This is a genomic window from Acinetobacter sp. ANC_7504, from assembly GCF_056779995.1.
The window spans coordinates 54,885-109,408 of the sequence record NZ_JBWYIZ010000011.1 but is presented as its reverse complement, the minus strand read 5'-3'; the positions used below and the strand labels follow the sequence as shown (position 1 = coordinate 109,408).

The following is a 54,524-nucleotide window of genomic DNA, read 5'->3' as shown; positions in this document are numbered from 1 at the left end:
TCATCGGACATGCCAGCAAAAAGATCAGTTTATTTGCAGCGCAAGAAGGGGCACGACTGTATGCAGGCAAAGGCAAGATCGAGATTCAAGCTCAAGGAGATGGTGCTGATCTGATTGCAAGAAAGGGTGTGCAGATTATTTCCACGGAGGCAAATGTCGACATCACGAGTGCGAAAGAAATCGTACTGACCGCAGGCGGTTCACAGCTAAAAATAAATGCTTCAGGGGTATTTCCTACGACTGGCGGTAAGTTTGAGGTTAAGGCAGGACAGCATTTGTTTGTGGGGGGAGCAGACGTTGGATTTAATATGCAAGGACTACCTGCATATGAAATATATAATGAAAAATTCCAAATCCTTTTGCCGTCGGGTGAGCCTATGAAGTTTATTGATTATAAGGTTTCTACGAGTGATAAAGAATTTATTGCACAAGCGGATAATAAAGGTAAATCTAAACGTATTAATACCAAAGGCGAAGAAGGTTTAACATTGAATTTAAACTGGATGACTTTAGAGGTAGTTGAGAGCGAAGGAGATGTGGAATAATGGGAGGTGATCTAGACTGGAAAAGTAATACCAATACGACTGAAAATAGTTGCAAAATAGCACAGTGTGATTGTTTGACTTTTTGGGAAGTATATCAACAAGTAGCGATGCAGCGTCTTTCAAATTTAAAAGATGCTAAACAAAACTTATATAGACTTGAAGAAGGTTATGAAGCACGAGCAAGAAGAATAGCGGCAGCATACGCTAAAATTTTCTTAGAAAAAGAGATAAATGGTAATGTAAATTTAAAAGGTCGTTATTACTGGATGGGTTTGGGTGCATTTGCATCTAAAACAGTTGCTAATGTTTTTGATCATTGGGGAAGTCAGACTGGTTATTCTGCTCCTATTATTGTAAATACTATAAAAGAACCAATTGATCTTTTTGCATTAGGGAATTTGTGGCTATTTATGGATATTGCCCCTTGGCATTATGCTTGGAGTGCTTCATCAAAAACATTTGATAGTTGTAGAACCCAAAGAAATATTTCAAAATTTACTCATATAAAAAAAGAAGTCATGAATCTACCATGGTCAAGTTGTTTGCCAGAGATTAAATACTTAGGAAGTACAGAACAAATCAAAGATGCTTTTGCTTTGTTACCTCAAATAGAAAAAATCTTTTTGGGAGAAAGAACAGAAAAGGGAAAATACAATGCAGCTAAGAAATATTTATTTGATCACTTAATGTTTATTGCAGTTCAAGAGCAATTTAATATCTTGCAAACGGTTGTTTGGAATAAGGCTTCTGCGCAATGGGGAGCAGAGAAACAAAGAAGCTGGTATATGGGCTGGGCTATGCCAGATGCAACCTTAGTTTTATCAAGTGATTATGATGTGGATGAAGTTAAAGAGGGCTGGTTCTCTAGTAGTGATAAGGCTAAGCGAGCTAGCGAACTGCCTGAAGAAGTTTATATTTCACCTTCTAGTGATACAAAGGCGGAGAATTACGATAGTCGTATGATTTGGATTAAAAAAGCCGCTGAAAAATATCACCGTTTAATGTTGGATGATAAAGGGCGTGCCTTTTTACATCAGGAATTAAAAACAATAACGGGGTGGAGTCAGAGCAAAGCAAACTTTCTCTTTGGAATACATCCAAGTAGTAATGAAGGGAAAAAATAACGATTTTTTTAACAAAAGTTTCAATATGAAAAATTATCTGAGTTTAATTTTTGGATTTTCGATATGTTGCCTATTATTGGCTTGTACTCCAAATACGAAAAGTAAAGGAAATGAAATCATGCCACCACAAAGTGCTATTTTACATTTTGGACAGCAAGGATTAAAAGATTTTATTCAATATAGTAATGCGCCAATAGACCGCCAACCTGCGGGGATGAATTTTTTGTCACTAGATTGGAGACCGCCCAAACTGGGACAGGTTAAAATTGTAACTGAACAAAGTAACTTTGAAATTGATAATGTTATTAGTGTAATGGGGACGCAAATTGCACGAATGGGCAATGATGGTGTTTTGATTATGGATGTAACCGCTAGTTTACATGCTAATGAATATACGACTAGAGAAGATGCATATCAGGCTTATGTAAAACTTATGAAGCAAATGAGTGAGAAAAACTGGAAGCAGTATTTTTTACCTTATTCGGAACGTATAGATAAAAAAGATAATTTAAAATATATGAGTCAAAACATGGGAGAGGTTATTGACCCTAGCTATATTTTAAGTTTTAAAGAGTGGCAAGAAATGATGGATCTGACTAATGGCCATATGTATTTTAATTTATATAATAGTAATATTAATTTGGGGATATCTCTTTCTAAAACATATAAAGATGATAAAAAAGAACAGTATATGCTGAGATACAGTTTTGAGCATTTTAGATATACTGGTTTTAATGCTATTTCTAACTCAGATGAAATGACAGCAGAACAGTTAAAACAAGCCTTTTTAGATGAAAGGAGGGAAAATGAAAAAGATCGTAAATTTAAGGAACAAAAAATTAAACTGGAAGGCTATCATATTGATGGCAGCTATGTAGACCCTGATGTTTGGCAATATATGAGATAGGATATTTGGTCGGCTTTGTTTCACAAAGTTGTTTGTTAGGTTTAATTTAGCAATATAATTGTGAGACGAGTAAGCCCACACCTAAAATCTATTCGACATCCAACTGGCCTAATTACAATAAAAAGTTTTAATTAATCGTGGAAATATTTCGATTTGTTTCGATCTTCAGACTCAATGGTGCACAAAATTACTGCAGTAGTTTCGCTAAGAAAAAATGCAAACCTTGGAAAGATAAAACTGAGTTCCTAGAACGTAATGAGTTACTTCGAATAATTCACTGTTTAGGTTTAGGCAGAAACCTATGAAAATAATGGTTGGTTTATCATCGTCGCAGTTTGGTAGAAACCAAAATACATCGCATCAAATATAGATAAGCTGACAAAATACACTGAGCCAGCGAACACTGATGATACCTAAAGCAGCCATGATGGTATTAAGAAAGGGTTAGATGTTTATATGGCATCAGACCAAGATGATAAGGTTAAGCGTTCAGTCGGTACAACGGTGAGTGATGGGGTGCAAATGTCATATTTATGGATTACTAATAAGATAAAAAGCTCAAAATTATTGAGTTACATGAAGAAAAATTGATTTTACAAATAGAAGATTGGCGACGAGTTAAATTCAAACCATCCACAGAAAGAAAACTAGGTAAAACCATCGCAATTCGATGCCCATATGATCGAAGTTTGGTCACTATTACTGGTGATAAAATTCGATCATGAAAAATGTAAAGGCTTAAATAAACCTAAGTGTACACGGACAGTGACGGCACACGGAATAAAATTAGAATTTGTTTAACCAAAAGAGATGTTGGAGAGATGAAAGTATGTCAACACAAGTAGATGATCAAGAAATAGATTGGCAAAAATGGTTAAGTTTAGAAGTAAAAGATACAAGTTTATTTAGAGATAATTTGCTTGAGCAAGAAATGTATCACAGAAGATTTGATACATTTGTTAATGGGTTATATACAGTTGTTGATGGATTTAGCCATTATAAAAATGATTCTAAATTTGGTGGATATATTGCTTCTGGAAGAAGACGGATTATTGATGCATTAGATTTGATGTCCTTACAATATTCAGCAGGTGGTGATTTAAATTTTATAAAAGAACTTTACCCGTATCTTCTTCATTGGACAGAAGAATATGCTGAAACGAGTCATCTTTATAATTTAAGCCCTGATGCAGGTGGCCGTTATGTCTGGCATATTTCCTTGGGAACTGAAGATTATTGGTATATTGCTTTACGATTGATATGCTTTGGTTTACTGACAGGCTATGCAGATCAAATGAATCGGATTATGCCAATGATCGACTACACCGAAGCAACGCCTGAAGGACAAGAAAAAGATGGCTTAATCGAGCGATTGGTTGCACCGTTTGTGGAAGATCGTGGTACTCCACCGAAATATGCTCGTAGACATTTTCCATATCGTAGACTCCTTAAAATTTTTGATGCAACCCCCGAGAACCGATCAGCAATAATGCTACGATACCTAGAAGATTGGTATGAAACAAGTCATCATGAACCTTATTATAATCAACATCCACAAGCTGATATTAGATCAGGTATCAGTTATTTTGGTTATTGGTCATGGGAAGCCGCAGCTGTCACTTGGCTACTAAATATTGATGACACAATTTATCGAGAGCATCAATTTTATCCGAAAGATTTAGTTGATTTTTCTAAAGCACAATCAGAAAAAGTATAAGAACAAGATTCGGTAGAAAAAATTAAAATCAAAGGTGGGGATAAATGTCCAAAAACAGGTTATTGGACGACACCTGCTCATCCAAATCAACGTCTGCAATTTAATAATGGTGAGATTTTACCAACGTTTTTAGAACAAGATTGGGGTCAAGTATATTGGTATTTTGATGGTGAAGAATAAAACTATATCGCTCAAGGGGAAACTTTCGTATTTATCGAAGTTTAATAAAAAACCCGCTTACGCGGGTTTTTTGATCTCAAACGAGATTACATATTCGGATAGTTCGGACCACCCGCACCCTCAGGTACAACCCAAGTAATGTTTTGTGACGGATCTTTAATATCACAAGTCTTACAGTGAACACAGTTCGCAGCATTAATTTGGAAACGCTTAGAACCATCATCATTTTCCATGATTTCGTATACACCAGCAGGGCAGTAGCGCTGAGCAGGTTCATCCCATTGAGGAAGGTTAACATTTACTGGAATTGATGGATCAGTTAATTTTAAATGCGCTGGCTGATTTTCTTCGTGTACTGTATTCGAAACAAACACTGAAGATAAACGGTCAAATGTAAGCTTACCATCTGGTTTTGGATAGTTTGGTTTGAAGTTCACTGCATCAACAGTTTTTAAAGCACTGTAATCAGGTGTCAAATCACGTAAAGTGAACGGAACTTTAAATACATTTTGATCGATAAAGTTGAATGCACCACCGAAGAATGTACCAAACTTATGCATTGCAGGGCCAAAGTTACGAGCATTATATAGCTCTTCTTTCAACCAACTGTTGTTAAATTTCTCTGTATATGACGTTAACTCTTTAGCAAAGAAATCTTCGCCTTCTGTCACACGAGCAATTGCAAGGTCGCCGCCTTTTTCTACACCAGCTTTAATTGCTTCAAATACAGCTTCACCACATAACATGCCTGATTTCATAGCAGTGTGTGAACCTTTAATTTTTGCAAAGTTCAAGAAGCCAGCATCATCACCAATTAAGCTTCCACCTGGGAAGGTGAATTTAGGAAGAGAGTTAAAACCACCTTTAACTACTGCACGTGCACCGTAAGAAATACGTTTACCGCCTTCCAATACATCTTTAATTAATGGATGTGTTTTCCAACGTTGCATTTCCATGAATGGATACATATGAGGGTTTTGGTAAGATAAGTCGACAATCATACCCAATGATACTTGGTTATTTTCAGCGTGATATAACCACCAACCACCAGATGAACCAGTTTCAGTTAAAGGCCAACCCGCACCGTGCATGACTTTACCTGGTTTGTGCTTCGCTGGATCGATTTCCCAAAGTTCTTTAATACCGATACCGTAATGTTGAGGATCAGCGTCTTTATCTAAGCCGAATTGAGCGATTAGGCGTTTACCTAAATGACCACGGCAGCCTTCAGCGAATAACGTGTATTTCGCATGGAGCTCATAGCCTGGGGTAAAGTTATGTGTTGGCTCACCATCTTTACCAATACCCATATCACCTGTTTGGATACCTTTTACAGTACCATCAGCATGATACAGAATTTCCGCTGCTGCGAAGCCCGGGAAAATGGATACTTCAAGCTCTTCAGCTTTTTGTCCTAACCAGCGTACGACGTTACCAAGAGAGATGACATAGTTACCGTCGTTGTGCATTGTTTTAGGCACAAAAGCATGAGGCATTTTTTGAGATTTTTGATCTGAAAGAAGGAAGTACGTTTCATCTTCTGTAACAGGTACGTTTAAAGGCGCACCTTCTTCTTTCCAATTTGGGAACAATTCATTAATAGCGCGTGGTTCAAGCACAGCACCAGAAAGAATATGCGCACCTACTTCAGAGCCTTTTTCAACGACACATACAGATAAATCGTTGAGGTTGTTTTCAATTGCAAGTTGACGGATTTTGATCGCAGCTGAAAGACCCGCAGGGCCCGCTCCAACGATTACAACGTCAAACTCCATCGATTCACGTTCGATGTGTTCCATAAAGGACTCCTCATAAAGTAAAGGGTGGCAACCGATAATTCCGACGGTGCTGCCATGAGTGTTCTTAGTTGCAGGTACAATTTTGCTCTCGTACCTTTTATATATTTTGCGCTAGTATAGGTTCAAACCTTGATCAAGCCAATTGGCTGAGTCGCTTTATTTTCCGTCAGCAGGGCATAAACCATGGTAAAACAAAATGATTCTATAACAGCACAGCCTGATTCACTTGTACCTGATGATAAAAACTTAATCAATATCGTACAATATCTAAAAGATGCACAGTCAAGTCACAAAAGGTCAATCCCACCTCTTGAACAATGGAACCCAAAGCATTGTGGCTCAATGGATTTGAAAGTAAAAGCGAATGGTGAATGGTGGCACGAAGGTCAATTGATTAAAAGACAAAGCCTCATTGACCTATTCTCGACAGTACTGTGGAAAGAAGACAACAAATTTTACTTAAAAACACCCGTTGAGCAAATCGAAATTGAAGTCGAAGATGAACCTTTATTGGTCAATCAGGTAGATCAAGTCGAGATTCAAGGGCTTTCTTATCTACAGCTAACAACGACCACTCAAGATCTCATTATTGTGGATCAAGATCATCCAATCTTTATGCGTGATTTTCAAGGAGAGATGCGTCCTTACGTGCATGTGCGTTTCGGCATCAACGCATTGATACAACGATCAACTTTTTTTCATTTAGTTGAAATGGGGGAGTTGAGCGAAAATGAGCAAGGTGAATCAGTTTTGAATTTAAAAAGTGGTAATCTGCTATTGCAATTAGGGACTTGAGGTTTAAGCTTAGCCCATTCATTTAAGCATTATAAAAGTAGTCGTTGAGATGTCTGCAATTTTACCCCAACCGAGCTCTAATGAGCCTATGCCTCATGCACTTGAACATGCCCCTATTGGGATTTTCGACTCGGGGATTGGTGGTTTATCAGTTGCATTGGAAATAGCAAAATATTTACCCAATGAGCATATCCTTTACTATGCAGATACAGCTCATGTCCCTTATGGTCCGCGCGAAGATCAAGATATTCGTCAGCTCACAGCACATGCAATTGAGTGGTTGTATCGTCAAGGATGTAAAGTTGCGGTTGTTGCGTGTAATACGGCATCAGCTTTTAGTCTGGATTACTTAAGGACACATTATGGTGAGCGATTTCCGATCATTGGGTTGGTTCCTGCGTTAAAACCTGCAGTGTTACAGACACAGTCTAAAGTGGTGGCTGTATTGGCGACTCCAGCGACTTTTAGAGGCCAGTTAATCAAGGATGTAATGCAGAATTTTGCAGATCCTTTAGGTGTTAAAGTTCATCAAGTCACCAGTTTGGATTTGGTTCCTTTCGTGGAAGCAGGGCAACAAAATTCGCAAGCCTGTATTGCAACATTACAACGGATACTTGATCCCGTCATGCAAGATCAAGCCGATTATTTGGTGTTGGGTTGTACGCATTATCCATTTTTAAAATCAGCAATTGAGCATCTTTATACAGAGCGACTGACTTTGGTTGATTCAGGATTTGCTGTTGCACGCCAAACAGCAAGAGTCCTTATCAAAAATAAATTCAATGCTACTCAACCATATGACAAATCAGTGCAGTTGCGTTGTGTCGTCAGTGGCGGAAATGCGCTTGAACTTCAGCCTGTACTTCAAAATATGATCGGGCATGAAATACTATGGTCAATTGAAAATTTAACTGATACATTCGAAGAAGAATGATCAATATCAAGCTATATATTTTAAGCCTTATGAGTAAGGCATTTTTACCTAGATGCAGGATTGGATTAAGGCATGCTAGATAAGCGTTACCAAGTGTTTATTACAACTTCTGGTAAAGAGATGCAGCCAGAGCGTATGGTTGTGTCTCAAACGCTGATCGGTATGGGTTTTTTTTCATGGGGTTTAGAACAAAGAACACCTGTAACAACCGCTTTTGCACGCCGTCAAATTGATGATTGTGATTATGTACTTCTGCTTTTAGGAAGCCAGTATGGTGAGCAATCTGTCTCTGGTATTAGTTACATGCACTTGGAATATATCTATGCCGTGACTAAGCAAAAGCCCATTATTGTATTTATGCATGAACAGCCAGAATCGCGTGAGGAGCATTTACGAGAGCATGAAGTGGATCTTCAACAGCGCTTTCAAACTTTCCGTCAACAGATCATTCGAGAAGTTGATCAGGTCGTATTTTTTAAAAGTGCTCGTGAATTAGAGCTAGCACTCAGGTCTCATATGCCTCAAATGCTTGAACGTTACCCTGTTTTGGGTTGGGTAAGACCACAAAGCATTCAAGCAAAACAAGATGAGATTGATCGATTAAGAGCTCAGCTGGCACAAGCAAAAATGGAACAAGCCAAATCTGAAGTCGATCCTTTTCTATCTTTGCCTAGAATAGAGTGGGATGATCAATTCAGTTTTGATTATCGTATGCATGCCTATGTTGATAGTCATTTTAAAGAAATTATTTGTATACGTTCCATGCGATGGCATGAAATTTATACTGTTCTTGAGTCTCAATTTTCCCAAGCAACACCAGAAGATTTTTATTCTAAAGTGTTGAATCAGTATTTGACTGATACGGGGCTGGTCGATGCTCAATTGCAACTTCCTAAGGCACATATGGTATCTAGAGCACAGATTAATGTACGTGCATTGCATACCATCAAGCAACAAATGCGTAATAATGAATGGATCGTTCCTGTAGGACGAGATGATCGTCAGCGGATGTTATGGAAATGCATGAATAAATAGATCAAGTTCATATGATAGTTTTTCTCTTTCATTCACATTTTAAAAAGCAATCATAAAATCACGCCGAATTTACTTAGACTCTGATAAAGTATTTCTTAATTAAACAGTGAATTGATGTGGATCAGATGTCTGAGTTAAAGCCGAAAATCACCGTAATTATTGCCAACTTGGGAACACCAGATGCCCCTACAGTGCCTGCGGTACGAACTTTTCTAAAACAGTTTTTATCTGATCAGCGTGTGATTGAGATTCCATCGTTTTTGTGGAAAATTATCTTACATTGTTTTGTTTTACCATTTCGACCAAAGCATGTTTCTGAAGCATATGCGCAGGTGTGGAATGGAGATTCCCCTATGCGTGAAATTCTGTTGAAGCAAACAGATTTAATCCGTCAAAAAGTTATTCAAGATTATCCAGATTTTGATGTTCAGGTCGTTCCTGCGATGACTTATGGTCATCCTAGTATTCATGAGGTTCTAAAAAAACTTACTCAGACACCGCAAGATCACGTCATTTTATTTCCACTTTTTCCTCAATATTCAGCGACATCTACAGCACCTTTGTATGATGCATTGGCGAAATGGGTTTTAACGCAGAGAAATTTACCTGGCTTAAGTTTAATACGCGATTATTATCAACATCCAAAATTTATTCAGGCTTTGGCAAAGAGTGTTCAGGTTTTTCAGGCGCAACACGGTAAAGCGGAAAAATTATTAATGTCTTTCCATGGGATTCCTCAGCCTTATGCAGATAAAGGTGATCCATATGCCGACCGTTGTAGGGTTACAGCGAAAAAAGTCGCAGAGGCTCTGGGATTACGTGACGATGAATGGGCTATCAGCTTCCAATCACGATTCGGTAAACAAGAGTGGGTCAAGCCATATACAGATGCGTTGCTGACTGAGTGGGGACAACAAGGAGTTCAATCTGTCCATGTTCTCAGCCCTGCTTTTTCATCAGATTGCTTAGAGACTTTAGAAGAGTTGGCTGTGGAAAATGCCGAAACCTTTAAAACAGCGGGCGGGAAAGACTATGCCTATATTCCAGCGTTAAACACTGATGCAGCACATATTGATTTGTTGGTCGATTTAGTAGAAGCTCAACTGGATGCACTCAAGATTACCCTCCAACATTCTGCGTAAATTTAAAGGTTCCTATGCTTCAAGTTAAAATTATTCCTGTGACAGCATTTCAGCAAAATTGTTCATTGGTTTGGGATCAAGAGACCAAAGAAGCTGTGTTAATTGATGCAGGTGGTGAGCCTGAAAAAATTATGCAAGTTGTGCAAGAGTTAGACTTAACAGTGAAGGAGCTATGGTTAACTCATGGTCATCTTGATCATGCTGGTGCGGTCGGAGCATTGGCGAGAGAGTGGGGTATTCCAGTAATTGGTCCTCATAAAGAAGATGCATTTTGGTTAGATATGATTCAGGAAGTTTCAGCACGATATGGGTTTCCGATACCTGAACCTGTTGTGGTTGATCAGTGGCTTGAAGGTGGTGAAACTTTAAAATTAGGGGATGAATCCTTTGAGGTTCGATTCGCTCCCGGTCATACGCCTGGCCACGTCATGTTCTATAATGCTAACTATGGCTTGTTATGGACTGGCGATGTTCTTTTCAAGGGTTCAATTGGTCGAACAGATTTTCCCAAGGGAAATCATCAACAGTTGCTAGATTCCATTGAGAAAGAATGTTTTAGTTTGCCAGATGAAACACAGTTTATTTCAGGGCATGGTCCAATCAGTACCATTGGCTATGAGAAAAAGTTTAACCCGTTTGTGGCAGGTAAAGCTGGTTAATTAAAAACGAAAAAAGTGATCTCGATTGATGTCATTCAATTCCCAAAAGAGAAGGGCAGCGGCTAACACAAATAGTGCAGAGATTAAAATCAAGACGAAATCATGTTGATAAATGCCTAGACCTGCAAAAAGGAGGCCTAGGCAAGTTAAAATTATACTGAGTGTGAATGTGAATTTATAAAGTCTCATGTATTTATGAAAGTAGAATTGTTGTTTTAATGTGATTGTTATCACAATATCACAACACAAACTTAAATAAAATCACATTTATTGAGTTTTCTTAAAAAAGCTAATTTTTTGTTTGTGTAAATATAATTGAATTATTCTTTTAATATTGAGGAAAGTTGGCATTATTCATGATATTCCCCTTGATCAGCTTGAGGAGAATCCTGTGTCGGAAGGCGATATTCATCATTTGCCCAAGCCCCTAAATCGATAAGTTTGCATCGTTCAGAACAAAATGGACGAAATTCATTGCCAGTCCATTGACTAGGCTGTCCACAGCGTGGGCACGGAAATGTTTTTGGCATAAATCAATCCTAGTAAAATAAAACAGCTAAAATAGGCAAAAGCATCTAGAGTTGCTAGACTTGTCGCGTTTTCATAAGTTTGATCTGATTATGCCGATTCGTCAATTTCAAGCACAGCGTATGCATGCGCCACGCGACTTTCTACCGATTCTAGCTGAACCACTATGTGTTGAGATTGGGGCGGGTAAAGGTAAACATGCTTTATTGTTTGCGCAACAAAATCCGCAAAGACAACTAATCGCGATTGAACGAACTAGAGAAAAATTTCTAGCGATGCAAAAACAGCATCAACTAGAGGGACAAACCAATTTGCGACCTGTACATGCAGATGCAATCCCTTGGATCGTACATGCGCTATTTCCACAGCAAGTTGAAGATTTTTTTATTTTATATCCGAATCCTGAACCTCATAATCCAGCGCAACGTTGGTTGAATATGCCTTTTTTTGAATTTTTACTGTCTCGATTGCAACCGAATGGTACGATCACTTTAGCCAGCAATATTCCTGAATATATTGACGAGGCAGAGCAACAACTGCTTAATGTTTGGAACCTTTCTTATGTTAAAGAACGAATCTCTTCAACTTCGGCAAGAACGCATTTTGAAGTAAAGTATCTAGATCGTGGTGAATTATGCCAGCAGTTGATTATTCAAAAACCTGAAGCGTACCAAACTCGCTTCGATCACTTTATGCCTCTGCAAGGGCAAATGCCGATCTCTTCTGAAAATCAACAAACGAATAATCTATGAATTTGGAATATTCAAAGCGAATCGCAATCGTAGGCGCAGGTCCAGCAGGTTTAATGGCTGCTGAAGTTTTATCTGCTCATCCTGCATTTGAAGTTCATATTTTTGAACAAAAGCCTTCAGCTGCGCGTAAGTTTTTGATGGCAGGTAAAACAGGTTTAAATATTTCTCATGCCGAACCTCTTGATCAATTTATTGGTCGTTATGATCATGCCGAATGGCTTGCACCTTGGGTGAGAAAGTGGGATGCGCGTTGGATTCAGAATTGGATGAAAAACCTAGGGATTGAATCCTATGTTGGAAGCTCAGGTCGTATATTTCCCAATGAAATGAAAGCAGCTCCATTACTGCGTGCTTGGTTAAAAAGTTTAGTGGATTCCAAAGTCAATTTTCATTATCGGCATCAAATTACCGCGCTTAATCAAAATGAACTGACAGTTTTTGATACTCAATCCAATTCAATACGAACTGAGCAATTTGATGCGATTGTATTGGCGTGTGGCGCTGTGTCATGGGCACAGTTGGGTAGTGATGGGGCTTGGCAGTCATGGTTGGCTAAAGAAGAGTTAAAAGCGTTTTCCCCGAGTAATGCTGGTGTAGTCAGAGCTTGGTCTTCGTATATGGAACCTGTATTTGGCTCGCCACTCAAACGAGTTGAAGCTTGGGTGGATCATCAGCCCAAAGCTAAGGGGGATATTGTGATCACCCATTATGGTTTGGAGAGTGGGTTGGTCTATAAGCATGGTCGGGCACTTCGAACACAATTGCAATATCAAGATTCCATGGTTTTAAATTTAGATTTACTGCCAGAATTATCTGAGCATGAAATCATCTCTAAACTTAAGAATGCTAAGAAACAAAGCATAAATAATGTATGGCGAAAATTGGGATTAGACAATGCAAAGTCAAATTTATTACGTGAATTGACCTCAAAGCATGATTGGGCGATTGCAGAGAAAATGGCTCAGCATATTAAACATTTATCTATCAAACTAGACGGTTTTAGACCCATTGACGAAGCCATTAGCTGCGCAGGTGGTGTACGGGAAATTGCCTTGACTAAACAGTTACAGTTGAAAAGTAATCCAATTGTTTTCTGCTGTGGAGAGATGTTGGATTGGGATGCCCCGACAGGTGGTTATTTACTTACAGCGTGTTTTGCAACAGGTCGAGCAGCAGGATTAGGTGTAATTGAATACCTAAATAATACTGTTGAAAAAGACTAGCCAAGCGCTAGTCTTTATTTATGATTATTTCGCAGTGAGTGCATTTCCTTCAAATTTAATGCCATCCCATCCATGAATCATAAATTGACGGATATTTTGATGATCTGAAGCTTCAGGTGTCGCCATAACAGAAACGTAGTGTTCTGCAAAAAGCTGTAATGTTTGTTCTTGAGAAAGACCATTTAATTTGGCAAAGGAAAAAACTTTAGCACTCCCTTGATTTTCATTACTGGCATTATATTGTTGACCATTACTAAATGCGGTTGGCGTATGTGTATAACCTGCTTCAATAAATGAAATTACGTCGGCAAATTTTGCTTCGCCATTTTTTAATTGTTCCAATAATGCTTGAGCCATAATTGAGTCCTTACACGTTTAAATTTGCTACATCTTAACGAAAAAACGCGTGAATCCAAGACAATAATTCGTTACTTTTTAAGGTAAAAATATGATCAATACACGAGAACGGACATAATATGAGTTGGTTATGGGTAGCATGTGGTGGAGCGATTGGTGCAACACTTCGATATATGACCAGTATGTGGTTCATGCAAAATGCAGATCAATTTCCATGGGCAACTTGGATTGTGAATATTCTGGGCTGTGTTCTAGCAGGGGGATTTTTTGCATTCAGTTTACAATATCCTGTATTACAACAAGAAGCTCGCCTATTTTTTATGGTTGGCATATTAGGTGGGTTTACCACATTCTCAAGTTTTGGCTTGGAAACTTTTCAATTGATAAAATCTGGACAATATAATTTGGCACTGATGTATGTTGTAAGTAGTATCTTGATTGGACTTTTAGGATTGATCTTGAGTTTTACCTTTACTCAATTTTATTTAACCAATAAATAACGATAAGAATAAAAAAAAGCCTAAATTGGAGGAGTAAATTTAGGCTTAAAAATAGTGAGAGTCGAAAATTTTATTATTTACGTTTAAAGCGACCGAAACGCTTATTGAAACTTGCCACACGACCTTCATTATTGGCCTGACGGACCTCACCAGTATAGAAAGGGTGCGAAGCACTTGAAATATCTAGCGTGACATAGGGGTAAGTTTTCCCTTGATATTCTTTGGTTTGCTTTGATTGAATCGTACTACCGATGATGAAATACTGATCTGCATTGGTATCATGAAATAGTACTTCATGGTATTCAGGATGAATATTGGGACGCATGGAAACACTCCGAATTATTTATATGATGTTATAATATAACATAACAATAATGAGGATTGTAAGGTCTTGTTAATTTTTCAATTAGGAACGAGCGTTTCAAACAAATCATTGATATTGTCATCGACTTTTAAGTTAATCAGATTCCAATAGTGTCCAGAAATCGTACGATTGACCATTAATGTGTCTGGAGAGGGCTTAAATGTATCCCAATACTTAAGTGATTTTTTCACTAAAATGACGCCATCATGATGAGATGAGTTTTCAGCAAAATTGTATTGAGTGGTAAGGGGTCTGAGCAACACTTCTAACCATTGTTTGTAAAGTTCCTCAGGGAATTTTCCTGTTTCAGCAAGAGCATCCAACGCGAATAGATGTTGTTCAATCTCTTGGATATTTTCAGCACGACCAGCGCGAACTAATTTTTTAAATCGATCCACCAGTTCAGCAGATAAGGTTTTAACACCACCAAAATCATAGATGATGACACTACCATCTGAGCGGAAAGCAAAATTGCCAGGATGCGGATCACAATGAAAGCGTTTTAGATAGAAAATCTGATGGCCAAGAGCCTGAATTAGTCGACGACCAATTTCGTTACGTGTTTCAAGCGGCCAAGTGCTTGCGGTTTCAATATTGTCACCTGCTTCTAAGCTCAATGTAAGAACTCGTCTGCTGGAATAATCTTTGAACACTTGTGGGATAATAATTTTAGAATCCAATGCTTGATGGAAGGTTCTAAATACCTCTAAATTTTGCGCTTCAATTTCATAGTTGAGCTCTTCGTGTAAGCTGTCTTGAATTTCTGCAAATAATCGATCTTGTAATTTTTTATCGACTTTTAATACACCCATCAAACGTAAAGCCAAGCGGACTTGTTTTAAATCGCTTTCGCATGCTTCATCTACGCCTGGGTACTGTACTTTTACAACGACTTCTTGGCCATTTTTTAAGGTTGCTTTATGAACTTGCCCAATCGAAGCTGCTGCAAAAGGTTGTTCATCAAATGTTTTAAAAACATCTAACAGTGGCTGACCAAGTTCTTTTTCAACTTGTTGCTTGATTTGCTGGAAGGGCATCGCAGGGGCTTGACGTTGTAATTTAGCAATAGCCTTTGCGACTTCAGGCGGGAAAATATCTTTGTATTGTGATGCAATTTGACCAACTTTCATTACAGCACCTTTCATTTCCCCAAGGGTGTCTGCAATTTGAACGCCAATGTCTTGAAAGAGCTTACTGCGTGCTTCGTTTTTTTTATCATCATCTGCATTAAAGGTGCGGATAGAGTTGGACACGGTTTTAGTAGCAATACTTGCAGTCATACCTGCGAGTTTCATGAAACGACGGCCGGGAGAGCTCGCTTTGTTTGCCATGAGTTGAGAACCTCGATTCATTATTTTCATCTTCTGATTTGATCATAGGCGACAAATCAAAAGATGCATATTTGAAATTGTTAATGAGTTGTAAGTAAATGATTGGCATAAAAAAATAAATCCCGAGCATTCGGGATTTATTGTTCATGATGATTGACTACGCTCAAGTCGCTGATTATTCATATATAAACGTCCGAGTAAGAGTACACAGGCAATACTTAACCCCACGATCAATCCAATCCATACACCCGCAGGACCAATGTTGGTAAATCTAGAGAGATATACGCCTACAGGGAATGCAATCACCCAATAGGCAAGCATAGTAATCCACATAGGACCCTTCGTATCTTGCATGCCTCTTAGACATCCTGCAGCACTGATTTGCCAAGCGTCCATCAGTTGGTAAGCAACAGCGAATAGCACCAAGTAAACCGCAATTTGAGTCACCAATACATCAGAGGTATATAACGCGACAATTTGATGGCGGAAGACCCACAATAAAATCATGGTCATTACTGCCAGTACAGTACTTGTTGCTAAACCCAACCATTGGACTTTACGCATAGATTGGTAATCCTTTTCACCATAATACGTTCCCACTCGGATGGTAAGTGCGATCGCGAGAGACATCGGGATCATAAATAATTGTGACGTAATGGAGATGGCGATCTGATGCGCTGCTACCGTAATTTCACCCAATGGACTCAATACAATTGCTGCAGTACTGAAAATACTGACTTCAAAGAAGATAGCCAATCCAATTGGGAAACCTAAAGCAAGGATGCGTTTTAACCAGTAGCGATCAATTTTTTCAAAATGACTAAAGGGTTGGGTTTTTTGATATGCCTGATTATTCAAGATATACAATGCCAACGTGATCAGCATCAGCCACTGTAGAATTGCCGTTGCAAATCCACATCCAGCACTTCCTAATGCAGGAATTGGACCTAGACCATACATAAACACAAAATTAAGCGGAATAAGTACGACTAAGGCCATTAAACTGATCACAGTCACTGGGCGTGGATTACCAATCGCCTCAGAGTATCCTCGTAGTGCAGCAAACATGGTGACCGCTGGCATACCGAATCCAATCGCATGTAAGAATAGGCCAGCTTTAGGGTGAAGTGAATCTGGAACGCCAAGAAGGGGAAGGGTATAGGGGAGAATCTGTAAGACTAGACCAGCAATAATCCCGAGAACTAAGGCTACCCATAATGCTTGTCGTGTAATAGTGGCAATTTTCTCTGGAGTCCGCGCACCGTTCGCTTCAGCAACCAACGGTGTTGTTGCAATCATAATGCCGCTAAATAGCAACATGACAGGAATCCAAAGACCTACCCCGACAGCGATTGCTGCTAAGTCTAATGCAGATAAATGTCCTGCCATAATGGTATCAATCAGTCCTAATCCTGCTTGCGAAAATTGCGTAATCAAGATTGGGATCATGAGATGAAATAGTTTTTTTAATTCATAACTGATGTTGGAAGTTGCAGTTACATTAGACACAAAAATTACTCATCGTTTTTATGTGCTTAGAATAAAGGTTTAGCGTTGTAAAGTGAGAAGCACACCTATAAAAATCACCACGCCACCCAAAATGCGCTGCCAATTAATGGCAATTTTTTCTGTACCTAAAATTCCAAAATGGTCGACTATCATGGACATAACAATCTGTCCAAAAATAATTAATGCCGATAAGGTTAAGAAACCTAATTTAGGTGCGGAATAAATACTAATACTGATGGCATAAACACCTAAAAAACCGCCAAGCCAAAGATGCCAAGGAATTTGTACAATTTCGCTCAATTGTGGTTTTTCAGTCTGTTGAAAAAAAACCAGTATTGCGAGAACTATTGTACCAATCAAAAATGATAAAAGTGCAGCTTGTAATGGAGAATATAAATATTCACGTAATTGTGTGTTAATCGCAGTTTGGAAGGTCATTGCGATTCCGATCCCCAGCGCTAAAGGGATAAAGAATAAAAATTGGCTCGCGACTTTAAACATAAATGCACCCACGTCCTTGTTTTATATTGAGTGTAAAGTAAAAACTGAATCAGTTCTGAGCGTTATGGTGTAGTCATGTTAAAATAAGTTTTTTAAGTTTTGAGCTGTACGTTTGGCTACTTTGAATCCACAAGATATTCCATTGTCACTTTATATTCATATGCCGTGGTGTGTGCGTAAATGTCCATATTGCGACTTTAATTCGCATGCAGTACCCAATGGGGCATTGTCCATGACGTTGGAGAAAGAATATTTACAAGCATTGGTTGAGGATTTCAAAACACAGATAAATTTTGCTCAGGGTCGTCAAATTCATAGCGTGTTCATAGGTGGAGGTACTCCTTCTCTCATTTCTGCTCAAGGGTATCAATGGCTATTTGCTCAGCTAAGCGCTTTGATTCCGTTTGAGGATGATTGTGAAATTACCTTAGAAGCCAACCCGGGAACGGTAGAACATGATCCATTTGCAGATTATTTAAAGGCGGGGATCAATCGGTTGTCTTTAGGTGTCCAAAGCTTTAACTCGAATCATCTTCAAAAATTGGGGCGTATTCATTCCAACCAAGATGCAATTTCAGCAATTGGTTTGGCGAAAGATGCAGGCTTTAAGCGAATTAATGTCGATTTAATGCACGGCTTACCTGAACAAACGCTTGAACAAGCATTACTTGACTTAAAACTTGCCGTGGAGCACGGTGCTACACATATCTCGTGGTATCAGTTAACCATTGAGCCCAATACCGTATTTTTTCGAACTCAACCTATATTGCCTGTCGATGATGTATTAGAAGAAATTCAGGTACAGGGTGAGGCCTATTTAATCGAAAATGATTTTACTAACTACGAAGTGTCGGCTTGGCGTAAAGAAAAACCCTCAGCACATAATTTAAATTATTGGCAATTTGGCGATTACTTAGCGATTGGTGCTGGTGCGCATGCTAAAGTGACGCTAAGTGATGGTGTATATCGTTACCAAAAAACACGATTACCGAAAGATTATCTAGCGAAAGTCCCTGCAGAGCATTTGCAGTTTAAGAAAATTGAAGCTGATGAAATGCCATTCGAATTTATGATGAATGCACTTCGACTTAATCAAGGTGTACCAACTTCACATTATGAAGCTCGTACAGGTTTATCTTTGCAATCAATCCAAGATCAAGTTCAATCATTGATTGACAGAAAATTAATGTTAGATGATCCAAACCGTTTGTCATGCACTGCTCAAGGACATTTATATTTGAACTCATTGCTTGAGGAGTTTCTGTAAGTTCTATAGTTAAACTCCAATGTAATTTTTAACAGCGAAACTGTTAAATCCACATTTATTTCGCTTTTTTACTGTGAAAATAATGATGAGTTTTTTAATGGTTTTCATCAAGATAGGTAATAAAAATGAAATTAGTTCTAGTGGCTTCAATCTTGGGATTGGCATTCGTTGGTTGTGCTGATAAAAAACAAAAATAGTGAGCAAATGTCAGAACAAGAGAGACCAGCGCATTTAAATGCTGAAGCTTCAGCGCCTGTTGATCAAGTTGCTCGTGCTGAAGGTGAACAGGTGATCCATTTTACTGGACCAATGGATTTAACATTAGAGCTAAAAACAAAAGACAATTTTCAGACGGCAGAACTCAGGGATAACTCGGATGCGGTTTATCACTTGAAGAGCGCGGTTGCTGCAAGTGGTGTAAAACTTGCAAATAGAGATGGTGTTTCAATTCATTTTAAAAATTTCAATGGTTTGAATGAGGGAACAGTTGAACTCGTGAAAGATAAGCCAATAGAGATTAAAGAGTACCGTGAGCATTAAAATATATGCATTAATTTACAACACCTGATTGGTTGTTCAATCAGGTGTTTTTTAATCCCTTAATTTGAGCGTTGATCTTCAACATATTTTTTTAAATGATTGGCCATTTTCCACTGAGAACCAATAAAACGATACAGGGCTTCAACTTCTTGTTTTGTCGCGTCTTGAATAAATTTATCGTCTAAAGTTACTTCAATAGTTCGTTCAAATTCTGTGCTATTGGCGTTGATACGATCAAATTCATAGGTAATTTTTGAATGGATTGGGACTTGAGCAAATTGTTCTATGGTTGCGATAACAAACTTCTTATCTTTCTCAAACTCAATCACATGCCATTCATTACTCCAATCTTTTATGCCTGGAATCGGGCTGCTAATAAATTCTTTGAAAGTCGTACCTTTTTGAACACGAATATTCTTAGGCTCAATGGCTTGAGTTGCACCCACATTAATTTTTGGCCAAAGATTCACATTGGTTAAAATATTGAAGACTTCACTAACAGGGCGATGAATAATGACCTCAGCAGATCCACTCGTCGAGTAATTCAAATTCTTTGTTGAATACGTCGTGGTTTTTTGGTGATTTTTAATATCCGATTCAGCGAAGCTATTTGTAGCGAGAAAGACTGCACTGAGTAAAGAGAAGGAGATCAATGTCTTATGCATATTATTTTCCTTTTTGTATATTGATAAAAGCTCATTTGGAATATTTATATCGCTTGATCAAGATACCACTGTTGTATTCTTGCTCTAAATGTAATTTCGTATTCTTAAAGTACAATGGTTTATTGAATTAATAAAAAAAGACCGCCTTGGCGGTCTTTTTTTCTATGAAATCTTAGTAATCAAAACTGAAGTGTTCAGCTTCTAAAGACATTAAAGTTTTCGAAGGGTTAACCATAGATTCAGCATGACCTTGGGCACGTGGAAGTAAACGCTCAAAGTAGAAATCTGCAACTTTGATTTTCGCTTTATAAAATTCAGGAGTTTCTTGACCATCACCTGATGCTAACTTCGCTGATGCCACTGCCGCTTGTTGAGCCCAGTAATATGCCATCATTGCATAACCAGAGAACATTAAGTAATCCACAGAAGCACTTGAAACGATGTCGCGATCTTTGCGTGCAGCAAGCATAATACGTACAGTTAATGCGTTCCATTGTGCACAAATCTTAGTTAAGTCCCAAGCAAAACGGCGCATGTATTTATTGCGTGCGTGCTGGCCACAGAATTTTAAGATTTCAGCTGTATAGTCACGAACGACTTTACCTTTAGAAGATAACAGTACTTTACGACCGATTAAGTCTAGTGCTTGAACACCAGTTGTACCTTCGTAAAGCGTTGAAATACGCGCGTCACGAACGATCTGCTCCATACCATGTTCTTTGATATAACCATGGCCACCAAAGACTTGCATACCGTGGTTTGCTGCTTCTAAGCCTAACTCAGTTAAGAAGCCTTTCAAAATTGGTGTGTAGAAACCTAGTTTATCATCGTAATCATCAAACTTCGCTTGATCACCTTGAGCTAAAGCATCAGTCATTTTGTCAGCAAGCTGTGCAGCATGATAGATCATTGCACGGCCACCTTCAGCAATCGCTTTTTGAGTCAAAAGCATACGACGAACATCAGCATGATGGATAATTGAGTCAGCTACTTTTTCAGGCTCTTTTTTACCTGAGAGTGCGCGCATTGACATACGTTCTTTTGCATAAGGTAATGCACCTTGGAATGCAAGTTCTGCATGTGCTAAACCTTGAACAGCAGTTCCGATACGCGCCGTATTCATGAAGGTAAACATTGCGTGTAAGCCTTTGTTGACTTCACCAATCAGATAACCCGTTGCAGCATCAAAGTTCAGTACGGCAGTAGCAGATGCTCTGATCCCCATTTTGTGTTCAATAGAACCGCAAGTCACAGGATTGCGTTCGCCTACACCACCATCAGCAGTTGGGATGAATTTTGGAACAATGAATAAAGAAATACCACGTGTACCAGCTGGAGAGTCTGGAAGACGTGCCAACACAATATGAATGATATTTTCAGTTAAATCGTGCTCACCCGCAGAAATAAAGATTTTAGTACCTGTGATAGCATAAGTACCGTCACCTTTAGGCTCAGCTTTAGTTTTAACTTGACCCAAGTCTGTACCACATTGTGGTTCAGTTAAACACATTGTGCCTGACCATGTACCAGCAGTGAGGTGAGGCATGTAGGTGTTTTTCTGTTCTTCAGTACCAAATTGCATGATGGTATTCATACAACCCATACTTAAGCCCGGATACATCGTGAAAGACCAGTTTGCTGTACCCATCATTTCTGATTTGATCAGGTTCAGCGACATAGGCAGTGCTTGACCACCAAACTCTTCAGGATACGAAAGACCTTGCCAGCCACCTTGTACAAACTGCTCGTAAGCTTCTTTGAAACCTTTAGGCGTTTTGACTTCGCCATCTTTAAAATGACAGCCTTCTTCATCTCCAGGCTGATTAAGTGGAGATAATACATTTTCACAGAAATCTGCAGCACCTTCGATAATCATATCGACAGTATCAGAGTCAGCAGCTTCGCCGTTGCTTAGAGTTTTATAGTGCGCAGGATAATCAAAAACTTCGTTCATTAAGAAACGAATATCACGTACGGGCGCTTTATATGCAGGCATTGAACTTTTCCTAATTTGAATAGAGAAAATACTTTTTAGATGATCCGATTATTGACCTACAACACTAAAAAAACATTGATGTAAGTCACGGAAATAAATGTCAGAATTGCGAATTAGTGTTTAGGCTCTTGAATGAATATAAACTGAATTCATTTGTTGTAGTAGGAGTTTATTAGAAAAAATAATATTATTAATACATAAGCTTAGGTTGGTTTTGTTGTGTGGATGACCATATGTTTAATTTGAATTTATTCAATTTGAATATGCACTAAAAATATGTCACTAAAATCAATTCGAAGAGATTTAATCGATATTATAGAGAGAAAAAAGTGCAATTTAAAAAATTGCACTATTCACAAGGCACTAAACGTGTGCAAAAACTAAATAAAATCTTTTAATTCTGGACGCACACCATTCCAAATCGCGAAAGATTCAATCGCTTGTCCAACGAGCATTCCAAATCCTTCTGCAGTCGGAATTCCACGCTGTTTCGCTTGATCAAGGAAAGTGGAAGGTTTGCCATAGGCCATTTCATAGGCATATTTGAATTTTAACTGTTGGGGTAGATTGATTGCATCGCCAGATAAGCTTGCCGAGGTAGCATTAATAACAATATCAAATTCACCTGCTATGTGATCAAGACCACAAGCGTTTAGCTCTAGATCTGGGACAGCAGGTTGTAAGTCCTGAATCAATTGCTCTGCGCGAGCAACCGTTCGATTAGCAATCATGATTTTATTTACACCAGCTTTATGCAGTGGATAAATCACGCCACGTGTTGCACCACCTGCGCCTAAAATAAGCACGCTTGCTTGCTCAAGAGGCCAATTTAAATGTTGAATGGCTGCAACAAGTCCTTGGCCATCGGTATTGTCGCCATGCAATACACCATCTTTCATCCATAGTGTATTTACTGCTTTTGCAATTTTGGCACGTTCAGTGAGTACATCACATTGTGCAAAAGCTTGTTCTTTAAACGGCACCGTGACATTCAGACCAATACCACCAGCCTTAAAAAATTCATTGATACTCTGTGTAAAACCATCGAGAGGAGCAAGGCGTTTGCTATATTCAAGGATCACCCCAGTCTTTTGTGCGAACGCATGATGAAGCTCTGGAGATCGAGATTGTTTAATGGGATTTCCAATTACGGCAAATTGTTTGCGCATTGCTCTAATTCCTGATGAAGAAGTGGCAAACAATATACGTCAAATGCAGAAAGTTCCCAATATGAACATATTCAATGAAGTGTATTAATGACTTGGGTTACAAATTTCAAATAGGGTATGAAGTAAAATATGCGCAATGTTGAGCAGTAGACCAACAGCTGCAAACACCATCAAGCTAAAACCAAAGCTATCATTGAGTAGTGTTTCTGAAAATATAGTGGTACTGATTGCACTCAAAAGAGCAATAACCAGTGTCCAAAATACGACAACACGTGCGCGAATAGAGTTGTGTTGCATATCGATTCCTTATGCAGAAGTAAAAACTTCCATGAGTAATACAAGTAAAAATTGATTGTACAGTACTTTGCTTAAATTAAACTTAAGAGCTGTGTCAGAAGTGTGACAAAATTTAATCAATTTTATCTATTGTGCCTTTTTTTCTAAGAGAATGTAATGGAATTATTCAATTTCGTTAGACAATGGGATGAATATATTGCTCAACAAAAAAGCCCTGTTTTAACAGGGCGAGTGATTTACAATTAATGCAGTTCAGCGAGCCAATCTCTCGGTTTTAAATAGTAGTCGGTTAATTTTTTTTCAGCAGAGCCTTCATCCCATTCAGGTCTGTATTTCCAACCCGTTAATGGAGGAAGACTTACTAAAATAGACTCAATTCGACCGCCAGTTTGTAATCCAAATAACGTCCCTCGATCGTAAACTAAGTTATATTCCACATAGCGCCCACGACGATACAATTGGAAATCGCGTTGAGCTTCACTATAGGGTTTATCTTGATTACGTTGGAAGATTGGTAGAATCGCATTGAGATATCCATTGCCTACAGCTTGCATGTATTTAAAACAAGTTTCGAAATCCCACTGATTTAAGTCATCAAAAAATAACCCACCGACACCACGTTGTTCATCACGATGCTTCAAATAAAAATAATCATCACACCATTTTTTATGATCTTGGTAGACATGATCGCCAAAAGGTGCACAAAGATCGTGCGCAGTTTGATGCCATGATTTAACATCTTCATCATTCGGATAAAATGGCGTTAAATCAAAACCGCCGCCAAACCACCAAATAGGATCTTGTCCTTCTTTTTCTGCGACAAATAGTCTTACGTTGGCATGTGAGGTCGGCACATTTGGATTTCTAGGATGGATCACTAAAGAAACCCCCATGGCTTGTGCTTGTGCGCCAGCTATATGTGGGTGCCGTTCGGTAGCAGATGCTGGTAACTTTGAGATATTGATGTGCGAGAACATCACACCACCTTTTTCGATCACTGTACCATCTTGTAATACGCGTGATCTGCCACCACCACCTTCGGGACGTTCCCAATCATCGATCTCAAATCGGGCATTACCGCCACCTTGTTGTTCTTGTTGTTCAAGCGCAGCACAAATTCGAGTTTGTAAGTCGAGTAAAAATTCACGAACACGTTGAATATCTGCAGAAGTCGGGTGTGACATACCAAGCCTCTTGGGCAATGAAAAACTAGCTACATCAAAACATAAATTGTATGAAAGATTAAGGCGATTTTATCGATATAGCAGATCGAGATTTAAGTTTAGTCAGGGTAAACGTACTTTGTGATTTGAATTTGCTTATGAATCCTGACCAAGATACTAGGTTGAATTAAAAGAATAAGCTCCTCAAAATAGGACGACTGAAAGCAGTTAAGCTTTTAATATGTGGTGATTTTAAAGGTGGGGATATGTTCGAAAACGTTGTTTCACTGGTGCAAAAATATAATGTTCCAGGTCCTCGATATACGAGCTATCCCACAGTTCCGTATTGGGAGCAGTCGACTTTTGATCGAGTACTATGGCAGCAAAAACTAAAAATACGTTTTGATAAATCGAATAGCCAACATGGTATTAGCCTTTACATTCACTTACCTTTTTGCGAGTCCTTATGTACTTTTTGTGGATGTCATAAAAAAATCACTAAAAAACATGAAATGGAACAGCCCTATATTTTGGCTTTGTTAAAAGAATGGAAATTGTATTGTGAGTTATTTATAGAGCGTCCTTTGATTAAAGAGATACATCTAGGGGGGGGGACACCTACATTTTTTTCTCCTCAGCATCTTAAACAGTTGATTGATGGGCTTTTAGCGTTATCACAAGTAGCTGAAGATCATCAATTTAGTTTTGAAGGACATCCTAATAATACTTCTTACGATCATTTAAAGACGCTGTTTGAATTGGGTTTTAGACGCGTTAGCTTTGGCGTGCAGGATTATAATGAAACCGTGCAGAAAGCGATCCACCGAATTCAACCTTTTGAACACGTAAAGCAGGTTACAGAATGGGCGCGTGAAATTGGTTATACCTCTATTTCGCATGATTTGGTCTACGGGCTGCCCTTTCAATATTTAGATGATGTTTTAAACACAATTGATCAAACCATTCAAATTAAGCCAGATCGTTTAGCCTTTTACAGTTATGCGCATGTACCATGGATCAAAGGCAATGGGCAACGTGGTTTTAAAGACCATGATGTTCCGCGCGATGAAGAGAAAAGACAGTGTTATGAGCAAGGAAAACAAAAATTATTGTCTGCTGGATATCATGAAATAGGAATGGATCATTTTGCGCTTGAGCATGATGATATGTATCAGGTATTTCAAGCCCAACAGTTACATCGTAATTTTATGGGATATACCGTTTCAAAAACAGAAGTGATGATTGGCTTAGGGATGTCAGCTATTGGCGATTGTTGGCAAGGTTTTGCCCAAAATGAAAAGACGCTTGAAAATTATTATGCTCGATTAGAACAAAATGAAATTCCAGTTTTTAAAGGTCATCTTTTAACAGAAGAAGATTTGAAAATCAGAAAACACATTTTAAATCTCATGTGCCACTTTGAGACGAATTGGCAAGGTGACATGGATTTTGCACAGCGACCACAAGTTTTAGAAGATTTAGCTGAAATGCAAAATGACCAACTTGTGAAGATGAGTGAATATGGATTGAAGGTAACGGAAGCTGGAAAACCATTTGTACGAAATATCTGTATGGCTTTCGATTTAAGGTTAAAAAGAAACAAACCTGAAAATCGGATATTTTCTATGACGATATAGTCATCTTCACAAATTAGATTGAGTCTAAGTGAAAAAATACCCCTAAGCATCGGGGTATTTTTTTACAACGATTAAATTATGCTGTAGTTAAAAATCATCCTTTTGATACATATGTGACATGCGCTCATGTTTGGTTTTTAAGTATTCTTCATTGAATTTATTCAAACCGACCGTTAACGGGACACGATCAACCACATCAATTCCTAAATCAGTTAAAGCTTTAATTTTGAGAGGATTATTCGTAACCAGTTTGACTTTTTTCACTTGTAAGTGATCCAGCATGATACTGCACATATCGTATTTACGCGCATCAGCGGGTAAGTTGAGCATCAGGTTGGCATCCACTGTGTCATGTCCTTGATCTTGCAAGGCATAAGCACGAATTTTATTGGTTAAACCAATACCACGACCTTCTTGACGTAAATATAAAATTACACCTTGTCCTGCTTCGTTAATCAGTTTTTGAGTTGCTTGAAGTTGTGGGCCACAATCACATTTTAATGAAGCAAAAGCATCACCTGTTAAACATTCGGAATGGATTCGTACCAAGACAGGAGAGGTGGGTGCTGTATCTAATCCTTTTGACAATGCTACGTGTTCTTCACCTGTTTTAGGATCTTGAAAAACAGTGATTTTAAAATCACCAAAGGCAGTGGGTAATTTAGATGTGGCAACAAACTCTATAGGCACAGCGACTTCCATTACATGTTCATAATTTGGCTAAAGTATAGCTGAATGATCAGACCATAGTTGAGTATCATTGTGCAAATTTACACAGAAGATTTCCTTTTTTTTGCAAAGCACAAGATAATAGTTGATAAGTAGCATCGATATTCAGGATAATCTAGCTACCTAACAACGCCCGTTTAGCGAAAGCTCAACACTGGACCAATATAAATGTGGTTGATTTAAGGTGTTTTTTTTCGATTTCTCGATCAATAAGAAGAATCGAGCTAACCCATTTACCTAGCTTAGGATTTGCCAGGCTTTAGAAGGCATTGCCACATATGTTGTATACCGAAATACCTAGTCAACGTCCTGTTACGCCTTTGTTGGATGCGATTGATCATCCAATGCAATTGCGTCAACTAGCCAAAGAACAATTGAGTCAAGTGTCGGACGAGCTACGTCAATTTATTTTGTATGCTGCTGGACAAAGTGGTGGGCATTTCGGTGCCAATCTGGGTGTAATCGAATTAACTGTTGCCTTGCATTATTGTTTCAATACACCACATGATCGTCTTATTTGGGATGTGGGTCATCAAGCATATCCACATAAAGCTTTGACTGGACGTCGTGAGCAACTAACAACAATTCGTGCAAAAAATGGCTTAGCGGCGTTCCCCGCTCGTGAAGAGTCTGAGTTTGATACTTTTGGTGTGGGCCACTCATCAACTGCTATTTCAGCGGGTTTGGGAATGGCTTTAGCTCGTCGTTATCAAAAAGATCCTTGTGAAGTGGTTGCAATTATCGGTGATGGTGCAATGACAGCAGGGATGGCATTCGAAGCCATGAATGATGCTGTTGCACATAATGCTGATCTCATGGTGGTACTGAACGATAATGATATGTCGATTTCATGTAGCACGGGTGGTTTTGCAAAACATTTGGCTGCTATTTGGGAAAAAGGGCAATCTGTACACATTGATGAGCAGGGTAATCCATTTATTCGGGATTATCCTGAGTGGGACTACACTTCACGCTTACATTGTGCTGCTACAGAGGCTGCAGATAACTTATTTAAAGCGATTGGATTTGACTATTTTGGTCCATTCGATGGTCATAATGTCGATGAACTTGTTAATGTATTTAGTGCCTTAAAAAAACGTAAGGGGCCGCGCTTAATTCATATCTATACCAAGAAAGGTAAGGGCTTCGCACCTGCTGAAGTAGATCAAATAAAATATCACGCAATTGCTAAATTAAATGCTGCATCAGCTTCAACAAAAGCACCCAAATATTCTGATGTTTTTGGGCAATGGTTGTGTGATGAAGCCCAGTTGGATGATAAGTTGTTAGCCATTACACCTGCCATGTGTGAAGGTTCAGGTATGGTGCAATTCGCCAAACAATATCCTGATCGTTACTTTGATGTGGCAATTGCAGAACAACATGCAGTGACCTTAGCTGCTGGTATGGCATGTGAAGGTTTAAAACCAGTAGTGGCAATTTATTCAACCTTCTTACAGCGTGGTTATGATCAGCTCATTCATGATGTGGCATTACAAAACCTTGATGTCACATTTGGTATCGATCGTGCAGGTTTAGTAGGTGAGGATGGACCAACTCATGCTGGTGCATATGATTACGCATTTATGCGTACAGTTCCGAATATCGTGATTATGGCACCAAAAGATGAAAATGAATGCCGTCAAATGCTACATACCGCTTATTTGCACCCGGGTCCTGCTGCAGTACGTTATCCACGCGGAAATGGTTTAGGTGTTGAAATTCAAAAAGAACTGACAGCGCTTGAAATTGGTAAAGCTGAGTTAACTTTGGAGCTGAATGTAAAAGCCGAAGAAGTGATTACTATTTTAGCTTTCGGTAGCCGCGTGAGTGTTGCAGAAAATGCTGCTCAGCTTTTAGTTGATCAATTGGATGTTGCAGTACGCGTTTTGAATATGCGTTTTGTTAAACCCCTAGATGGTCAAATCATTCGACAATATGCAGATCAAACCCAACTTTTTGTAACGGTTGAAGAGCATGCAGTCATGGGTGGTGCTGGAAGTGCTGTGAATGAATTTATAATGGCCGAACACATTCTCAAGCCAGTTTTGAACATAGGCTTACCTGATCAATTCTTAGCACAAGCCAGTCATGGTGAGATGCTTAAAGATTGTGGATTGGATGCAGAAGGTATCCAATCTTCAATTCAACAAGCTTGGTTAAAGCTTGTACAGGTGGTTTAAATACAAGTCATAAAATTTTAGAAACATTTTTTACCTAAAAGTGCCGATATTTGATAAAATGTCGGCGCTTTTATGCATTATTCTTTATCAGTATCTTCAAATTTGTAGTGGGTGTTCAATGGAACCTATGGTGGTGATGGCTGCGCGTGCGGCTCAAACAGTTGGTCAAGAGCTTTTAAAAGCGCATCAGAATCGTCATAAACTTGATCTGCAAGTTGAAGAAAAAGGTATCGAAGGTCCTGTGACTCGCGTTGATCGCTATGTTGAAGAGTTGACGATCGATATCTTGCGCAAAAGCTATAAAAATCACAGCTTCCTTGGTGAAGAGTTTGGTATGCAAGAAGGTAAAGGTCACGATGCTGACTGGTGTTGGGTGATCGATCCTTTAGATGGTACTTTAAACTTCATTAATGGTGTCCCACACTTCTGTATTTCTATTGCAGTTCAACACAAAGGCGTGACTCAACACGGTGTTGTGTATGACCCAATCAAAGATGAATTGTTCTCTGCGAGTCGCGGTCGCGGTGCAATGATGAACCAACGTCGTATTCGTGTGAATGTAAAAGATAGTTTAGATCGTACATTCTTGGCTGTTGGTCATGCATATCGTGCTAAACGCGATGGCGAAGTAGTTTCTTATGCAAAAAATCACTTCGATTCTTTGTTGGCTGTATCTGAACAAGGTGCTCAATTCCGCCGTTTAGGTTCGGCAGCACTTGACTTAGCTTATGTTGCTGCTGGTCGTTACGATGGTTATTTCGAACTTGGTTTAAAACCATGGGATATCGCAGCGGGTGAGCTAATTGTTAAAGAGGCTGGTGGTACAGTAGTTGATGCGCGCGGTGGTTCTAATTCAATGGAAAATGGTCAAGTCTTGGCTTGTTCTATGAAATTATTGAAACCATTGATGCAAGCAGTTGTCCCAGCTTGGGGTGCTGCTGCTAAATAAGCAGATCAAATTTATGATAGCTCCCTAACTGGGAGCTTTTTTATGTCCAAAACATGATAAATCTGAATATTTGTACTTGAATGCACCAAAAAGCAATTAAACTTAATGACATTATAAAAAAATCTGTTATACTCCGCGCACGCACTAAATTTCGTTCATTACCTGAACATTTCTCTTCTATATTGTGTATGCGCGTCCGGTCCAAAGAGAGGACATTATTTCGCGCCCCACCCAATCGCTAAAAGCGATTCCTTCAGGTTCAGGCTGTAATCATGTGTGCGTTATACGCATCGTCGTTCTCGGATCGCCGCTGATTCTATATTTTCAGCGATTATTGCTGTACCGCTTTTTGCCGATGTCCATCAGACTTTATTTAATGGAGCACCCAATTTTCGGGTGAAAAACTCTATGAGCAAAACTTTTGCTGATTTTCCACTACACGAATCACTTCAACAAGCATTACAAGCATTAGGCTTTACATCGCCTACTCCTGTTCAGGAACAATCAATTCCTGCTGCTTTAGATGGTAAAGATCTTTTAGTATCAAGCCAAACAGGTTCTGGTAAAACTGCTGCATTCTTATTACCTACACTTCACGCTTTAGCGGGTAGTGAAGATACGTTGCTTTCTTTCAAAGAGCGTATGCGTGCTGTAACCGCACCTACAATTTTAGTACTTTGCCCAACACGTGAATTGGCTCAACAGGTGAGCCAAGATGCGATTGCATTTGTACGTCACATGAAAGGTGTTCGTATTGCTGCGATTATGGGTGGTATGCCTTTTGGTAAACAAATCCAACAATTAAAAGGTGCACAAGTTGTTGTGGCGACTCCAGGTCGTTTACTTGATCTAGTAAACCGTCGTCAAATCAAATTGGACAAAGTTAAATCATTAATCGTAGATGAGGCAGACCGTATGCTTGATCTTGGTTTCTCTGAAGATTTAGAGGCGATCAGTGATTTAGCGGGTAACCGTGATCAAACATTAATGTTCTCTGCGACGTTCGCACCACGTATTATTACGTTGGCAGAACGTATGATGAATGAACCAGAACGTATTGCGATTGAAACTGGTCACACGACGAATACTGACATCACTCAGACTTTACATTGGACTGATGGTTTTGAGCACAAGAAAAAGCTTTTAACACATTGGTTAAATGAAGAAGATCTAGATCAAGCTGTTGTATTTGCTTCTACGCAAGAAGATACAGATATGCTTGCAGAAGAACTGTCTGAAGCTGGTCTTTCAGTTGTAGCACTTCATGGTGCAATGCCACAGACTGTACGTAACCGTCGTTTGCGCAGCATCCGTGAAGGTCGCGCAAAAATTTTAGTTGCAACTGATGTTGCAGCACGTGGTCTAGATGTACCAACAATTTCACACGTGATTAACTTTGGTCTTCCAATGAAGAACGAAGATTATGTACACCGTATTGGTCGTACAGGTCGCGCAGGTCGTACTGGTAAAGCAATCACATTAGCGACTTACCGTGAACGTGGTAAAATTCGTGCTTTAGAAGACTACTTAGATGCACGTCTAGAAGTTTCTGAAATTGAAGGTCTTGAGCCATCTCCACCTCCAGCACGCGGTAGTCGTGATGGCGCTGGTCGCGGTCGTGGCCGTGGTGGTGAAGGCCGTGGCCGTGGTGGTTTCGGTGGTGGTCGTCGTTTTGAAGGTGAATCAAACTTCAAACGTCGCGAGGGTAACCGTGATGGCGAACGCCGTTCGTTTGGTGAAGATCGTCCACGTCGTGAATTCAATGGTGAGGATCGTCCACGTCGCGAGTTTAACAACGACCGTCCACGTCGTGAGTTTAATGGCGAAGATCGTCCGCGTCGCGAGTTCAACAACGATCGTCCACGTCGTGAATTCAATGGTGAAGATCGTCCACGTCGCGAGTTTAACAATGACCGTCCACGTCGTGAGTTTAATGGCGAAGATCGTCCACGTCGCGATTTCGGTGACCGTCCGCAACGTTCATTTGATGATCGTCCAAAGCGTGATTTCGGTGATCGCCCTCGTTCTAACGATGACAATCGTGGTAACCGTGTAGATTATAAACCTCGTGAAAACAGTTTTGGTGACCGTCCAAAACGTGATTTCGGTGACCGTCCAGCACGTCGTGAAGGTGGTTTTGATCGTCCAAAACGTACATTTGGTGATGACCGCCCAAAGCGTGAATTCAATAGCGATCGCCCACGTCGTAAATTTAACGACTAATCGGTATAGCTAAATAAACCAGCCTTCGGGCTGGTTTTTTATTGCTCATATCAAAAAATCTGTTAGAATAAAAGTGAATAATTTCACATTATTTATGGTAAATGTAAAATATGAATAATAAGATTATAATGATTGAGACGAAGCAAATGAATGTTGGTGCAATCATGATGTACGTGTTCTTTTTATTGGTATTACTTAATCTTGCCTATTACTTTTTTAGTATCACATTATAAATTTATAAAAAAGAATAATTTCAAATCATTGTTTCATAAATAAAACACATCTTTCTATAAGCAAAATTAATAAAAATGATCAATAATGCTACAATGTCCGCTTAACCTTGTATTTTATAAATAACATTTAAATTCAGTTATTTCAGAGTATAGTATGCAAGCTGAAAAATTGTAGGAACACGCTCAGCTATGAATAATCAAATACAAATCGATGAGCAAGCGTTGATCGAAGTAAAAAATTTAAGCTTTAATCGTGGTGATCGTGTTATTTACGACCAAGTCAATTTAAAGATTCGTAAGGGTCAAATTACTGCCATTATGGGGCCTTCAGGGACGGGGAAAACCACGCTTCTTAGACTCATTGGGGGGCAACTTGTACCTGATGCAGGCGAGGTCTTGTTGGATGGTAAAAATATTAGCCAAATGAGTCGTCAGGAATTGTTTAAAGCTCGTGCTCGTATGGGGATGCTCTTTCAGAGTGGTGCGCTTTTCACTGATATGACTGTCTATGAAAATGTAGCTTTCCCTATCCGCGCCCATACTCAATTGCCTGAACATTTGATTGCAGAACTGGTCGCTTTAAAACTCGAATCTGTGGGATTACGTGGCGCTGAGCAAATGATGCCTTCTGAGCTTTCAGGGGGGATGAATCGCCGTGTGGCGTTAGCTCGTGCAATTGCACTAGATCCAGATTTGATTATGTACGATGAACCATTTGCTGGTCAGGATCCCATCGTAATGGGGGTTTTAACCCGATTGATTCGTTCTTTACGAGAAGCGTTAGACCTAACGACCATTATCGTGTCTCACGATGTTGCTGAAACATTATCGATCGCAGATTACATTTATGTGGTTGCGGAAGGTAAAGTACAAGGCGAGGGGACACCTGATCAGCTAAAGAATCATAGTTCGCCTTTCGTTCGTCAATTCTTAACAGGTTCGGTCGAAGGTCCTGTGGATTATCAATTTAGTCATCAAGCATATTTAAGTGATGAGGTGCGTACATGAATGCGATAGCCTCACTAGGCAGACGCGTTATAGAACGTGTTCAAGGTATTGGCGTTGCAGCCATTATGCTAGTTCAAATTTTATTTTCGATGCCGACTTGGATTGGAGTCAAACTCTTTATCTATCAAATGTACCGTGTTGGCGTATTATCATTGCTTATCATTGTGGTGTCAGGGCTGTTTATAGGTGCAGTCTTGGGTTTACAGATGTATAGCATTTTGGTCACTTTCGGCAGTGAAGCGATGCTTGGTGCAGCAGTTTCGTTGACCTTGTTGCGTGAACTTGCGCCAGTGGTTGCTGCACTTCTTTTTGCGGGGCGTGCAGGATCTGCTTTAACCGCCGAAATTGGTTTGATGAAAGCGACTGAGCAATTGTCTAGTATGGAAATGATCGGTGTTGATCCACTTAAACGCATTATTTCACCACGTTTATGGGCGGGTATATTTAGTTTGCCTATGCTTGCCGTAATTTTTGCTGCTGTGGGGATCATGGGCGGAAAAATGGTCGGTGTGGATTTTTTAGGTGCTGATGAAGGTTCGTATTGGAGCGGTATGGAAAGTGCCGTTCAATTTTATAAAGATGTCTTTAATGGCACGATCATCAAAAGCTTTGTATTTGCTTTAATCTGTACGTGGATTGCCGTATATCAGGGGTATTCATGCGAGCCCACATCAGAAGGCATTGCGACAGCAACAACAAGAACGGTAGTGTATTCATCACTATGTGTTTTAGGATTTGATTTTGTTTTGACTGCGGTCATGTTTGGAGGTGTGTAATGAAATCACGTACGAGTGAGCTCGCAGTTGGAATATTCGTGATTCTATTTGGTTGTGCATTATTTTTCTTGGCAATGAAAGTAAGTGGCTTAGCTGGGACAAATTTAAAAGATAGTTATAGCATGACGGCAACTTTTGATAACGTGAATGGTATTAAACCACGTGCTAAAGTTGCACTAAGCGGCGTAAAAGTAGGTGAAGTTGAGTCAATCACATTAGATCCGTTAACACGTCTTGCAACAGTGAAAATTAATTTAGATGGTGAGCTGACATCTTTCAATGATGAACAACTTAAAACTGTGCAAGAAGGTGCTTTAGAAGAGTTGCGTTATAGCAGTGACTATGAAGCTGCGACGCCATCGCAACAAAAAGAAATGGAAAAGCAACTGATCGCTAACATGAACTCCATCACCAATATTGATGAAGATGCTTACATTATGGTAGCGACAAATGGCTTACTGGGCGAGAAGTATCTCAAAATTGTTCCAGGTGGTGGTTTAAATTATTTAAAACGTGGTGATCAAATTGGCAACACACAAAGCACAATGGAAATTGAAGACTTAGTGTCTAAATTTGTGACTGGTGGTGCTGGTGATTCAGCTGCGAAAAAAGATTCAAATGGTTCATCAGATGCAGAAACTGTAGAATTCACAGATGAAACTGCTTCTTTTGTTGAATGATTAAATAGAGGAAAAATAAATGAATACGTTCGTAAAGCAAACACTGACTGTTAGCGTTTTATCGACGATGATTGCGAGTACAGCATTTGCTGCACCTACGGAGACTCCTCCTGCATTTATCAAAAAAGTAGCTGATGGCTTAATTTCACGTTTAAAAGCAGACCAAGCTAAGTTACAAAATAACCCTGCTGCGGTACGCGCAATTGTTCGTCAAAATTTAGATCCATATATTGATTCGCAATCATTTACTCGTATCGTGATGGGAACTTATGCGACGAATCAATATAGTAATGCTGCTCAACGCGCACAGTTTGAGAAGAACTTCCGTGAAACATTGATTGAAAACTATGGCAGTGCTTTCTCTAAGTTTTCTAATCAGACATATACAATTCGTCCGTATAAAGCATCTAACACTAAAAACCCTGTTGTAACGATTGATTTTATTAACAAGGGTGAGAAGATCCCTGTATCGTTCCAATTGGCTGATAAAGGTGATCAGTGGAAGATTCGCAATATCAACGTTTCTGGAATTGACTTAGGTTTGCAATTCCGTAATCAGTTTGCTGCTACTGTGAAGCGTAATGGTGGCGATATCAATAAAGCAATTGCAAACTTCAAGCCTGATGCTGAAGCTGCAGTTGAGAAAAAATAACAGAGAACAATTGTGATTTCACTCAAAGATCAAGAAATTATGGTTTCTGGAAAAATTAGTTTCGACAATGCTGAACAGTATTATCAACAAGGTTTAATGTTGATTCAGCAGGTAAAGCAGTTTCCACTTACTGTAAATTTATCAGGTCTTGAACATGGTAGTACTCTGGCGCTAGCTGTTTTAGTGCGTTTATTGCGTCAAGCACCTGGAACATCGAGTTTACAGTTTAAATCTGTGCCAGAAAAAATGATGAAAATCATTCAATCTTGCCATTTAGAAAATGATTTAAAATTGATTTGATTGAAAAATAAAAAAGCACCTTAGGGTGCTTTTTTATCGCTTTAAAATAGTAATTTACTCAACAGAAGGTACTTCATACGTTGTTTAAAAAACGCGACATCAAAGCGCTCAAATCCATTTTTTCCATCTAAAATAAATGAGTGGTCCAAATAGAAACACTAGGATAATCAGACTGACAACAACAAAGCTCGTCGTTCCTTGAGCAAAGGGCAGTACATCAGTATTCATACCATAAATACTGGCCACCAACATCGGGGGAGCAAGCATACTAGGTAAAATCGAGAATCGTCGAATCGTATCATTCTGTTCAGTATTAATGAAACCTGAAGTGGTATCCAATAGGAATCGAACCTTTTGGAACAAGAATGCATCATGTTCTACTAATGAGCGGACATCCTCACTGAGTTCTCGAATATCAGCATCATAAATATGACTGCCTAATGCACGGGGTCTGGCTAAGAACGTTAGGACGCGGCGTAAGTCAATCAAACAGAGTTGTGCTTTACCCAACATATCTTCTTTTTGAGCAAGACGGGTAATCATATCATCGAGATCAAGAATTTGTTCACGGTGGCGAACATTCAATACTTCTGTAGAGTAGAGTTCTAAATCCTTGTGGATATCTTCTAAGATATCCGCAAGCTCATCGAGTTTAGCTTCGAGTAAACCCAAAAGTATCCAAGTCGGATCTTTATAGTCAATGTCGTAATCATTACGGCGAGCACGTGCTCGAAAGGCACGGAAAGCAACGAGCTTTTCACCACGTAAAGTAAATAGTCGATCTTTATGTAAAATAAATGCAACAGTTTGAACCGTTCCTAGCATATTGGATGACTCTTCAGGGTCACCATCGACTTGGTAGTTTTTATTTTTCGTTAAAAAATACGTACTGATATGTAAAATGCCATCATCATCACGGTAGAATCGCGCAGATGATGAAATATCTTCTAATGATTTTAGTGTTGGAAGATTTTGTTTATAGGCATCTAAAACCCATTCTTGCTCATCTTGAGAGGGTGCAATTAAATCGATCCAAACCAATTCAGGGTGTAAATCAAACCCACCATTGATCGTTGCATCTTCTAGACTACCGCGCTCTGTGGCATAAAAGGCTTCAAGCATTTTATCTTTTCTCCCTTGCGCAGTTTGTGTGTGAACGATGGGTGTATTTTAGACAAGGATGCCATGAAAAAAAACCGATTCCATCATTAATTAGGTTAAAAAACACAGAACATATCATTTTAATTGTTGTTATAAAAACTTAAGGCTAATTTTAAATGAATTCTATTGCAATATTTTGTGGTTCAACATTAGGTTCCGATCCTGTTTATGCTGATGCAGCAAAGAAAACAGGGAAATATTTAGCGCAACAAGGCAAGAACTTGGTGTATGGTGGCGGTCGTTCAGGATTAATGGGGATTGTTGCGGATAGTGCATTAGAGGCTGGTGGAAAGGTCATTGGCGTGATTCCACAAGGATTGGTGGATCGTGAATTAGCACATCCAAATTTGACTGAACTTCACGTTGTTACCAGTATGCATGAGCGTAAAACGCTGATGGCAGATTTGTCGGATGGTTTTATTGCCTTACCGGGTGGTGCAGGAACAATTGAAGAAATTTTTGAACAATGGACATGGGCGCAACTCGGTATTCATCTTAAACCCTGCGCATTTTTAAACATCAACGGGTTTTATGATGGTTTATTACAATTCATTCAACATACGACAGATCAAGAGTTTACTCGAGCTCGCTTTACCAATGCATTAATCAATTCAACTTCAATCGAGGATATTGTGTCAAAATTCGAGTCTTATCAGGCACCACTACCGAAATGGGGTGTCCAAGATCGAGAAGATTTGGTGAAACTAGATACATGAGCAAAATCATTACTGTCGCAGCAGCGATTATTTCCAATGACGATCAGCAGTTGTTGTTGGTTCGAAAAAAGAATACCCAGTTTTTCATGCAGGTTGGTGGGAAGTTAGAGGAGAATGAGCCTTCTGAGGACACGATTCTGCGAGAAATTAAAGAAGAAATTGGCGCTGAGGCAGTAATAGATCAATATATAGGTCGTTTTGAAACCAAAGCTGCAAATGAAGCGGATCATCAGTTGATTAGTTATCTCTATCGAGTTCAGCTTAAACAAGAGCCTCACATTCATGCAGAAATTGCTGAAATGAAATGGATCGATTTAGATGATGATGCTACGCCTTTAGCACCGTTAACTCGAGAAATCGTGATTCCTTGGTGTAGGCAGCATTTTAATGCCGATTAAAACTTAAAGTGACTGTGTCAATATTCTGCAGCTGCAATGCATGCGATCTGAATGTTCTGACAGCCGAGCTTTTCTAGTGCATTGGCCAACGCATTGACTGAACTCCCTGTGGTCACGACATCGTCAATAATCAGGATATTTCTAAACTTTCCTTTTTCTGAACGTATTGGTTTGAATTGAGATTGAATATCCTCGATTCTTTCTACACGTGTTAAGCCTTTCTGTGAGTGTTGTGCTGAACGTTCAATTGGCTGCCAAATGGGTATTTGCAGTTTTTTGGAAAGAATTTTTCCGATGACCATCATTTGATTATAACCACGCTCTTTCAAGCGCTCGTTTGAAATAGGCATAGGTACAATCGCTTGAAAACGTTTCAGTTTAAGTTCTAGCAATGTGTGTGCTAGAAAAGTTTGATAATGAAGTTGTTGTTCATATTTGAATAAGTGAATAATGCGATCTATAGGAAAGCTATAGTCGAAACAAGCATAAATATTTCTTTCATGTCGATGAATGAGTGAAGGGCTTTTCCATGGAAGCATTGTCCAACAGTCATCACATAGTCTGTGGGTTTGAGTTGGAGAGAATCCGCATAATTGGCAAGCGCGTCGTGATAATAATGTGTGATAGAGGTTATGAATAGGGCTCAGCATCATGGCTCAAGTTATTTTTATTGTGAGTACCTATGATTATAACTGAGCTCGTTGATTAAGGAACATATTAAACATACGCATATCTAGGCGCTTCTGGTAACCATCGTTTAAGAAGAGCATCCGCTTGATGTGGGTAATCTTTTAAAATTTGAGTCGCGACATAGTGCGCTTGAGTTAACAGATGGTCATCCCGTTCCAATTTAGCCACGCGAAAGCCCATGTCTCCAGTCTGTTTCGTTCCTAACAGTTCGCCTGGGCCGCGGATTTCCAAATCTTTTTCTGCTATTAAAAAGCCATCATTGGTTTCACGCATAATGCGTAAACGCTCTTGTCCATTCTGCGATAAAGGACTTTTATATAATAATGCGCAAAAACTTGCTTTAGCACCTCGACCCACACGCCCCCTTAATTGATGTAGTTGAGATAGACCCAGTCGCTCCGCATTTTCAATGACCATGATGGATGCATTTGGTACATCCACTCCAACTTCGATCACAGTTGTTGCGATCAGCAGTTGTAATTGATTGTCTTTGAACTGTTGCATGACAGCTTGTTTTTCATCAGCTTTCATTTTGCCATGAACCAAACCAATATTGAGGTGCGGAAAGCGTTCTTTAATCTCCTGATAAGTCGCTTCAGCAGCTTGGGCATCTAACGTCTCTGATTGTTCCACTAATGTACAGACCCAATAAGCCTGCTTACCTTCAGCGCAGTTTGTCGCAATACGCTGCAGGACCTCTTCACGACGATCGAGTGGAATAGTGACTGTTTGGATTGGGGTACGCCCTGGGGGTAACTCATCAATCACAGAAGTATCTAAATCGCCGTACGCTGACATTGCTAAAGTACGTGGGATAGGCGTGGCGGTCATTACCAACTGATGTGGTGTCGTATCCTGTGCCCCTTTATTTCGTAATGCTAGACGCTGGTCAACTCCAAATCGATGCTGTTCATCAATGATGACAAGACCCAATTTATGAAACTGGACGTTATCCTGAAATAGTGCATGAGTGCCGACGACCAATTGGGCAGAGCCTTCTCTAATCTGCTGTTCTGCAGCAGCGCGTGCTTTCCCTTTTTGTTTGCCTGATAACCAAGAAACTTGGATGCCGAGTGGTTCGAACCATTTTTTAAAATTTAAATAATGTTGTTCTGCGAGGATTTCAGTCGGTGCCATAAGAGCAACTTGCCATCCCTCTTCGAGTGGATGACATGCCGCAATGCCTGCTACTAAGGTTTTGCCTGCACCTACATCACCTTGCACTAGTCTGAGCATCGGTTTGTTTTGTTTAAGATCTTTCACAATTTCATTTGAAACACGTTTTTGAGCATTCGTCATTTCAAAGGGAAGTATGGAGAGAAGTTGTTTGGCAAATGTTCGACTGGCTGAAAATGCAGGTGCGGAGATCTGTTGAATGTATGCACGACGAGTCAACAAACTAATTTGATGACTGACTAATTCTTCAAAGATGAGACGTTGCTGCGCAGGATGCTGCCCTTCAGCCAGTTGCAACATATTGGCATCGGTGGGAGGGTGATGAATATATTCTAGTGCTTCTTTTAAAGCATACCCATTGGTAAATTTTGCAGGAATCAGTTCTGGTAAATCATGGGCATGTTGTGCTAAAGCTTGTTTAATATATTCGCGCAGTTTAGGTTGAGTGAGTCCTTCCGTTGATGGGTAAATTGCGGTTAGCTGCGTTTTTGGAAGTGGGGTATGCTCCGTAATCAATTGAATTTCTGGGTGATACATTTCTAGGCCACGAGCGCCTACTCGGACTTCACCAAACACTCTTAAACGATTTCCAGGCTTTGCGCGATCCATCAATGCTTTATAAATATGATAAAAACGTAAGGTGACTTTTCCAAAATCATCTTGTAATAATATTGCCATGGATTTGCGTTTACCGGGCGGCATATCCATTGATGCGACAGTGCCTTCAAGTAAATAGCTTCGACCTACTTGAAGGTGATCCATGGGCACAATAGTACTGCGATCTTCATAATCTCGAGGCAGATGAAACAAAAGATCATCCGTATTCCAGATATTTAATTTTTCGAGTAAAGCGGCAGCGGCGTTTCCTACACCTTGCAACTGATGGACTGCAGTCATGTCCCCTCAACTTTGCTTAAATTGAATTTATAACACTAGAGAATAGGTCTTACATGCATATTCTATTTATCGGTTATGGTAAAACATCGCAACATGTTGCTAAACAATTATTTCAACAAGGACATCAAATTACCACAGTCAGTTTAAGCAGGAAAGATCAAGCAGGTGCTATGCATCTTCAACAAGATATACACCAACTTGATTTATCGACATTGTCGCCTATTGATGCAGTATACGTGTTGATTGCACCTAAAGACCCATCACTAAACGGGTATAAAGCAGCTTTCATAGATGCGATTCCACATATGAGAAATCAGCTGGCTCTGCATCCTATCCAAAAGATTATTGTTGTCTCGTCGACACGCGTTTACGGACAAGATCAAGGGGAGGAGATTGATGATCAAACAGAGATCAATCCGCAAGATGAGAAAGCATTAGTGTTAGCCACAATGGAGAAGCTTTGGCAAGAAGCCTTTCCACAGCAATGTATCATTGTGAGACCCACTGGTATTTATGGCGTATCCGTGAAGAGAATGATGCAGCTTGCTCAAAATACAATGACTTATCCCAATGTGCATTGGTCGAATCGAATTCATATCGAAGATTTAGCGGGTTTTCTTGTCCATTTACTTCACGTGGAACATCCAGAAAAAACTTATATTTGTAGTAATAATCAACCCATTCCATTACATGAAATTATTCTGTGGTTCCAAAAGCAGTTAAACATCCCTCCATTAAAATTATTGAATGAGGCACAGCGTGGAAAGAAAATTTATGCCTCTCGAATGTTAAGCACTGGTTTTAAATTGAAACATGCTCAATTTTTTAAGGATTATCGAGAACTCATTTAGGCATAAAAAAACCCTCGCTGGGGAGGGTTTTAGATACTATTTTTTCTTGCGTTTTAAGCGTTTTTTGGCTTGTTGATCAGCAACTGCATCCAAAGCTTCTTTCAGCTCTTCATCGTTAAATGAAGTGATATGTTGCAACATTTGTAAGGTTACATCATCTAGTACCAAGTTGGCATATTGAGCAACCTCTTTGAATTGTGCATCAAAGACTATTGCGCCTTCTTCGTTATTACTGATATAGCCTTGTTGAGTCAGAACTTTGATAAAACTTTGGAAGAGCGCTTTATCAAAGAATTCAGGTGAGTTGAACTCATAAAGTACAGATAAACGCTGACCTAATAGATGGCTTAAATCTTCGACCTGCTTGGTCGTAATATTTCCAGAGCCACGTTGAGTAATTAGGGCAAGTGTCATGTAGTAGCGTTCAATACTTTGCTTCACTGGAGCAGCAAGCACGACTAACTGATTGTGTTGTTCAGAGTTAGGTGCAGGGCTACATAAATTTCCATGTTCATCAATCGTAATCAACTGTGCTTCCACCAGACCTTGAACATAGTTACAGATCTGTTCTTTAAGCTCATCCGTATTCCACTTAAGGAAAAGTTCAGCTTTCAAGAATGGATAAAGTGTACGAATGACATTAATCAAATCGCCCTGTGAAATTTTACCATTGTGCTCGACCATCGCAGCAATCAGTGATGGCAAGACATAAGCATGCAAAATATTATTGCGGAAATATGTCAGTAATACTGCTTGACCATCTTCAATCGCAATGATATCGCCAAGGACATGTTTTACACGCTTAATCAACTTGAGTTTTAAACCATAAGCAATGATTTCTTTACCAGACAGTGGTGTGATTTGAACTCGATGATCATAAGGTAAAGCTGTTAGAAGATTGCGATAGGTATCTAACTGTTTAATACAAATCTCTTCATCAAGCGTGTGCTTGGAAGTCGATAAAAGAATAAGTGACAATAACGAAACTGGGTTGATAACAGCAGCACGGTTAATATTTTCAAGAATTGCATTTGCTGAGGTGTTGACTGCATCAGAAACTTCTTGAGGAATCGGGTCATCATTCTTCTCAATTTTGATATGTTCAGCACCATGCTGTTTCAAAATCTCATCAAGGAAGACGGGTTCACCAAAGTTTACGTGTACTTTACCGAAGATGCGTTCAATCTTTCTTAAGGTTTGTAAAATACCAAAGATAGATTCGGCCTCTTTAGGCTTACCATTCATTTCACCGACGTAAGTTGCACCTTCCATCAGGCGTTCATAACCAAAATAGGTCGGGACAAATACAATAGGTTTAGCACGACCACGCAAATGACTATGCACAGTCATTGCCAACATACCTGTTTTCGGCGGTAATAAACGTCCAGTACGTGAACGTCCACCTTCAATAAAGTATTCTAATGGCGTGTTACGCGATAGGATACTGTATAGATATTCTTTGAATACAGTGGTGTATAACGCATTTCCACGGAAGGTTCGACGTATAAAAAATGCACCGCCACCACGTAAAAGCTGACCAACGAATGGCATATTCAGGTTATCACCTGCAGCAATGTACGGTACCATCATCCCACGCTTATAAATCACATAAGAGAGTAATAGGTAGTCAATATGGCTACGATGACAAGGTGTATAAATAATTTCGTAGTCTTTCGCTAATTCACGAACTGTATTGAAATTATGTACTTCTACGCCGTCATAGAGTTGAGTCCAAAGACGCGTCAGGGCTTGTTCTGCAAAACGTACGGTTGCATGAGAATAGTCTGATGCAATTTCATTCACGTAGCCGATCGCACGGCGCTCAGCTTCAATCAAACTGATTTTAGAGCGGATACTTTCTTTGCGAATTCCGTCCTGAACATCTTGAGATTTAATCAATGATTGCATCACGTTTCGACGATCTGACAAATCTGGACCTAATACAACTTCACGCTGACGATCTAGATAATCATTGAGTTGATTGACGATATATGTTGCAGGAGACAAGTTTGGATGTGTTACACGTGCGTAATCTACCAATTCGCGCAGTGATTTTGGTTCATGGAATTCAAGAAAAGATTGGCGACCATGTAAACCAATATTCATCAGTTGTTTAACAGTACTTGGTGTTGCCCAAGTGTCCGTAAATAGCAATTTAAATAATGAATCTTCTTTGTCCGGTGAGCGGCCCCACAATACAGTCACTGGTACAAGTTCAATGTCAGTATCTGGGTGCTTATCCAATATCTCGATCAATCTGAGGAGACGAGGTGGAAATGCATGGGGTGGCGGATTAAGTAAGTTTGTTTCATCTTGATGTTGTAAAAATAATACAGCAGCTTTCTCTTTATGGTCCCCGATCATGAGTGGGTCAAGTGCTGGCGCGAGATTTAATCGACGAGTTTCGCCGTCAACCACCAACGCATTACTACGCGAGTAATTTTGTAATACATAGCACACCACTTTTTTGTGAGTCGTGTTATTTTCAGTGGGTGGTGTTGAAGGTTGGGTTTCAGTAGGAACCTCTCCAAGAACATGCGGTGTTACTACGAGGTCAAGCAACTTACTGGAAAGTCGACGATACATTTGACCAAAGCCATTCTTGGACATACATACTCCTAGCCAAAGACGAATTTCGCATGACGCGAATGAAGGCAATTATTTTCTTAAATCTGTGATCAAAACAATATGTCATTTTCTAACAAAATGCACAGAATTTGGATGAATTTTCGTTAATAATCGTATTTTTAGCCAAAATATCAAATTTGTTTTATGACAATATAGTCAAGCAAAGTTTAGTTGTTTACTCGGAAATTATGGCAAGATAGAGATTGAGTCATTAAATTGGAAAATCTGTTTAAATTCAACAGGACCAATTTAATGTCGTAGCAATGAAATATATAGGTCCGATATGAATCAGCTCACGCAAGAACTCGTAGATTTACTCACGCTAGAACGACTTGAAGAAAACATTTTTAGAGGCAAAAGCCAAAATTTGGTTGGCAAACGCGTCTTTGGTGGACAAGTTCTAGGTCAAGCGTTACGTGCTGCTTCATATACAACTGATCGCCCTGCACATTCATTGCATGCATATTTCTTATTTGGTGGAGATGTTAATGCACCCATTATTTATGAAGTAGATCGAATCCGAGATGGGCGTAGTTTCGTGAGTCGCCAAGTTCGTGCGATTCAACATGGCAAGACGATATTCATGTGTATGGTATCTTTTGCAGACCAAGAAGAGGGTCTCAATTATCAAGTTGCTGAACCAGAATACCCGCCAGTAGATGGGCTAAAATCTGAAGCTGAACTCAAGAAAATGATTGTCGATTTCGTACCAGAGAATGTGCGTGCCAGCTTTATGCGTGATCGTCATGTTGAAATTAAGCCTGTAATGCCAGTCAATCCATTCCAACCACAACCTGAAGCGCCGTCTTACGCGCACTATATTCGTACACACGATCGTTTGGCTGATGATGTAGATGAAAATGCATTACATCAGGCGATCGCTGCTTTTTATTCAGACTTTACTTTGATGACAACTGCACTACGACCACACGGACTTAGTTATATTTCACCGAGTTTACAATGTGCCAGCATTGACCATACCATGTACTTTCATAAACCATTTCGTGTAGATGATTGGATGCTCTATGACATGGAAGCAACGATTAGTGCAAGTTCTAGAGGATTGAACTTTGGACGAATGTGGCAAAATGGACAATTGGTCTGTAGTACAGTGCAAGAAGGTCTAATTCGAATTCGTGAAATCCAAACGCAATAAGATAATTGATCCATGCTTCAAGCCAAATCTTCAGATTTGGCTTTTTACTTCATATTTGTATTTATAAATTATTCGTTTCGGTTGCAAAGCTAACAAGAAAAAATGATCGATTCTTGAGGGCGCTCATGGCATAGTGCGACTAATAAATCAAAATGAAAAGCACAGGACATGAGTCTAAATACGCAAATTTTAATTGCTGCAATTTTAGGTGTGGCTTTTGGCTTCTTGTTAAATGTATTCCCTGATACAGTATTTTTTAACGGAAGTCTGTATGGCTTAGGGATTGCCAGTAGTATCTTTATCGGCCTACTTAAACTATTACTGATTCCTCTAATCTTTAGTTCTATTGTTGTCGGAGTTTCCAATCTGCAGACTGGTGGCCAACTTGGCAGAACTTGGAAAATTACCCTTGCTTGTTGTGTCACAACCACAACGTTGGCGCTGATTTTGGGGCTTGCGTGTGCGCATCTTTTTGAGGTCGGGAAGGGTGTAGACATCACTATTTTTCAAGAGACCATGAATCAGCATCAGACGCCTGATACTTTGACTCCCTCGAGTTTTTTTACCAACTTTATCCAAAATACACTAATAAACCCGTTTAAAGCATTTGCTGAAGGTAATGTGTTAGCCGTTGTCGTTTTTGCACTTTTAATTGGGGTGGCTCTCGTTAAAGGTGGTGAAAAATTTAAAACAGTGAAAGCGTTGAGTCAGCAATTTTTTGAAATCATGATGTTGATGATTGGTTGGGTGATGAAGCTCGCACCAATAGGGATTTTTGCGTTACTGGCAAAGTTAATCGCGACGGAGGACCTATCTGTTCTGAGTCGATTAGCAGAATTTGCAGCAGTAGTCACGGGAACGACCATCTTTCATGGCCTTGTTGTTTTGCCTTTGTTGCTCTGGATTTTCGGGAGAATGAATCCAATTACATTTTTTAAGGGAACACGAGCAGCCTTGATTACGGCGTTTGCTACCAGCTCAAGTTCCGCAACTATGCCGCTATCAATGAAGTGTGCTCAGGAAAATTTAGGAGTAAGACCCCAGACTGCAGGATTTGTGATCCCTCTCGGGACACAGTTGAATATGGATGGGACGGCATTGTATGAGGCTGCGGCGGCGCTGTTTATTGCGAATTTAATGGGGCTTGATTTAACGTTAGGACAACAATTGATTGTGTGTGCGACAGCAATGATTGCATCTTTAGGGGCACCAGGTATACCTAGCGCAGGTATGGTTACCATGATTATGGTTTTACAATCAGTTGGACTCCCAGCAGAAGCAATCGCAATATTATTGCCGATTGACCGTTTGTTAGATACTGTCAGAACAGTGGTAAATGTGCAGGGAGATATGATGATTAGTGTTGTTGTAGATCGTTACACGAATCCTGATCATGAACCTATTGAAAAAAATACAGCTTAAAAGATTAGATCAGATATAAAAAAGCAGGGATCCCCCTGCTTTTTTATTAAATACATTATGCAACTTTCAGTGCTGCACGTTCTGCTGCTGGTGATTGATTTAGATAGTTAATCGCATCTTCAGTTTTTGCTTCATGAACAGGGTCATACCAAGGCATTAAATAGCCGAGTTGTTGAGAAACAAGCCACAATGGGTGAGGGAGTAAACCATTGTCTTTTTGGGCAATTCGTGCCCATTCACGCCAAATCCAAGGTTTGTAAACAGCTGGTTTAATTGATTTAAAGCGAGGGTCTTGACCCATAATATGAGCAGCACCATCAACCCATAAACCTAATACAGCAGCAATCACAACTACACTTTGATAATAGCGAGAAATATAACCACCGCCAAGATGACGATATAAGTCAAATGCAACGGTACGGTGTTCAATTTCCTCAGCACCATGCCATTTTACGAGATCGAGCATATTGGCATCAGCACCCAATTCTCCCCATTTTTTGTTGTACAAGGCATATTTGCCGAGGACACAAGTCATATGTTCAACAGTAGCAATAATACCTAATCTGAATAAATCCCACTGATGATCTAATGCTTTTGGGACGTTTAGACCTAAAGGTTTATCTGCTAAAAGTTTTCCAAAAAGAAAGTCCATAATATCGAGGTTACGTTGAATATCGATATGACGTGCGCTGAGATATTCTTTATTCGCTGAATTATGTGCTTGAGCGTGCATCGCTTCTTGGCGAATAAAAGCTTTCACATCTTCTGCAAGTTTTTCATCAGTAATTTTGGGCAAAACTTTGTTGTACAGACGACAAAACCAAAATTCGCCTGCTGGTAAGATGTTATTAATTTCATTGATAAAATAACTAACGAAAGGCTGATTTGGAACCCAATCTACTGGTGTATCCGCCCACTCAAATTTAACTTTACGAGGTTTGATGTGATACTCAATAGAAGATCCAATCTTACTATTTCTTAATCGAGACAATAATTTCATCACACTTTCCTGAATTTTTGTTGTGATTATCATTTTTCAGTATAAAAAAATGCCCTCAAATAACCTTAGCATTTGAGGACATTGATATATCAATTAGTGAATGTAATGATTTAACCATTCGGTAGGGTAGATACTATTCGGCTTTGTTGGATTTTAGTTCGGTTGTTTCGCTTGGTGATTCATCATCTTCTTGAATAACATGATCAAAATCTTCATCGATGTCTGATTCACTTACTTCAGGAATTGCACTTAGATCAAATCCGTTAGGCTGCTCAAGCGTAAAATTTAAACGACCAGCAATAACGCTTGCGAGTTCTTCAAGACCATGCTTATTGAGGGATGAGAACAATTGGATAGAGAAGTTAAGCTTCATTTTCTTTAATTGAGCTTTGACTTCTTGCAATGCTTTGGAAGCTGGACCACGATTTAACTTATCTGATTTTGTTAATAAAACATGGACAAATAATTTACGTGAATAAGCCCATTCTAACATCATAACATCGAAATGTTGTAAAGGGTGTCGTATGTCCATTAACAGTACAAGCCCTTGTAAACTTTCACGATGAATGAGGTAGTTTTCAAGCTCTTTTTGCCAAACGATTTTCATGCTTTCAGGTACAGCAGCATAGCCATATCCAGGAAGGTCAACTAATCTTTGTTCGGCATTGCCCATGCTAAAAAAGTTAATCATTTGTGTGCGACCAGGTTTTTTAGACGCACGTGCAAGTTGTTTTTGATTGGTTAATGCATTAATCGCACTCGATTTACCAGCATTCGAGCGACCTGCAAAAGCAATCTCATAACCTGTGTCTTCTACACATAAATTCAGTTTTGGTGCACTCATTAAGAATTCGGCTTTGCGCAACCAGTTGAGCGCTTGAACCGAATATTCAGTAATCGCTGGATCGGCTTTTTTCTCATAGCTGATCTTTTGCTTTGGGGCATTTGACGCCTTACTGTTTTTCGACTTTCCTCTGCTGTGATGCATAGCTCAACTTCAATAACTCAATTTACAATCAGCTATTATAAAGGAAGTCGCGCATGCAAGCGAATACTCAATCGAATTGAGTCAATCTATGGTGTAACTTGAATGAAAGGAATGGGTGAATCTGAATTGAATTTTATACCTGAGGTGGGTATAACATCCTTCAGTTTAAATTGATCTAAATGCTGATAAAACTGTTTGACTGCATGATCTAAAATGCCTTTTAATCCACAGTCACTTCTTAATATGCATGGTGGATTATGACACTCAACAATTTGCTGATCGCCTTGAAGTGTTCTCACTAAAGTCCCTAATGAGATATTCAGAGTTTGAGGGGCTAGACGTATACCGCCACCTTTGCCTCGAGTGGTTATTAGCCAACTTTGTTTTGCCATATAGTGAACGATTTTCATGGCGTGGTTTTCTGAGACCTGCAATTGGTTTGCCAGTTCTGCAATGGTATAAGGCAAGTCGCGAGGGTGTGCGACATACATCAATATACGCAGCGCATAGTCGGTAAATTTATTCAGTTGCATAGATCATCATCAAAGATAGCTTATTTCTATCTTAACATTGAAAGCCCCGCGAACGGAGCTTTCAATGATCTCTTAAAATCTTATTTCGGTTAAAGATTTAGATGAATTAATTTTTTAGTGGTGCAGATACCTCAACCACATCACCTACTTGATAGTGGTTTAATAAGATATTTGCCACAGAATATTCAGTTGCTTCATCTACCGCTTTTACTGTGATTTGATACTGGTCAGCTTGTGCAGCATCAAAGCTAAATTGTTGTGGTTGGCGAATCTCTTGCCCCGGTACTTGGACTCGCACCGAAATATATTCACCTGTTTCAGCCGTCGCAATGGTGTGACCGTCTTTGGCAGCTAAAGTTAAGGTTTTGGTGTTAGCTTCAGCTTCAATCGCTGTAATTTTAAATTCACGCCAGCCAGCCCAACCGCCATTTTGTGCAGTCAAAGCTTCATATTTTGATTTTTCGACACCGATTAAAATGTCTGCCAATTGCATATACGCGGCTTTCCAAGCAGCAATCAGATCAGAGTCCATTGGCACATCTAATACTTCGCTTATTGAATGCAGAAGGTTTTCACCCACAATCGAGTATTGATCCGCTTGAATGTCTAAACTTACGTGTTTAGTGGTAATTCGCTCAATCGCTTTTGCCAAAACTGTAGGATTTTCAATATTTTCAGCATATGCCAAAACAGCAGCAGCTAAAGCGCGTGGCTGACGACCAGTACTTTGATGATCCATGTTAAATGTATTTTTTAACTCGGGGTTGTTGTTCAGCATGCGATTATAGAAATAGGTTGTAAGGGCAACACCATTCTCACGCAGGACGGGAACAGTCGCTTTTACAAGTTCAATATGTTGTGGCGTCATGAGCTTTAACTTTGGTTTTATTAAAAGATATATTTAAAATACATCTTTTAGGGTCGAGCTGCAATATGACTTGCATAGAAAACCTTAAAATAATTATGGGATATTAAAATATCCCATAATGAAGTTAAAAATGATGGGTAAAGGGAGGGCTATTTTTTTCCAAATAATGAGCCCAGTAGACCGCGTACGATTTTTTGCCCAGTGCTTCCGCCGAGGCTTCGTGCAGCACTTTTAGCAAACGTACCGACAATATCTTGGGTGAGTTTTTCGCGTTGTTTGGCTGCACGTTCTGCTTCTTTTTGTTGTTCACGGGCAAGGCGTTCTTGTTCTTTGGCTTGCTGTTTTGCTAACGCTTCTTGTTCGGATTGTTGTTGACGCTGAACTACTTTGTTTTGCAGCATTTCAAAAGCACTTTCTCGATCAAGTACTTGCTCATAAACACCTGCAACCACACTGTTTGTCATGAGCGTCTTACGCTCTTCAAGCGTGATAGGTGTAAAAGATGAATATGGGGGCATAACCCAACCGCGTTCAACTATTTGTGGCGTACCTTGCTCATCTAGACAGCTAATCAGCGCTTCACCAACTGCCAGCTCCGTAATAGCATCTTGTACTTTGAATGCAGGATTTGCTCTAAAAGTATCAGCTGCAGTTTTTACTGCTTTTTGATCTTTTGGTGTGAAGGCACGAAGTGCATGCTGAACACGGTTGCCCAGTTGTCCTAAAACACTTTCAGGTAAATCCAGAGGATTTTGGGTGACAAAATAAATACCTACTCCCTTAGAGCGGATTAAGCGTACCACTTGTTCGATCTTTTCTTGCAAAGCAGGGCTGGCATTGTCAAACAGTAAATGAGCTTCATCGAAGAAAAATACCAATTTCGGTTTATCCATATCACCGACTTCAGGTAATTGTTCAAAGAGTTCGGAAAGCATCCACAGTAAGAAAGTCGCATACAGCTTTGGGGTATTCATTAATTTATCGGCAGCGAGCAAATTAATATTGCCGTGACCTTGTGCATCGGTTTGGATAAAATCCATGAGGTCTAATGCAGGCTCACCAAAAAATTGATCACCGCCTTGATCGGACAGTGCTAGCAAATTACGTTGGATTGCACCCAGGCTGGCAGGGGAAAGATTGCCGTATTCTGCTTTAAAGTCAGCTGCATGCTCAGTCACATAAGTGATCATCGCTTTGAGGTCCTTAAAGTCGATCAGTAATAAACCTTGATCATCCGCGATGCGGAAAATCGCAGAAAGCACACCTTCTTGGGTGTCATTCAAATTCAGCATTCGGGCTAAAAGCAATGGACCAATTTCTGATACTGTAGTCCGAATCGGGTGACCTTGTTCGCCAAATAAATCCCAAAAAACCACAGGTGATGCGCTAAATGGGATTGATTCAATATTGAGGCTCTTGATGCGTTCATCAAATTTTGAATTGCTTTCACCTGCTTTGGCAAGGCTAGAGACATCACCTTTTGCATCGGCTAAAAATACCGGCACACCAATACGAGAAAAGTTTTCTGCCAAGACCTTTAAAGTGACTGTTTTGCCTGTTCCTGTTGCGCCGGCAATCAAGCCATGTCGGTTTGCCAGTTGCGAATGTAAAACAATCTCTTGGGATGTATCTGAGGTTTTTTTTGCGATGACAATTGGTGTGCCCATAATTATTCCTTTTTATTCGATCTTTTGTTGTTGCATTATTTTGAGTGCTTGTTGAATATCTTCTATCAAATCGTGAGGATGTTCCAGTCCTATACAAAAACGAACCAATATTCCTTCTTGTAAATGTGGATGTGCAAGCTCACGCATTTGATCAATTTGATAGAGCATTACTAAACTCACTGGGCCACCCCAGCTAAAACCTAATTTAAACAGGTGGAGAGCATCACAAAAATGGAGTATATCTTGAAGATTATATTTTTTATCAAAAATTACACTGATTAAACCTGCACTTAATTCTGATATGCAAACTTCCTTCCAAAAAGTATGACCTGCAGATTTTGGATTGGCAGGGTGTAACACTTGTGCAAACTCATTTTGCTTTTGAAGCCAGCTCAATAAAGTTAGCGCTGATTTAGATTGGTGCGTATAACGGAGTTCCATTGAAGATAGGCTGCGCTGAATCTGTGCAGTATCATCGCCTGATATTGAAATCCCTTGAATTGCATGCATACGAAATAGCTTGTGGTATAAATCCTTGGTTTTTGTAACGACACTCCCCATGAGAATGTCACCACCACCGCTTGGATATTTGGTGAGTGCATGGACGGTGATATCGACTGCTAAGTGTTCTGTACCAAAATCAAAAGCATTAAAAGCCAGACCTGCTCCCCAAGTATTATCAAGTGCGGTAAGGATCTTATGCGTTTGAGCTTTTTTGACCAGATTCTTTAAATCTGGAAATTCGAGTGTTACAGATCCTGCAGCTTCTAACCAAATTAACTTAGCTTTATCACTGGGTTTAAAGCTCTCAACATCAATTGGGTTATAGACCTTAACGGCAATACCATAACGTGATTCTAGGTTTCGCAAATGCTCCATATTTGGACCGTAAATATTGTCAGCGACCCAAACTTCATCACCATGTGCTAAAAAACAAGAATTCACCAAGTTGATTGCAGAGAGTCCGCTTGGTGCAAGGAGGCAGTATTCTCCGCCTTCTAATTGTGCAATATTGTCGCCTAGCGTAAACGTAGTGGGGGTGCCATGCGTTCCGTAACTATAGTCATAAGCATCGGTCCAATGGCGATTGAAAAGAGCATCGGTATTTTCAAAAATGATCGTTGATGCGCGATAAATAGGAGGTTGAATACTATTTAAAAGTTGAGGTGCTTTTCTAGGGCTATGTATGAGTTGAGTTTGCGTATTTATTTTCACAATTTACCTGTATAAACCGTCATTTTATAACTAACAAAACATACTACTAAAAAACCGCATAGCTGTGCTTTGTTTAAAATTATTTAACAACTTATAGGTTGGCTTCATTTTTGCAACTGCTAGTGCAATATAAGAAAAGTTCGGGTTGGAAAATGAAGCCATTAAAAGTGCATTACTTTCAGCATATTGCTGGCGAAGGGTTCGGAAGTTGTTATGAGTATTTAAAATCAATTGGAGCACAAATTAGTGCTACCGAGTTTTTTGCATTACCTGTTGAGATGGCATTAGAAATCGAGGCGTTACCAGCAATTGAAGATATTGATTTACTCATCATCATGGGTGGAGCAATGAGTGTAAATGATGAGGCAAATTATCCATGGCTAAAAATAGAAAAAAGATGGATCCGTCGATATTTATCACTAGGCAAGCCTGCAATTGGTTTGTGTCTCGGAGGTCAGCTTATAGCCAATGCTTTGGGAGCAAGTGTACGTTTAAATGAACAACAAGAGTTAGGTTGGACTAAAGTCTTCAGAACTCAACATGGTTTATCAGATTACTTTGAAATACCTAAAGAATTGGAAATAATGCAATGGCACAGTGAGACTTTTGAGATTCCTAAAGGAGGCGTCAGACTGGCTGAAAATAATGTGTGTGCAAACCAAATGTACCAAATTGGAAAGAATGTGCTGGGTTTTCAGTTTCATCCAGAAATAACGCCGAAAGTTTTACAAATGTATATTGAGAATGAAGAGCATGAGAAGGTATTTTCTGGCACTTATGTACAATCAT

General features: G+C 39.5%; 51 protein-coding genes and 2 pseudogenes (1 of these 53 only partly in view). 30 read left to right on the top strand and 23 right to left on the bottom strand.

The annotated features are described in order from the left end of the window. From AC1M9F_RS12015 to AC1M9F_RS11995, 5 genes and pseudogenes are all read left to right on the top strand, one after another. Positions 1–545, top strand: a 545-nt coding sequence (locus AC1M9F_RS12015; RefSeq protein WP_481597869.1) for a DUF2345 domain-containing protein, incomplete at its 5' end; no start/stop codon positions are given. Continuing rightward, positions 545–1,669, top strand: a complete 1,125-nt coding sequence (locus tag AC1M9F_RS12010) for a DUF2515 family protein (protein ID WP_481597868.1) — start codon at positions 545–547, stop codon at positions 1,667–1,669. The genes AC1M9F_RS12015 and AC1M9F_RS12010, both read left to right, overlap by 1 nt. Positions 1,670–1,787: 118 nt before the next feature. Next, on the top strand, positions 1,788–2,576 hold the full coding sequence (locus AC1M9F_RS12005) for a hypothetical protein (protein WP_227554596.1): 789 nt from the start codon (positions 1,788–1,790) through the stop codon (positions 2,574–2,576). Between the two features lie 382 nt (positions 2,577–2,958). Further along, positions 2,959–3,377: pseudogene (locus AC1M9F_RS12000) on the top strand (hypothetical protein); the annotation flags it as partial. Positions 3,378–3,405: 28 nt separating this feature from the next. Next, positions 3,406–4,473, top strand: a pseudogene (locus AC1M9F_RS11995) (PoNe immunity protein domain-containing protein). Positions 4,474–4,559: 86 nt separating this feature from the next. Here the strand turns inward: AC1M9F_RS11995 and AC1M9F_RS11990 are convergent. Next, positions 4,560–6,272, bottom strand: coding sequence for an electron transfer flavoprotein-ubiquinone oxidoreductase (locus AC1M9F_RS11990; RefSeq protein WP_481592064.1), 1,713 nt, complete (start codon positions 6,270–6,272; stop codon positions 4,560–4,562). A gap of 183 nt (positions 6,273–6,455) precedes the next feature. Between AC1M9F_RS11990 and AC1M9F_RS11985 the strand changes: the two genes are divergently transcribed. The 5 genes from AC1M9F_RS11985 (at position 6,456) to AC1M9F_RS11965 (ending at position 10,837) form a co-directional block, all read left to right on the top strand. After that, positions 6,456–7,067 carry a DUF1285 domain-containing protein gene (locus AC1M9F_RS11985; protein WP_035264966.1) on the top strand — a complete coding sequence of 204 codons (612 nt, stop codon included), beginning with the start codon at positions 6,456–6,458 and terminating at the stop codon, positions 7,065–7,067. A 49-nt stretch (positions 7,068–7,116) separates the two neighbouring features. Beyond that, on the top strand, positions 7,117–8,001 hold the full coding sequence (gene murI, locus AC1M9F_RS11980; protein WP_481592062.1) for a glutamate racemase: 885 nt from the start codon (positions 7,117–7,119) through the stop codon (positions 7,999–8,001). A gap of 72 nt (positions 8,002–8,073) precedes the next feature. Continuing rightward, the gene (locus AC1M9F_RS11975) at positions 8,074–9,036 is read left to right on the top strand and encodes a DUF4062 domain-containing protein (RefSeq protein ID WP_481597867.1); all 963 of its coding nucleotides are present in this window, start codon (positions 8,074–8,076) and stop codon (positions 9,034–9,036) included. A gap of 125 nt (positions 9,037–9,161) precedes the next feature. Further along, positions 9,162–10,178, top strand: a complete 1,017-nt coding sequence (gene hemH, locus AC1M9F_RS11970) for a ferrochelatase (RefSeq protein ID WP_481597866.1) — start codon at positions 9,162–9,164, stop codon at positions 10,176–10,178. A 14-nt stretch (positions 10,179–10,192) separates the two neighbouring features. Next, positions 10,193–10,837 (top strand): MBL fold metallo-hydrolase, encoded by a 645-nt coding sequence (locus tag AC1M9F_RS11965; protein ID WP_481597865.1) that lies wholly within the window; start codon positions 10,193–10,195, stop codon positions 10,835–10,837. A 350-nt stretch (positions 10,838–11,187) separates the two neighbouring features. Here the strand turns inward: AC1M9F_RS11965 and AC1M9F_RS11960 are convergent, their stop codons facing one another. Further along, entirely contained in the window at positions 11,188–11,367 is a 180-nt protein-coding gene (locus tag AC1M9F_RS11960; protein WP_035264978.1) for a DNA gyrase inhibitor YacG, read from the bottom strand. Positions 11,368–11,451: 84 nt separating this feature from the next. Here AC1M9F_RS11960 and AC1M9F_RS11955 point away from each other — a divergent pair, with 84 nt between their 5' ends. Both AC1M9F_RS11955 and AC1M9F_RS11950 read left to right on the top strand, forming a co-directional pair. Continuing rightward, a complete protein-coding gene (locus AC1M9F_RS11955; RefSeq protein ID WP_481597873.1) occupies positions 11,452–12,117 on the top strand; it encodes a class I SAM-dependent methyltransferase in 666 nt (221 codons plus the stop codon). Then, a complete protein-coding gene (locus tag AC1M9F_RS11950; protein WP_481597864.1) occupies positions 12,114–13,340 on the top strand; it encodes a TIGR03862 family flavoprotein in 1,227 nt (408 codons plus the stop codon). Before AC1M9F_RS11955 ends, AC1M9F_RS11950 begins: the two co-directional genes overlap by 4 nt. Positions 13,341–13,364: 24 nt before the next feature. On the opposite strand, the gene AC1M9F_RS11945 is transcribed toward AC1M9F_RS11950, so the two are convergent. Continuing rightward, a complete protein-coding gene (locus AC1M9F_RS11945) occupies positions 13,365–13,697 on the bottom strand; it encodes a HopJ type III effector protein (RefSeq protein ID WP_481597863.1) in 333 nt (110 codons plus the stop codon). Positions 13,698–13,816: 119 nt separating this feature from the next. Here AC1M9F_RS11945 and crcB point away from each other — a divergent pair, with 119 nt between their 5' ends. Beyond that, positions 13,817–14,197, top strand: a complete 381-nt coding sequence (crcB, locus tag AC1M9F_RS11940) for a fluoride efflux transporter CrcB (protein ID WP_481597862.1) — start codon at positions 13,817–13,819, stop codon at positions 14,195–14,197. A 73-nt stretch (positions 14,198–14,270) separates the two neighbouring features. Here the strand turns inward: crcB and AC1M9F_RS11935 are convergent, their stop codons facing one another. The 4 genes from AC1M9F_RS11935 to AC1M9F_RS11920 form a co-directional block, all read right to left on the bottom strand. Next, positions 14,271–14,522: a type B 50S ribosomal protein L31 gene (locus AC1M9F_RS11935; protein WP_035264993.1), complete on the bottom strand. Its 252-nt coding sequence runs from the start codon at positions 14,520–14,522 to the stop codon at positions 14,271–14,273. 77 nt (positions 14,523–14,599) lie between these two features. Then, entirely contained in the window at positions 14,600–15,892 is a 1,293-nt protein-coding gene (locus AC1M9F_RS11930) for an ABC1 kinase family protein (RefSeq protein ID WP_481586816.1), read from the bottom strand. A gap of 144 nt (positions 15,893–16,036) precedes the next feature. Continuing rightward, positions 16,037–17,341 (bottom strand): MATE family efflux transporter, encoded by a 1,305-nt coding sequence (locus tag AC1M9F_RS11925; RefSeq protein ID WP_481597872.1) that lies wholly within the window; start codon positions 17,339–17,341, stop codon positions 16,037–16,039. 99 nt (positions 17,342–17,440) lie between these two features. Continuing rightward, positions 17,441–17,902, bottom strand: coding sequence for a DMT family transporter (locus AC1M9F_RS11920; RefSeq protein WP_035264998.1), 462 nt, complete (start codon positions 17,900–17,902; stop codon positions 17,441–17,443). A gap of 112 nt (positions 17,903–18,014) precedes the next feature. Here AC1M9F_RS11920 and hemW point away from each other — a divergent pair, with 112 nt between their 5' ends. Next, the gene (gene hemW, locus AC1M9F_RS11915; RefSeq protein ID WP_481597861.1) at positions 18,015–19,169 is read left to right on the top strand and encodes a radical SAM family heme chaperone HemW; all 1,155 of its coding nucleotides are present in this window, start codon (positions 18,015–18,017) and stop codon (positions 19,167–19,169) included. A gap of 204 nt (positions 19,170–19,373) precedes the next feature. Then, complete coding sequence (locus AC1M9F_RS11910; protein ID WP_481596521.1) at positions 19,374–19,709, top strand: hypothetical protein; 336 nt, start codon at positions 19,374–19,376, stop codon at positions 19,707–19,709. A 59-nt stretch (positions 19,710–19,768) separates the two neighbouring features. Here AC1M9F_RS11910 and AC1M9F_RS11905 read toward each other — a convergent pair whose 3' ends face one another. The 5 genes from AC1M9F_RS11905 to hemF form a co-directional block, all read right to left on the bottom strand. Continuing rightward, on the bottom strand, positions 19,769–20,374 hold the full coding sequence (locus AC1M9F_RS11905) for an SRPBCC family protein (protein WP_481597860.1): 606 nt from the start codon (positions 20,372–20,374) through the stop codon (positions 19,769–19,771). Between the two features lie 172 nt (positions 20,375–20,546). Further along, positions 20,547–22,370, bottom strand: a complete 1,824-nt coding sequence (locus AC1M9F_RS11900; RefSeq protein WP_481597859.1) for an acyl-CoA dehydrogenase C-terminal domain-containing protein — start codon at positions 22,368–22,370, stop codon at positions 20,547–20,549. A gap of 380 nt (positions 22,371–22,750) precedes the next feature. Further along, positions 22,751–23,539, bottom strand: coding sequence for a shikimate dehydrogenase (gene aroE, locus AC1M9F_RS11895; protein WP_481597858.1), 789 nt, complete (start codon positions 23,537–23,539; stop codon positions 22,751–22,753). 84 nt (positions 23,540–23,623) lie between these two features. After that, complete coding sequence (locus AC1M9F_RS11890) at positions 23,624–23,836, bottom strand: hypothetical protein (RefSeq protein WP_035265018.1); 213 nt, start codon at positions 23,834–23,836, stop codon at positions 23,624–23,626. Positions 23,837–24,078: 242 nt separating this feature from the next. After that, entirely contained in the window at positions 24,079–25,020 is a 942-nt protein-coding gene (hemF, locus tag AC1M9F_RS11885; protein WP_481597857.1) for an oxygen-dependent coproporphyrinogen oxidase, read from the bottom strand. 245 nt (positions 25,021–25,265) lie between these two features. Here hemF and hemN point away from each other — a divergent pair, with 245 nt between their 5' ends. Beyond that, on the top strand, positions 25,266–26,636 hold the full coding sequence (hemN, locus tag AC1M9F_RS11880) for an oxygen-independent coproporphyrinogen III oxidase (protein WP_481597856.1): 1,371 nt from the start codon (positions 25,266–25,268) through the stop codon (positions 26,634–26,636). An 87-nt stretch (positions 26,637–26,723) separates the two neighbouring features. On the opposite strand, the gene ribA is transcribed toward hemN, so the two are convergent. Then, positions 26,724–27,326, bottom strand: a complete 603-nt coding sequence (gene ribA / locus AC1M9F_RS11875) for a GTP cyclohydrolase II (RefSeq protein ID WP_180028265.1) — start codon at positions 27,324–27,326, stop codon at positions 26,724–26,726. Positions 27,327–27,643: 317 nt separating this feature from the next. Between ribA and dxs the strand changes: the two genes are divergently transcribed. The 8 genes from dxs to AC1M9F_RS11835 all read left to right on the top strand — a co-directional run bounded on the left by dxs (position 27,644) and on the right by AC1M9F_RS11835 (position 36,369). Then, positions 27,644–29,548 (top strand): 1-deoxy-D-xylulose-5-phosphate synthase, encoded by a 1,905-nt coding sequence (gene dxs / locus AC1M9F_RS11870; RefSeq protein ID WP_481592053.1) that lies wholly within the window; start codon positions 27,644–27,646, stop codon positions 29,546–29,548. 118 nt (positions 29,549–29,666) lie between these two features. Next, a complete protein-coding gene (locus AC1M9F_RS11865) occupies positions 29,667–30,497 on the top strand; it encodes an inositol monophosphatase family protein (RefSeq protein WP_035265030.1) in 831 nt (276 codons plus the stop codon). 408 nt (positions 30,498–30,905) lie between these two features. After that, positions 30,906–32,720: a DEAD/DEAH box helicase gene (locus AC1M9F_RS11860; RefSeq protein ID WP_180028266.1), complete on the top strand. Its 1,815-nt coding sequence runs from the start codon at positions 30,906–30,908 to the stop codon at positions 32,718–32,720. A 422-nt stretch (positions 32,721–33,142) separates the two neighbouring features. After that, positions 33,143–33,961 carry an ABC transporter ATP-binding protein gene (locus AC1M9F_RS11855; protein WP_035265033.1) on the top strand — a complete coding sequence of 273 codons (819 nt, stop codon included), beginning with the start codon at positions 33,143–33,145 and terminating at the stop codon, positions 33,959–33,961. Continuing rightward, positions 33,958–34,737, top strand: coding sequence for a lipid asymmetry maintenance ABC transporter permease subunit MlaE (gene mlaE, locus AC1M9F_RS11850; RefSeq protein WP_035265034.1), 780 nt, complete (start codon positions 33,958–33,960; stop codon positions 34,735–34,737). The genes AC1M9F_RS11855 and mlaE overlap by 4 nt, the downstream gene beginning before the upstream one ends. After that, positions 34,737–35,417 carry an outer membrane lipid asymmetry maintenance protein MlaD gene (mlaD, locus tag AC1M9F_RS11845; protein WP_180028249.1) on the top strand — a complete coding sequence of 227 codons (681 nt, stop codon included), beginning with the start codon at positions 34,737–34,739 and terminating at the stop codon, positions 35,415–35,417. Before mlaE ends, mlaD begins: the two co-directional genes overlap by 1 nt. A gap of 19 nt (positions 35,418–35,436) precedes the next feature. Beyond that, entirely contained in the window at positions 35,437–36,069 is a 633-nt protein-coding gene (locus AC1M9F_RS11840) for an MlaC/ttg2D family ABC transporter substrate-binding protein (protein WP_035265038.1), read from the top strand. A 12-nt stretch (positions 36,070–36,081) separates the two neighbouring features. Continuing rightward, a complete protein-coding gene (locus tag AC1M9F_RS11835; RefSeq protein ID WP_481597855.1) occupies positions 36,082–36,369 on the top strand; it encodes an STAS domain-containing protein in 288 nt (95 codons plus the stop codon). Positions 36,370–36,477: 108 nt separating this feature from the next. Here the strand turns inward: AC1M9F_RS11835 and AC1M9F_RS11830 are convergent, their stop codons facing one another. Then, a complete protein-coding gene (locus AC1M9F_RS11830; RefSeq protein WP_035265042.1) occupies positions 36,478–37,491 on the bottom strand; it encodes a CorA family divalent cation transporter in 1,014 nt (337 codons plus the stop codon). Between the two features lie 155 nt (positions 37,492–37,646). Here AC1M9F_RS11830 and AC1M9F_RS11825 point away from each other — a divergent pair, with 155 nt between their 5' ends. Both AC1M9F_RS11825 and AC1M9F_RS11820 read left to right on the top strand, forming a co-directional pair. Continuing rightward, complete coding sequence (locus AC1M9F_RS11825; protein ID WP_481597854.1) at positions 37,647–38,246, top strand: LOG family protein; 600 nt, start codon at positions 37,647–37,649, stop codon at positions 38,244–38,246. Beyond that, positions 38,243–38,644 (top strand): NUDIX hydrolase, encoded by a 402-nt coding sequence (locus AC1M9F_RS11820; RefSeq protein ID WP_481596512.1) that lies wholly within the window; start codon positions 38,243–38,245, stop codon positions 38,642–38,644. The genes AC1M9F_RS11825 and AC1M9F_RS11820 overlap by 4 nt, the downstream gene beginning before the upstream one ends. 17 nt (positions 38,645–38,661) lie before the next feature. Here the strand turns inward: AC1M9F_RS11820 and AC1M9F_RS11815 are convergent, their stop codons facing one another. Together AC1M9F_RS11815 and recG are read right to left on the bottom strand one after the other, a co-directional pair. After that, positions 38,662–39,294, bottom strand: coding sequence for a ComF family protein (locus tag AC1M9F_RS11815; protein ID WP_092768104.1), 633 nt, complete (start codon positions 39,292–39,294; stop codon positions 38,662–38,664). A 67-nt stretch (positions 39,295–39,361) separates the two neighbouring features. Beyond that, positions 39,362–41,407, bottom strand: a complete 2,046-nt coding sequence (gene recG / locus AC1M9F_RS11810; protein WP_481597853.1) for an ATP-dependent DNA helicase RecG — start codon at positions 41,405–41,407, stop codon at positions 39,362–39,364. Positions 41,408–41,460: 53 nt separating this feature from the next. Between recG and AC1M9F_RS11805 the strand changes: the two genes are divergently transcribed. Beyond that, complete coding sequence (locus AC1M9F_RS11805; protein WP_481597852.1) at positions 41,461–42,258, top strand: NAD-dependent epimerase/dehydratase family protein; 798 nt, start codon at positions 41,461–41,463, stop codon at positions 42,256–42,258. 36 nt (positions 42,259–42,294) lie between these two features. On the opposite strand, the gene plsB is transcribed toward AC1M9F_RS11805, so the two are convergent. Beyond that, on the bottom strand, positions 42,295–44,868 hold the full coding sequence (gene plsB / locus AC1M9F_RS11800) for a glycerol-3-phosphate 1-O-acyltransferase PlsB (RefSeq protein WP_180028255.1): 2,574 nt from the start codon (positions 44,866–44,868) through the stop codon (positions 42,295–42,297). Between the two features lie 301 nt (positions 44,869–45,169). Here plsB and AC1M9F_RS11795 point away from each other — a divergent pair, with 301 nt between their 5' ends. Together AC1M9F_RS11795 and AC1M9F_RS11790 are read left to right on the top strand one after the other, a co-directional pair. Further along, complete coding sequence (locus tag AC1M9F_RS11795; protein ID WP_481597851.1) at positions 45,170–46,042, top strand: acyl-CoA thioesterase; 873 nt, start codon at positions 45,170–45,172, stop codon at positions 46,040–46,042. Positions 46,043–46,210: 168 nt separating this feature from the next. Further along, positions 46,211–47,464 (top strand): dicarboxylate/amino acid:cation symporter, encoded by a 1,254-nt coding sequence (locus AC1M9F_RS11790; RefSeq protein ID WP_481597850.1) that lies wholly within the window; start codon positions 46,211–46,213, stop codon positions 47,462–47,464. Between the two features lie 55 nt (positions 47,465–47,519). Here the strand turns inward: AC1M9F_RS11790 and AC1M9F_RS11785 are convergent, their stop codons facing one another. From AC1M9F_RS11785 to AC1M9F_RS11760, 6 genes are all read right to left on the bottom strand, one after another. After that, the gene (locus AC1M9F_RS11785) at positions 47,520–48,464 is read right to left on the bottom strand and encodes a metal-dependent hydrolase (protein WP_481596508.1); all 945 of its coding nucleotides are present in this window, start codon (positions 48,462–48,464) and stop codon (positions 47,520–47,522) included. Between the two features lie 133 nt (positions 48,465–48,597). Further along, complete coding sequence (gene yihA, locus AC1M9F_RS11780; RefSeq protein ID WP_481592043.1) at positions 48,598–49,452, bottom strand: ribosome biogenesis GTP-binding protein YihA/YsxC; 855 nt, start codon at positions 49,450–49,452, stop codon at positions 48,598–48,600. Between the two features lie 86 nt (positions 49,453–49,538). Next, the gene (locus AC1M9F_RS11775) at positions 49,539–49,985 is read right to left on the bottom strand and encodes an RrF2 family transcriptional regulator (RefSeq protein WP_481597849.1); all 447 of its coding nucleotides are present in this window, start codon (positions 49,983–49,985) and stop codon (positions 49,539–49,541) included. 106 nt (positions 49,986–50,091) lie between these two features. Next, positions 50,092–50,853, bottom strand: a complete 762-nt coding sequence (locus AC1M9F_RS11770; protein ID WP_481597848.1) for a globin domain-containing protein — start codon at positions 50,851–50,853, stop codon at positions 50,092–50,094. A 149-nt stretch (positions 50,854–51,002) separates the two neighbouring features. Beyond that, complete coding sequence (locus AC1M9F_RS11765) at positions 51,003–52,520, bottom strand: helicase HerA-like domain-containing protein (RefSeq protein WP_481597847.1); 1,518 nt, start codon at positions 52,518–52,520, stop codon at positions 51,003–51,005. 12 nt (positions 52,521–52,532) lie between these two features. Then, positions 52,533–53,735 carry a PLP-dependent transferase gene (locus tag AC1M9F_RS11760; protein WP_481597846.1) on the bottom strand — a complete coding sequence of 401 codons (1,203 nt, stop codon included), beginning with the start codon at positions 53,733–53,735 and terminating at the stop codon, positions 52,533–52,535. Between the two features lie 152 nt (positions 53,736–53,887). Between AC1M9F_RS11760 and AC1M9F_RS11755 the strand changes: the two genes are divergently transcribed. Further along, positions 53,888–54,524 carry the 5' portion of a type 1 glutamine amidotransferase gene (locus AC1M9F_RS11755; protein WP_481597845.1) on the top strand. Its footprint extends 122 nt past the window's final position, so the window shows 637 of its 759 coding nt (coding positions 1–637); the start codon lies at positions 53,888–53,890; the stop codon falls past the right edge of the window.

Bases quoted from the DNA above. Each gene is read 5' to 3' on its own strand.
- hemN (WP_481597856.1), top strand. From the start codon at position 25,266: ATGTTCGAAAACGTTGTTTCACTGGTGCAAAAATATAATGTTCCAGGT.
- mlaD (WP_180028249.1), top strand. From the start codon at position 34,737: ATGAAATCACGTACGAGTGAGCTCGCAGTTGGAATATTCGTGATTCTA.
- recG (WP_481597853.1), bottom strand. From the start codon at position 41,407: ATGACTGCAGTCCATCAGTTGCAAGGTGTAGGAAACGCCGCTGCCGCT.
- AC1M9F_RS11930 (WP_481586816.1), bottom strand. From the start codon at position 15,892: ATGGCAAACAAAGCGAGCTCTCCCGGCCGTCGTTTCATGAAACTCGCA.
- dxs (WP_481592053.1), top strand. From the start codon at position 27,644: ATGTTGTATACCGAAATACCTAGTCAACGTCCTGTTACGCCTTTGTTG.
- AC1M9F_RS11890 (WP_035265018.1), bottom strand. From the start codon at position 23,836: ATGCAACACAACTCTATTCGCGCACGTGTTGTCGTATTTTGGACACTG.
- AC1M9F_RS11935 (WP_035264993.1), bottom strand. From the start codon at position 14,522: ATGCGTCCCAATATTCATCCTGAATACCATGAAGTACTATTTCATGAT.
- AC1M9F_RS11815 (WP_092768104.1), bottom strand. From the start codon at position 39,294: ATGCTGAGCCCTATTCATAACCTCTATCACACATTATTATCACGACGC.
- crcB (WP_481597862.1), top strand. From the start codon at position 13,817: ATGAGTTGGTTATGGGTAGCATGTGGTGGAGCGATTGGTGCAACACTT.
- AC1M9F_RS11960 (WP_035264978.1), bottom strand. From the start codon at position 11,367: ATGCCAAAAACATTTCCGTGCCCACGCTGTGGACAGCCTAGTCAATGG.
- AC1M9F_RS11985 (WP_035264966.1), top strand. From the start codon at position 6,456: ATGGTAAAACAAAATGATTCTATAACAGCACAGCCTGATTCACTTGTA.
- AC1M9F_RS11965 (WP_481597865.1), top strand. From the start codon at position 10,193: ATGCTTCAAGTTAAAATTATTCCTGTGACAGCATTTCAGCAAAATTGT.
- AC1M9F_RS11820 (WP_481596512.1), top strand. From the start codon at position 38,243: ATGAGCAAAATCATTACTGTCGCAGCAGCGATTATTTCCAATGACGAT.
- AC1M9F_RS11775 (WP_481597849.1), bottom strand. From the start codon at position 49,985: ATGCAACTGAATAAATTTACCGACTATGCGCTGCGTATATTGATGTAT.
- AC1M9F_RS11975 (WP_481597867.1), top strand. From the start codon at position 8,074: ATGCTAGATAAGCGTTACCAAGTGTTTATTACAACTTCTGGTAAAGAG.
- AC1M9F_RS11910 (WP_481596521.1), top strand. From the start codon at position 19,374: ATGTCAGAACAAGAGAGACCAGCGCATTTAAATGCTGAAGCTTCAGCG.
- AC1M9F_RS11900 (WP_481597859.1), bottom strand. From the start codon at position 22,370: ATGCCTGCATATAAAGCGCCCGTACGTGATATTCGTTTCTTAATGAAC.
- AC1M9F_RS11865 (WP_035265030.1), top strand. From the start codon at position 29,667: ATGGAACCTATGGTGGTGATGGCTGCGCGTGCGGCTCAAACAGTTGGT.
- hemF (WP_481597857.1), bottom strand. From the start codon at position 25,020: ATGTCACACCCGACTTCTGCAGATATTCAACGTGTTCGTGAATTTTTA.
- murI (WP_481592062.1), top strand. From the start codon at position 7,117: ATGTCTGCAATTTTACCCCAACCGAGCTCTAATGAGCCTATGCCTCAT.
- AC1M9F_RS11925 (WP_481597872.1), bottom strand. From the start codon at position 17,341: ATGATCCCAATCTTGATTACGCAATTTTCGCAAGCAGGATTAGGACTG.
- AC1M9F_RS11950 (WP_481597864.1), top strand. From the start codon at position 12,114: ATGAATTTGGAATATTCAAAGCGAATCGCAATCGTAGGCGCAGGTCCA.
- hemH (WP_481597866.1), top strand. From the start codon at position 9,162: ATGTCTGAGTTAAAGCCGAAAATCACCGTAATTATTGCCAACTTGGGA.
- AC1M9F_RS11830 (WP_035265042.1), bottom strand. From the start codon at position 37,491: ATGCTTGAAGCCTTTTATGCCACAGAGCGCGGTAGTCTAGAAGATGCA.
- AC1M9F_RS11765 (WP_481597847.1), bottom strand. From the start codon at position 52,520: ATGGGCACACCAATTGTCATCGCAAAAAAAACCTCAGATACATCCCAA.
- AC1M9F_RS11770 (WP_481597848.1), bottom strand. From the start codon at position 50,853: ATGACGCCACAACATATTGAACTTGTAAAAGCGACTGTTCCCGTCCTG.
- AC1M9F_RS11790 (WP_481597850.1), top strand. From the start codon at position 46,211: ATGAGTCTAAATACGCAAATTTTAATTGCTGCAATTTTAGGTGTGGCT.
- AC1M9F_RS11855 (WP_035265033.1), top strand. From the start codon at position 33,143: ATGAATAATCAAATACAAATCGATGAGCAAGCGTTGATCGAAGTAAAA.
- AC1M9F_RS11860 (WP_180028266.1), top strand. From the start codon at position 30,906: ATGAGCAAAACTTTTGCTGATTTTCCACTACACGAATCACTTCAACAA.
- AC1M9F_RS11805 (WP_481597852.1), top strand. From the start codon at position 41,461: ATGCATATTCTATTTATCGGTTATGGTAAAACATCGCAACATGTTGCT.
- AC1M9F_RS12005 (WP_227554596.1), top strand. From the start codon at position 1,788: ATGCCACCACAAAGTGCTATTTTACATTTTGGACAGCAAGGATTAAAA.
- mlaE (WP_035265034.1), top strand. From the start codon at position 33,958: ATGAATGCGATAGCCTCACTAGGCAGACGCGTTATAGAACGTGTTCAA.
- AC1M9F_RS11945 (WP_481597863.1), bottom strand. From the start codon at position 13,697: ATGGCTCAAGCATTATTGGAACAATTAAAAAATGGCGAAGCAAAATTT.
- AC1M9F_RS11905 (WP_481597860.1), bottom strand. From the start codon at position 20,374: ATGCATAAGACATTGATCTCCTTCTCTTTACTCAGTGCAGTCTTTCTC.
- AC1M9F_RS11990 (WP_481592064.1), bottom strand. From the start codon at position 6,272: ATGGAACACATCGAACGTGAATCGATGGAGTTTGACGTTGTAATCGTT.
- aroE (WP_481597858.1), bottom strand. From the start codon at position 23,539: ATGCGCAAACAATTTGCCGTAATTGGAAATCCCATTAAACAATCTCGA.
- AC1M9F_RS12010 (WP_481597868.1), top strand. From the start codon at position 545: ATGGGAGGTGATCTAGACTGGAAAAGTAATACCAATACGACTGAAAAT.
- AC1M9F_RS11920 (WP_035264998.1), bottom strand. From the start codon at position 17,902: ATGTTTAAAGTCGCGAGCCAATTTTTATTCTTTATCCCTTTAGCGCTG.
- AC1M9F_RS11825 (WP_481597854.1), top strand. From the start codon at position 37,647: ATGAATTCTATTGCAATATTTTGTGGTTCAACATTAGGTTCCGATCCT.
- yihA (WP_481592043.1), bottom strand. From the start codon at position 49,452: ATGCATCACAGCAGAGGAAAGTCGAAAAACAGTAAGGCGTCAAATGCC.
- plsB (WP_180028255.1), bottom strand. From the start codon at position 44,868: ATGTCCAAGAATGGCTTTGGTCAAATGTATCGTCGACTTTCCAGTAAG.
- AC1M9F_RS11840 (WP_035265038.1), top strand. From the start codon at position 35,437: ATGAATACGTTCGTAAAGCAAACACTGACTGTTAGCGTTTTATCGACG.
- AC1M9F_RS11795 (WP_481597851.1), top strand. From the start codon at position 45,170: ATGAATCAGCTCACGCAAGAACTCGTAGATTTACTCACGCTAGAACGA.
- AC1M9F_RS11785 (WP_481596508.1), bottom strand. From the start codon at position 48,464: ATGAAATTATTGTCTCGATTAAGAAATAGTAAGATTGGATCTTCTATT.